At 37.3% G+C, this 57,671-nt stretch carries 46 protein-coding genes, 1 pseudogene and 1 riboswitch (2 of these 48 cut by a window edge); of the genes and pseudogenes, 16 read left to right on the forward strand and 31 right to left on the reverse strand.

What is annotated here, in order from left to right; genetic code table 11:
- The 6 genes in view from NAG76_03975 to rfbA are tightly spaced (at most 36 nt apart) and all read right to left on the reverse strand, a layout consistent with a single transcriptional unit that may run on beyond the window.
- On the reverse strand, nt 1-422 hold the 5' portion of the coding sequence (locus tag NAG76_03975; protein URN95428.1) for an ABC transporter ATP-binding protein. It extends 322 nt beyond the left edge of the window; 422 of the gene's 744 nt are visible here — the first part of the coding sequence; it begins with the start codon at nt 420-422; its stop codon lies beyond the left edge, outside the window.
- A 23-nt stretch (nt 423-445) separates the two neighbouring features.
- Nucleotides 446-1,219: an ABC transporter permease gene (locus NAG76_03980; protein URN95429.1), complete on the reverse strand. Its 774-nt coding sequence runs from the start codon at nt 1,217-1,219 to the stop codon at nt 446-448.
- 33 nt (nt 1,220-1,252) lie between these two features.
- Nucleotides 1,253-2,095: a dTDP-4-dehydrorhamnose reductase gene (rfbD, locus tag NAG76_03985; GenBank protein URN95430.1), complete on the reverse strand. Its 843-nt coding sequence runs from the start codon at nt 2,093-2,095 to the stop codon at nt 1,253-1,255.
- Between the two features lie 32 nt (nt 2,096-2,127).
- Nucleotides 2,128-3,189 carry a dTDP-glucose 4,6-dehydratase gene (rfbB, locus tag NAG76_03990; GenBank protein ID URN95431.1) on the reverse strand — a complete coding sequence of 354 codons (1,062 nt, stop codon included), beginning with the start codon at nt 3,187-3,189 and terminating at the stop codon, nt 2,128-2,130.
- Nucleotides 3,190-3,225: 36 nt separating this feature from the next.
- On the reverse strand, nt 3,226-3,783 hold the full coding sequence (gene rfbC, locus NAG76_03995) for a dTDP-4-dehydrorhamnose 3,5-epimerase (GenBank protein URN95432.1): 558 nt from the start codon (nt 3,781-3,783) through the stop codon (nt 3,226-3,228).
- A 33-nt stretch (nt 3,784-3,816) separates the two neighbouring features.
- Complete coding sequence (rfbA, locus tag NAG76_04000) at nt 3,817-4,689, reverse strand: glucose-1-phosphate thymidylyltransferase RfbA (protein ID URN95433.1); 873 nt, start codon at nt 4,687-4,689, stop codon at nt 3,817-3,819.
- 248 nt (nt 4,690-4,937) lie between these two features.
- Here rfbA and NAG76_04005 point away from each other — a divergent pair, with 248 nt between their 5' ends.
- Nucleotides 4,938-7,397 carry an O-antigen ligase family protein gene (locus tag NAG76_04005; protein ID URN95434.1) on the forward strand — a complete coding sequence of 820 codons (2,460 nt, stop codon included), beginning with the start codon at nt 4,938-4,940 and terminating at the stop codon, nt 7,395-7,397.
- A 145-nt stretch (nt 7,398-7,542) separates the two neighbouring features.
- Here the strand turns inward: NAG76_04005 and NAG76_04010 are convergent, their stop codons facing one another.
- The 10 genes and pseudogenes from NAG76_04010 to NAG76_04055 all read right to left on the reverse strand — a co-directional run bounded on the left by NAG76_04010 (nt 7,543) and on the right by NAG76_04055 (nt 22,137).
- Complete coding sequence (locus NAG76_04010) at nt 7,543-8,277, reverse strand: lactate utilization protein (protein ID URN95435.1); 735 nt, start codon at nt 8,275-8,277, stop codon at nt 7,543-7,545.
- Nucleotides 8,267-9,796 carry a LutB/LldF family L-lactate oxidation iron-sulfur protein gene (locus tag NAG76_04015; GenBank protein ID URN95436.1) on the reverse strand — a complete coding sequence of 510 codons (1,530 nt, stop codon included), beginning with the start codon at nt 9,794-9,796 and terminating at the stop codon, nt 8,267-8,269. The genes NAG76_04010 and NAG76_04015 overlap by 11 nt, the downstream gene beginning before the upstream one ends.
- Nucleotides 9,771-10,520, reverse strand: coding sequence for a (Fe-S)-binding protein (locus NAG76_04020; protein ID URN95437.1), 750 nt, complete (start codon nt 10,518-10,520; stop codon nt 9,771-9,773). The genes NAG76_04015 and NAG76_04020 overlap by 26 nt, the downstream gene beginning before the upstream one ends.
- 286 nt (nt 10,521-10,806) lie before the next feature.
- Nucleotides 10,807-11,058: pseudogene (locus tag NAG76_04025) on the reverse strand (bifunctional rhamnulose-1-phosphate aldolase/short-chain dehydrogenase).
- 270 nt (nt 11,059-11,328) lie between these two features.
- Nucleotides 11,329-14,856, reverse strand: coding sequence for a family 10 glycosylhydrolase (locus NAG76_04030; GenBank protein URN95438.1), 3,528 nt, complete (start codon nt 14,854-14,856; stop codon nt 11,329-11,331).
- Between the two features lie 463 nt (nt 14,857-15,319).
- Nucleotides 15,320-16,768 (reverse strand): DHA2 family efflux MFS transporter permease subunit, encoded by a 1,449-nt coding sequence (locus NAG76_04035; GenBank protein ID URN95439.1) that lies wholly within the window; start codon nt 16,766-16,768, stop codon nt 15,320-15,322.
- A 46-nt stretch (nt 16,769-16,814) separates the two neighbouring features.
- On the reverse strand, nt 16,815-18,185 hold the full coding sequence (locus tag NAG76_04040; protein ID URN95440.1) for an MFS transporter: 1,371 nt from the start codon (nt 18,183-18,185) through the stop codon (nt 16,815-16,817).
- A gap of 461 nt (nt 18,186-18,646) precedes the next feature.
- Nucleotides 18,647-19,357, reverse strand: coding sequence for a queuosine precursor transporter (locus tag NAG76_04045; GenBank protein URN95441.1), 711 nt, complete (start codon nt 19,355-19,357; stop codon nt 18,647-18,649).
- 259 nt (nt 19,358-19,616) lie between these two features.
- Nucleotides 19,617-20,981, reverse strand: coding sequence for a sodium-dependent transporter (locus NAG76_04050; GenBank protein URN95442.1), 1,365 nt, complete (start codon nt 20,979-20,981; stop codon nt 19,617-19,619).
- Nucleotides 20,982-21,165: 184 nt separating this feature from the next.
- Entirely contained in the window at nt 21,166-22,137 is a 972-nt protein-coding gene (locus tag NAG76_04055; GenBank protein ID URN95443.1) for a LacI family transcriptional regulator, read from the reverse strand.
- Nucleotides 22,138-22,418: 281 nt separating this feature from the next.
- Between NAG76_04055 and bglX the strand changes: the two genes are divergently transcribed.
- Nucleotides 22,419-24,551: a beta-glucosidase BglX gene (gene bglX, locus NAG76_04060; GenBank protein URN96758.1), complete on the forward strand. Its 2,133-nt coding sequence runs from the start codon at nt 22,419-22,421 to the stop codon at nt 24,549-24,551.
- A gap of 361 nt (nt 24,552-24,912) precedes the next feature.
- Here bglX and NAG76_04065 read toward each other — a convergent pair whose 3' ends face one another.
- Complete coding sequence (locus tag NAG76_04065) at nt 24,913-25,785, reverse strand: carbohydrate ABC transporter permease (protein URN95444.1); 873 nt, start codon at nt 25,783-25,785, stop codon at nt 24,913-24,915.
- A gap of 42 nt (nt 25,786-25,827) precedes the next feature.
- A complete protein-coding gene (locus tag NAG76_04070; protein ID URN96759.1) occupies nt 25,828-26,748 on the reverse strand; it encodes an ABC transporter permease subunit in 921 nt (306 codons plus the stop codon).
- A gap of 172 nt (nt 26,749-26,920) precedes the next feature.
- Here NAG76_04070 and NAG76_04075 point away from each other — a divergent pair, with 172 nt between their 5' ends.
- The 3 genes from NAG76_04075 (at nt 26,921) to NAG76_04085 (ending at nt 32,141) form a co-directional block, all read left to right on the forward strand.
- On the forward strand, nt 26,921-28,735 hold the full coding sequence (locus NAG76_04075) for a histidine kinase (GenBank protein ID URN95445.1): 1,815 nt from the start codon (nt 26,921-26,923) through the stop codon (nt 28,733-28,735).
- A gap of 1 nt (nt 28,736) precedes the next feature.
- Entirely contained in the window at nt 28,737-30,344 is a 1,608-nt protein-coding gene (locus NAG76_04080) for a response regulator (GenBank protein ID URN95446.1), read from the forward strand.
- 108 nt (nt 30,345-30,452) lie between these two features.
- On the forward strand, nt 30,453-32,141 hold the full coding sequence (locus tag NAG76_04085; GenBank protein ID URN95447.1) for an ABC transporter substrate-binding protein: 1,689 nt from the start codon (nt 30,453-30,455) through the stop codon (nt 32,139-32,141).
- 103 nt (nt 32,142-32,244) lie between these two features.
- Here NAG76_04085 and NAG76_04090 read toward each other — a convergent pair whose 3' ends face one another.
- The 7 genes from NAG76_04090 to NAG76_04120 form a co-directional block, all read right to left on the reverse strand.
- Nucleotides 32,245-33,801, reverse strand: a complete 1,557-nt coding sequence (locus NAG76_04090) for an AAA family ATPase (protein URN95448.1) — start codon at nt 33,799-33,801, stop codon at nt 32,245-32,247.
- Nucleotides 33,801-34,337, reverse strand: coding sequence for a hypothetical protein (locus NAG76_04095; protein URN95449.1), 537 nt, complete (start codon nt 34,335-34,337; stop codon nt 33,801-33,803). The genes NAG76_04090 and NAG76_04095 overlap by 1 nt, the downstream gene beginning before the upstream one ends.
- On the reverse strand, nt 34,334-34,525 hold the full coding sequence (locus tag NAG76_04100) for a hypothetical protein (GenBank protein ID URN95450.1): 192 nt from the start codon (nt 34,523-34,525) through the stop codon (nt 34,334-34,336). Before NAG76_04100 ends, NAG76_04095 begins: the two co-directional genes overlap by 4 nt.
- An 18-nt stretch (nt 34,526-34,543) precedes the next feature.
- Nucleotides 34,544-36,325: a hypothetical protein gene (locus NAG76_04105; protein URN95451.1), complete on the reverse strand. Its 1,782-nt coding sequence runs from the start codon at nt 36,323-36,325 to the stop codon at nt 34,544-34,546.
- 6 nt (nt 36,326-36,331) lie between these two features.
- A complete protein-coding gene (locus NAG76_04110) occupies nt 36,332-36,808 on the reverse strand; it encodes a hypothetical protein (protein ID URN95452.1) in 477 nt (158 codons plus the stop codon).
- A 280-nt stretch (nt 36,809-37,088) separates the two neighbouring features.
- Nucleotides 37,089-38,468 carry a DUF5808 domain-containing protein gene (locus tag NAG76_04115; GenBank protein URN95453.1) on the reverse strand — a complete coding sequence of 460 codons (1,380 nt, stop codon included), beginning with the start codon at nt 38,466-38,468 and terminating at the stop codon, nt 37,089-37,091.
- Between the two features lie 19 nt (nt 38,469-38,487).
- Nucleotides 38,488-38,874: a GntR family transcriptional regulator gene (locus NAG76_04120; GenBank protein ID URN95454.1), complete on the reverse strand. Its 387-nt coding sequence runs from the start codon at nt 38,872-38,874 to the stop codon at nt 38,488-38,490.
- A 243-nt stretch (nt 38,875-39,117) separates the two neighbouring features.
- Nucleotides 39,118-39,196, forward strand: a riboswitch (glycine riboswitch).
- A 121-nt stretch (nt 39,197-39,317) separates the two neighbouring features.
- Here NAG76_04120 and NAG76_04125 point away from each other — a divergent pair.
- Together NAG76_04125 and NAG76_04130 are read left to right on the forward strand one after the other, a co-directional pair.
- Nucleotides 39,318-40,667: an amino acid permease gene (locus NAG76_04125; protein URN95455.1), complete on the forward strand. Its 1,350-nt coding sequence runs from the start codon at nt 39,318-39,320 to the stop codon at nt 40,665-40,667.
- A 151-nt stretch (nt 40,668-40,818) separates the two neighbouring features.
- On the forward strand, nt 40,819-41,196 hold the full coding sequence (locus tag NAG76_04130) for a hypothetical protein (protein URN95456.1): 378 nt from the start codon (nt 40,819-40,821) through the stop codon (nt 41,194-41,196).
- 50 nt (nt 41,197-41,246) lie between these two features.
- Here NAG76_04130 and NAG76_04135 read toward each other — a convergent pair whose 3' ends face one another.
- Nucleotides 41,247-42,302 carry a LacI family transcriptional regulator gene (locus NAG76_04135; GenBank protein ID URN96760.1) on the reverse strand — a complete coding sequence of 352 codons (1,056 nt, stop codon included), beginning with the start codon at nt 42,300-42,302 and terminating at the stop codon, nt 41,247-41,249.
- Nucleotides 42,303-42,589: 287 nt separating this feature from the next.
- On the opposite strand from NAG76_04135, the gene NAG76_04140 reads away from it, so the two are divergent.
- From NAG76_04140 to NAG76_04150, 3 genes are all read left to right on the forward strand, one after another.
- Complete coding sequence (locus NAG76_04140; protein URN95457.1) at nt 42,590-43,969, forward strand: extracellular solute-binding protein; 1,380 nt, start codon at nt 42,590-42,592, stop codon at nt 43,967-43,969.
- 112 nt (nt 43,970-44,081) lie between these two features.
- On the forward strand, nt 44,082-44,972 hold the full coding sequence (locus tag NAG76_04145; protein ID URN95458.1) for a sugar ABC transporter permease: 891 nt from the start codon (nt 44,082-44,084) through the stop codon (nt 44,970-44,972).
- On the forward strand, nt 44,972-45,811 hold the full coding sequence (locus tag NAG76_04150; protein ID URN95459.1) for a carbohydrate ABC transporter permease: 840 nt from the start codon (nt 44,972-44,974) through the stop codon (nt 45,809-45,811). The genes NAG76_04145 and NAG76_04150 overlap by 1 nt, the downstream gene beginning before the upstream one ends.
- Before the next feature lie 263 nt (nt 45,812-46,074).
- Here NAG76_04150 and NAG76_04155 read toward each other — a convergent pair whose 3' ends face one another.
- Nucleotides 46,075-46,383 (reverse strand): hypothetical protein, encoded by a 309-nt coding sequence (locus NAG76_04155; GenBank protein URN95460.1) that lies wholly within the window; start codon nt 46,381-46,383, stop codon nt 46,075-46,077.
- Between the two features lie 264 nt (nt 46,384-46,647).
- Between NAG76_04155 and NAG76_04160 the strand changes: the two genes are divergently transcribed.
- A complete protein-coding gene (locus NAG76_04160) occupies nt 46,648-47,205 on the forward strand; it encodes a hypothetical protein (GenBank protein ID URN95461.1) in 558 nt (185 codons plus the stop codon).
- A 122-nt stretch (nt 47,206-47,327) separates the two neighbouring features.
- Nucleotides 47,328-47,459 carry a DUF4023 family protein gene (locus NAG76_04165; protein URN95462.1) on the forward strand — a complete coding sequence of 44 codons (132 nt, stop codon included), beginning with the start codon at nt 47,328-47,330 and terminating at the stop codon, nt 47,457-47,459.
- Between the two features lie 70 nt (nt 47,460-47,529).
- Here the strand turns inward: NAG76_04165 and NAG76_04170 are convergent, their stop codons facing one another.
- Nucleotides 47,530-48,513, reverse strand: a complete 984-nt coding sequence (locus tag NAG76_04170; GenBank protein ID URN95463.1) for an NAD-dependent epimerase/dehydratase family protein — start codon at nt 48,511-48,513, stop codon at nt 47,530-47,532.
- 362 nt (nt 48,514-48,875) lie between these two features.
- Here NAG76_04170 and NAG76_04175 point away from each other — a divergent pair, with 362 nt between their 5' ends.
- Genes NAG76_04175 through NAG76_04185 form a run of 3 tightly spaced genes read left to right on the forward strand, consistent with a single transcriptional unit; the run spans nt 48,876 to nt 53,183 of the window.
- A complete protein-coding gene (locus NAG76_04175; protein URN96761.1) occupies nt 48,876-51,143 on the forward strand; it encodes an EAL domain-containing protein in 2,268 nt (755 codons plus the stop codon).
- A 19-nt stretch (nt 51,144-51,162) separates the two neighbouring features.
- Nucleotides 51,163-52,791, forward strand: coding sequence for a thiamine pyrophosphate-binding protein (locus tag NAG76_04180; GenBank protein URN95464.1), 1,629 nt, complete (start codon nt 51,163-51,165; stop codon nt 52,789-52,791).
- Nucleotides 52,792-52,793: 2 nt separating this feature from the next.
- On the forward strand, nt 52,794-53,183 hold the full coding sequence (locus NAG76_04185; protein ID URN95465.1) for a carboxymuconolactone decarboxylase family protein: 390 nt from the start codon (nt 52,794-52,796) through the stop codon (nt 53,181-53,183).
- 136 nt (nt 53,184-53,319) lie between these two features.
- Here the strand turns inward: NAG76_04185 and ald are convergent, their stop codons facing one another.
- The 3 genes from ald to NAG76_04200 all read right to left on the reverse strand — a co-directional run bounded on the left by ald (nt 53,320) and on the right by NAG76_04200 (nt 56,709).
- The gene (gene ald / locus NAG76_04190; protein ID URN96762.1) at nt 53,320-54,456 is read right to left on the reverse strand and encodes an alanine dehydrogenase; all 1,137 of its coding nucleotides are present in this window, start codon (nt 54,454-54,456) and stop codon (nt 53,320-53,322) included.
- A gap of 387 nt (nt 54,457-54,843) precedes the next feature.
- Entirely contained in the window at nt 54,844-55,614 is a 771-nt protein-coding gene (locus NAG76_04195) for an SDR family oxidoreductase (protein URN95466.1), read from the reverse strand.
- A 51-nt stretch (nt 55,615-55,665) separates the two neighbouring features.
- Complete coding sequence (locus NAG76_04200) at nt 55,666-56,709, reverse strand: 2,3-butanediol dehydrogenase (protein ID URN95467.1); 1,044 nt, start codon at nt 56,707-56,709, stop codon at nt 55,666-55,668.
- A 108-nt stretch (nt 56,710-56,817) separates the two neighbouring features.
- Here NAG76_04200 and NAG76_04205 point away from each other — a divergent pair, with 108 nt between their 5' ends.
- A protein-coding gene (locus NAG76_04205) for a LysR family transcriptional regulator (protein ID URN95468.1) crosses the window boundary here: on the forward strand, nt 56,818-57,671 show its 5' portion. The gene runs 64 nt beyond the window's last position; only the first 854 of its 918 coding nucleotides appear in the window; its start codon is at nt 56,818-56,820; its stop codon lies off the right edge, out of view.

The raw sequence follows: 57,671 nt of genomic DNA on the forward strand, positions 1-57,671 counted from the left end.
TCTGATAATTCAGAAAATTCTATAATACGGTCATATTGTTCAGTTATAAATTTCTTAGAATAACCAAGAACAGCCGCGTTTAAAAATATATTTTCTCTAGCGGTCAAATCCATATCAAATCCTGCTCCAAGTTCGATCAAAGGAGCGATGGTTCCATTCACTTTCACACTACCAGTGGTAGGTTTATAGATTCCTGAAATAATTTTAAGAGCTGTACTTTTGCCTGATCCGTTCCCCCCCAATATTGCAAAGGAATCCCCTTGTTCCACTTTAAACGAAACATTTCGAAGAGCATAGAATTCGTCATAAGAAATATCTTTTTTCAGCATTCTAATTAAATATTCTTTAAAACTATCAATTTTTTCACGACCAAGATTGAACTTCATAGATACTTCATTGACTTCTACAGCATAATTTTTCATATATATAATCCTTCCAAAGCTAGTTATATATGCAAAACGAATTTATTTTGATTTTTGTAGAAAATAAATAATCCTACTAACAACGATATCGACGAAAACATTAAACACATTAAGTTTAATTGTAACGAAGGCATTTGATTATAAAGAATTAATTCTCTAAACATTTCAACAAAGTAATACATAGGGTTAGAATAAATTATTGTTTTCACAAAATCCGGAACTATATTTATCGGATAAAAGATTGGTGTAAGATACATCCAAGCTGATAATAACACACCATATAGATGTAACATATCACGGAAAAACACAACTAGTACGGACATAATTAATCCTATTCCAATTGAGAATATTAGCAAATAGAAGAGCGGTAGTGGGAATAATAATATTGTGGCCGAAAATTGAATATCCGTTATTAGCATCACAATAAGTAACGCTACTAAAGAAAACAATAATGTAACAAACGATGATAAGATTCTCGACAATGGAAAAATGTATTTAGGTATATATACCTTTTTAATTAGGGAGCCGCTTCCTAAAATAGAATTCATCGCTGTAGTTGTTGATTCCGAAAAGAAACTGAATAATATTTGTCCTGATAATAAATATACTGGGTAATTAGGTATATCAAACTTAAAAAAGCTGGAAAACACTGCGGTTAACACCATCATCATAAGTAATGGATTCAAGAGGCTCCACAAATAACCGAGTACTGAACGTCTGTATTTCAACTTTAAATCCCGCGCAACGAATTGAGTCAATAGTTCTTTATATTTCCAAAAATTAGTAAAATACCTCATATTTCATCGATCCCTATACTTAAATTTATATGATTAAGATTTATGAATGAGATAGCGTTTCAACGCATCCTTCCATTCAGGCAACCTATTAAACCCTACAGCATCAAGACTTCTCTTTGATAACATTGAATTTTTTGGTCTTGTCGCTAAAGTGATGTAATCATCCGACTTAATAAAATTTACTTTCGTAGAATAACCTGCCTGCAAATATATTTCCTCTGCAAATTCAGCCCAACTACAAAATCCTTCATTCGTTGCATGATAAATACCATATTTATCGGTTTGAATCATACTTATAATTAGTTCAGCAAGGTCTCTTGTAAATGTCGGAGAGCCAAATTGATCAGATACCACGTTTACACTGTCTCTAACCGTGCCAATTCGGAGCATAGTTTGAACAAAATTACTACCATTAGTCCCAAATGACCAAGATGTTCTCACAACAAAATATTTATCCAATCTCTTAATAACCTCAAGCTCGCCTTCTAGCTTCGAATGACCATATACAGAAAGTGGCATTGTTTTTGAATCAACTTCGTAAGGTAAGGGTTCATTTCCTGAAAACACATAATCGGTACTAATATACATAAGTTTTGCATCAATAGATTTACATACATCTGCGATGTTTGCTGTAGCAGATGTATTAACGAGTTTACACTCTTCTATATTTTTTTCAGCATTGTCTACATTCGTATATGCAGCACAATGAATTACGATTGTTGGCATATATTTTTCAATAATTTGTTTTGTAGCTTTGAAGTCTGTAATATCCGTATGATTGCGATCCAACCCATAACATTCAATGTTATGGGTTCTCAGTTGCTTTAATATGTCAAAACCAAGTTGTCCACCAGCGCCAGTAACTACTACTCTCATAATTAGCTCTCCTAAGGTCAACTAGAATTTACCTAATTATAATGTTGACTATAGTAATCGCTATACTCACCACTCTTTGTTCTAGCTAACCAATCTTCATTTTCCAAATACCAATCTATAGTAATCTTTATTCCTTCATCGAACATAACCGTTGGTTCCCATCCCAAATCTTTCTTAATCTTCGAGGAATCAATCGCATATCTTCTATCATGACCTAAACGGTCTGTAACATACGTAATTAAAGATTCTGGCTTGTTAAGCTCATTTAGGATTAATTTAATAATCTCTATATTTGCCTTTTCATTAAAACCACCTACATTATAAACTTCCCCTGTCGTTCCTTTATGTAGTACATCATCTATCGCACTGCAATGATCATCAACATATAACCAATCTCTTATATTCATGCCATCTCCATAAACCGGAAGATCTTTATCTTCTAAAGCATTAGATATGATTAGAGGTATTAGTTTTTCTGGGAATTGATACGGGCCATAATTATTGGAGCAACGTGTGATATTAACATTCAATCCATAAGTCTCATGATATGCTCTTACAAACATGTCCGCTGAAGCTTTACTAGCCGAGTATGGGCTATTCGGTGCTAAAGGAGTCTCTTCTGTAAAGTATCCAGTATCACCTAATGAGCCATATACTTCATCTGTAGAAACTTGTAAAAACTTAACCGAAGATTGATCGATATTTTTATCAATCCAGTATCTTTTACATGCTTCTAAAAGAACTTGTGTACCTGAAATATTTGTTTCCAAAAATATTTTCGGATCAGAGATACTACGATCTACATGTGACTCAGCAGCAAAATTCAGCACATAATTGGGGGCATATTGCTCAAATATGTTATTAATAAGATCTGAGTTACAAATATCACCTTTAACAAATACATATTGCTTCGAAGCTTCTATATCCTTCAAATTTTCCAAGTTTCCAGCGTAAGTTAATTTATCTAAGTTAATAATTCTGTATTGTGGATACTTTCTCATCATAAAAAGTACAAAGTTGCTCCCAATAAATCCGGCCCCACCCGTTACAAGTAACGTTTTTTGTGTATCGATTATTTCATTATTTGTATTCATATATATCCTCCCATTAAATAGAACTCACAACATTAACTACAATATATCTTTCAATTCCTTAAAGGATCTTTGAACCTTATCTTTTTCAGATAATAAAACCTCTTCTATATTATCTAGAGGCCACTCAACATTAACATCAGGATCATTCCACATCATTCCTGTTTCGAACTCCGGGAAATAATAATCCGTACATTTGTAAGAAAATTCAGCTTCATCAGACAATACTAAAAACCCATGAGCAAAGCCTTCTGGAACATAAAACTGTTTTTTATTTTCACCCGTTAATAAAATTCCATGCCACTTCATAAAAGTTGGGGAGTCTTTCCGAAGATCTACCGCGACATCAAACACTTCACCTGACAATACACGAACAAGTTTGCCTTGTGCTCGTTGCGTTTGGAAATGAAGTCCTCGTAATACTCCTTTGCGCGATTTTGATTGATTGTCTTGAACAAAAACCATATCGAGACCAGCTTGTTTAAAATCTTCAAAGTTATATGTTTCCATGAAGTAACCACGATCATCGCCAAATACTTTAGGTTCGATAATTACTAAATCTTTAATACCTGTATTAATAAAATTAAATTGTCCCATTTAATCCTCCTACTTAATTCCACTTTATTCTAACTAAACAATACCTTCCGCTACGTTAGTCAAATATGTACCGTAGTCTGATTTTAGGAAGGGATCTGCTAATTTAAGTAATTCATCTTTAGTAATATAATTTTTCTTGAATGCTATTTCCTCAATACAAGCTATGTATAACCCTTGACGTTTTTGAATCGCTTCGACGAAATTACTTGCTTCTAGCATAGTATCATGGGTACCAGTATCCATCCATGCCATGCCTCGACCAAATAATTTTACATTGAGTTCATCCCGTAGAAGATATTGATTATTAACCTCAGTAATTTCTAGTTCTCCTCTAGCAGATGGTTCTATGTTTTTTGCGATATCTACTACTTGATTATCATAAAAATACAAACCCGGAACAGCGTAATGTGATTTCGGAACGCTTGGTTTTTCTTCTATAGAAAGCACTTTCCCTGCTTCATTATATTCTATAACTCCATAGGCTTGAGGGTTTTTTACATAATACCCGAAAATAGTTGCACCTTTTTGTAATTGTGCAGCTTCAGTAAGTACTCTTCCAAAGCTCTGACCATAAAAAATATTATCCCCTAATATCAATGATACAGTGTCATTACCAATAAACTTTTCTCCAATAATGAATGCTTCAGCCAACCCATTGGGAGATTCTTGAATAGCATATGATATTTCCAATCCAAGATGAATACCACTACTAAATAACTCCTTAAAAACAACAATGTCCCTTGGAGTTGAGATAATTAGTATTTCGCGTATCCCAGCCAACATAAGTACGGATAACGGATAATAGATCATTGGTTTATCATAAACAGGAATGATTTGTTTAGAAATTGCTTTTGTAATAGGATATAACCTCGTGCCTGATCCACCTGCTAATATAATCCCTTTCATTTCCTAAATAATTCCCCTTCCATATACTTTTTATTGTGTGAATATATGATCGACTAGTACATATAGATTAAAAGTAAATTTTAGCATATTTGCTCCGAACTTCCCTGACTAATTCTACCAAACTTTGTATTGTGTTAATAGTCTATATATAACAATAGCAATTAGATGCTACTAGTTAATTAACTTCATATAAGTATATATGATATACTACTAAAAGTATTTGACATTGTTTACATAGGAGAGAAATCATGGCAACCAAAAATAAAAATTCTAGTATAGAATCCTTCCAGCATCTACTAACCAAGCGTTCAACTATGTTTTGGATCATTAGTAGTTGCCTTATTTTCTTCTTTTTATTTATGCCGTTTCAAAGTGGCTTACTAAATGGTAGTCAGCCGACTGACGAAATAAATATATTGTATAGCTTTATCATAGGAGCTCTCTTATTAATTTGTATCGGTATTCATATGTATCAATCTCGTAACAACTCAATAGTACATACACCACTCCAATATGTCATCTGGAGCATTCCTCTTATCTATGGTATTTCGATGTTTGGAGCGGTATCTACTCATTATTCATACCTGGAATTTATGATTTGGATTTTTTACGCAATATTGTTCATGACTGCGTACCACCTGCTTCGTCAAAATGACGGTCAGCATATTGCTTTTTACATATATATGGGCTCTTCGTCAGTTATCGTTCTCTTCGGGATGATGAACTGGTTCGGTAATGCATCCTTATGGGGGTTATTGCCTTGGGAAGTTTATCAAGATGCGGCATGGAATAGTGGTATTGATATTAGACTGGCATCCGTCTTTCAATATGCAAATACTTATGCAGCTTATTTAATAGCTTTCTTATTCGCATGTTTGTTTACTATAGTAAGTTCGAAAAATAAATATATTGTACTTTTTGCATCATTTATGTTTGTACCGGCATTAATATCTTTTATCCTTACTCTTTCTCGTGGTGGATGGACGATCTTCCCAGTCATTCTAATCTTGGTCCTTCCATTACTAACATTTTCAAAGCAAATACAAGCTTTATTCCAGCTTGTACTAGCTCTAGTAGCAAGCGTTATTATGCTCCCGAGTATGAATAGTTATGGATTACTATTGCAACAAAATCATACGCAAGGTTCTGCCTTGCTGGCATGGGGCATCCTACTTGGAGGATCTCTCGTTACAGCTGTCATTGCTTTCGCTTTCCAAAAATATGTCGCTACTCGTCTCGAACAAAAACTTCAATCGTTTAACAAGCGCAAATGGATAATGTTCCTCATTCCGATAGTTGGTATTATTGCTGCTATAGCAGGTGCCTACCTATTGTTAGGAAATACTGGCTTTACCAAATTATTACCAGCGAGTATTGGTGATCGTATTGCAAATATTAATTTTAATCAGCACAGTGTGTTAGAACGAGGAACTTTCTACAAGGATGCACTATCTATATGGAAAGACTACCCTATTGATGGAGCTGGTGGTGGGGCATGGCAAGCTCTTTACCAGCAATATCAGAACAACCCGTATACTAGCAGTCTAGCCCATAGCTTCTTTATTCAAATGCTAGTAGAGGTTGGAGCTCTCGGTATGCTTGCTCTGTTCATGACGCTTGCTATTGTGTACTATTATTTCTTTAAGGCTTATATTAAAAAAACTGATGATGAAAAACTTATTCCTTCGATTTGGTATATTGTCGTTACATCGATTTTGATTCATAGCGTACTTGATTTCAATATGAGCTATATCTATCTTGGTGCACTTGTGTTCTTCTGCCTAGGTGCAATGCTGTCATCTAGTGAAGCAAGAACATTCCAATGGCAAACAAAGGTTAGATTTATTAAAATCAGGACGGCGGCTCCTTTTATATTAATAGTAGGTGCTTGCGGATTTTTAATCATAACAATGATTAATATTTCGGGCTATAATGCCTATCGTGATGTTCAGCAAGCCATTCAGACTCAAAGTGTGGAGCAATCATTAGAACAATTAAATACTGCTATCGATCGTGGTGGAAACCCGGCTTATTCAGAATTTAAAGTACAAGTATTAATTCAAACTTATGAATTAACGTATGAGGAGCATTATGCTACAGAAGCGCAACGAATACTTAATGCGATGAACAAAAATGAGCCTTATTACGAAAAATTCATATATCGTCAGTTAGATTTAAACAAACTTTTACATAAGGATGAAGATTCTGCAGTTGTAATTAAAGACGCGATCGAAAAGTACCCATGGGAAATCGATCTCTATGTAGAGCTTGCTCGAACACAATTTCGTAGAAGCGTAGCTGCACTGGAACAAGATGATCCACAGTCAGCCAAACAATATCTTCAATCTATTATCGATCTTCGTGATGAAGTATTAACAAAAGCATTAGAGTTAGAAAATTTACCAGATGCGCAATTGCAGGGTAGGGCATTTGGTATAACACCTAAGCTAGCAATGCCTATTGGTCAAGCCTTCTATGTACTCGGGGATTACGTGCAAGCAGAAAGTTACTTAGCACTTGCTTGGAACCCTGCTTTTAATGACAATAATGATACGATGGCAGCTCTATATTACTCTGCTGTTTTACAAAAGTTGAATCGTCCAAGTGAGGAAATTAATGCTGTTATTTTCTCAGCATTTGCTGATCGACAGGACGAACTGCAAGCGATTCTTGATGGATTAATCGCGGCACTACCTATTAACAACTAATAGAAAATCATATGTAATTGAGAATAAACGAAAAAATCGCCTTTAGCTATGAACTGTAACACCGATTGCTAGAAAAACAATTGGTGTTGCGGTCCTCTAGAGGCGATTTTTTTGTATCTAAATTGAGCTGCCCTTCTACACTCCCCTAATCAACAATCAACGCATACACAACGCCGGGTCCATGTACACCAATCGTTAGATCGTTCTCAATATCTGATGAACGACTTGGTCCAGATATAAAGTGTATTCCCGCAGGTAAATTCTCTCGACCCGCTTCGTCCAATGTAATAAGCACTTCACCAAGGCGTGTAACCATTCGTGATGCAGGAATGACGATGAAGAGTACCGTTGGCAACAAGCTAACCGAACGCCCCTTCTCCTTCGCAGACTTCACGACAACACTACCTGTATAGGCTACAGCATGATCTGCATAGACGATACCGAAGTCAGCTTGAGCTGCTTCACGTTTCCATAGAGTCTCAGAATCATTATTCCAAACCTTCACGGAAGCATTAGGAATTAATTGCTCTAATGATAACTCTGCCAGATCCTGCTCATCTTGGCGCACAATATGTGTAGGATTCATCTCCTTAGCTTTACCTGCAATGAAATCTGCTACTTGCTCCATATTGCTACACCGCTGAACATGACCACCTACCGACAGAAAATTAACGGTAAATTGTTCGATACATTTTTTCGTACTCCAATTATTATCACTCCAAAAATCTGGAGCTCCTCGGAACGGGTGTTGTGGTGCTTCCGTCATACGTGGATGACCAAGACGTGAGGATATATTATTCATAAATTTCTGTTGCTTAGCTTTCGATTGCTCGGTTAACTGATCTAACCACTGTTGATGCTTCTCCGTATTAGTGCCCATTGTGCTGACCACCTTTCTTCGCTGATTGCTGCTGTTCCACAGCAATACGCTCTAAGCGCTGCTTCATGTCATCCGACATTACGGGTGGTTGTGCCGTAAATTCACGCTCTAACTGTTCCCATCGATCACGGAAAGATTCCTTCGGTAGACTAGACGTCACCCGATATTTATTCCATGATTTCAATGGACCTAACTTCGTCTTAATAACGCCATTACGCACAACCAACTTTTGCCCTAACTTCCCAAGTCTCAGCACACCACCAAATCGACCTGAATTACCCATTACAGTTGCAAAACCTTGCATACCGATACTTTCTAGCTTATTGCCATGACCTGCTTCAACTTTTCGACGGCGCAAGTAGACGAGCATATCATGCAACGGAATTTTAACTGGACATGCCTCATAACAAGCTCCGCACAGACTCGAAGCATTAGCAATATCATCCCACTCCGCAACATTACTCTTCAGCGATGGGGTAAGTACTGCACCAATTGGTCCACTATACGTTCCACCGTAAGCATGACCACCAATATGGCGATAGACTGGACAGGCATTCAAGCAAGCTCCACAACGAATACAATTTAACAATTCTTGAAACTCGGGATCACCAAGCTGCAAGGAACGCCCATTATCTACTATAATAATATGCATTTCTTCTGGTCCGTCTCCATCTGCTTGACGCTTTGGCCCTGTAATGCCAGACATATACATCGTTAACTTCTGTCCAGTAGCAGAACGTGGCAATAATGTTGCCATCACTTCAAGATCAGCCCAAGAAGGAATAATACGCTCCATCCCCATCAATGTAATTTGCGTTTTCGGAAGTGTCGTTACCATTCTGGCGTTACCTTCATTCTCGAACAGCACCATCGAACCTGTCTCAGCGATCGCAAAGTTACAACCTGTCATCCCAATATCTGCTTCAAGAAACTTCTCGCGTAGTTTCTTACGGACAAATCCAGCTAGTACCGTCGTATCTGGCTCCAGCGTATAACCCGCTTCTTTACTTAATAGATCAGCGATTTGATAACGATTTTTGTGAATAGCAGGAATAACGATGTGGGAAGGCGTTTCATGAGCTAACTGAATAATATATTCACCTAAATCCGTCTCAATGGTCTCAACATCCATCGATTCCAGAGCCGTATTCAAATGTAACTCTTCGGATACCATCGACTTCGACTTGACGACTGACTTTGCTTCGACCTGCTTCGCGATGTTTAGTGTAATTTGCGCGGCTTCTGCCGCTGTATCTGCAAAGTGAATATGTACACCATTAGCACGTGCATTTTCAACAAAGGTATTTAAATAATAGTCTAGATGAGCAATCGTATGTAACCGAATTTGACGTCCTCTTTCCCGCCAGTCATCCCAGTTACCGTGTTCTTCAGTTGCTGCTTTCTTGCCATTACGTAGACGTTCGGTTGTGAACTTTACCGCTTTACGCAAAAACTCATCATGAAGCGCAAGTTCCGCTCTCTCTTTAACGGTATTAAGCTTTGATGTGAGTTGACTCACGGGCTATCACTCCTTCATATAAAAGTTCTGCCAAATGCATCACGCGAACATTCTCGCCGCGATACATCAGATTTCCCGCAATATTCATTAGGCATGCAAGGTCGAGTCCAACAAGCACCTCTGCCTCACTTTCAATGACATGATCCGCCTTCTCAGTCACCATAGCTCCAGATATATCACCCATCTTAATCGCAAATGTTCCACCAAACCCACAGCAATCTTCTGCAAATGGTAGTGGTACAAGTTCTAATCCATCAACATGTTGCATGAGCAATAATGGCTCTTGCTTTACGCCAAGAATACGGGTTCCATGACAAGACGGATGATACGTTACTTTATGTGGAAACATAGCTCCTACATCTGTAACCCCTATTACATTTACAAGAAATTGAGTAAATTCGTAAGATTTCGCTCGTAGTCTTTCTGCTCGCTGCAGATAAACGGGATTATGCTCAAACAACTTCGGGTAATGGTGAATCATGCCTGTACAAGAGCCAGACGGTGCAATAACAAAATCACTATCTTCAAAAGCATCAAGAATCGTAATAGCAGACTCGCGTGCTTGCTTCCAATAACCACTATTAAAAGCTGGCTGACCACAACAGGTTTGCGCGCTTGGAAATTGAAGCTCTACACCGTAACGAGCGAGTAGACGAGCCATCGCTTCTCCTACTCTTGGAAACAGCGCATCACTTAAGCATGTAATAAATAGAGATACTTTCATCGTTCCACTCCTATCTTTACTTATCTGTTTACTGACCTCTTACTTCTAATGATTTATTTACTATTTTCAAAAATAGCGCTGAGCTTCCATTGAAGCTAGCGCTATCTATTTTTTTGAGTTTCTTCTACTGCATGTAATTTCTGACTGAACTGGCTCATATGTCTCGATCCCAAAGGAATGTTGAACAAGTTGACGCGCTTGCCTTATATCTTGTAATTGTCCACTTAATATCCATTGTACTAGCATATTGCCAATCGCACTACCCTCAATTGGTCCAGCCCATACTAAATGCTACTTTACGTGAAAATTCAGCTTCTGCTGGAGCAAGAGATAATTTGTATAATTCAAGTGGCCAATATTCCACATTATAAGATTCATTTTCACTTAGTGAAACAAAACTTCCTAGAGCTGTTGCACCACGCATTACTGCAATTGCACAATGATAAAGCACACCACTTACTTGAGATATGAACCAGCTCTTGCCAGTGTTATTCATTCCGATACCAGGAATTAGAATAACTCGTGGAGCAGCCTCATAAGCCTCTTCGGAAGTTTCTCTCCAAAACTAAATAATATAGAACATTTGTTTTTGTATGAAAATACATAAAACAAAAATAAACAAAAAAATATACAATGATACTTTCGGATACTAATTCAGACTTCTTCAACTATCGAGTTTTAATCGTTCATTTCAATTCAAAAAGACTTCATCCCCAATTGCTAGAGTAATCTAACAAAAGGAGATAAAGTCTTTAATGGTTAAATTCTGCTTTTTGAACACGTACTTATAATGAATTGGAGCTTTACACTATTTTTTGTCTAAAAAGAAAGATACGATTTTAGCAATCTCAGCACGAGTAATCGGTTGTTTTGGATTAAGCTTACCGCTACCATCACCTTCAACAATACCTGCCGCAGCTAAATGCTGTACCGCTTCCTGAGCCCACCCTGCAATAGCTGCATCATCCGCGAAAGCAACATCGTTAGCTTGAGCAGCAGGCAATTTGTCCTTAAACATACGATATAGCATTACAAAAGCTTCTTCTCTAGTAATGGAATGATTCGGCTTAAAGCTACCATCGGTATACCCTGCTACAAAGCCGTGGTGAGTGAGTTGATTAATTGCTTCACTATACCAAGCATTTTGCTTCACATCAGTAAATGTACTGTTTTCTACTAATACAACTTTATTATTATACAAACGATATAATACTGTCATATATTCAGCACGAGTCATTAATGCGTTCGGTTTAATTGTGCCGTCTGCATAGCCAGTAAATATTTTATTGGCAACCAGCTGTTCAATATATTTTGCTGCCCAGTGATCTTTACTTAAATCATTGAAGGTTGGGGTATCAACTTCTTCTTCAGTTGTGCCGCCTTCTTCTTTAGGTTCCTCAGTAGTCCCTTCCTCTGTCGAACCACCACCCCCTGGACTAGGTGTTGGAGTTGGAGTATTTACTGTTTCCACTAATATTGTACTACTTTCGCTAGCTTCGCTTTCAACATGAATACGAGACACTGCTGCAACGGCATACGTATAGGTTTCACCTACTACCGCTGTCTCATCTACAAAGGATTGCAGTGAACCATTCACAGCACGAACAGTTGCAATCAAGTGCTCTGATGTAGAAATATTAGGGGTAGCATTACCATCTGCACGATATATCGTATAGTAAGCAGCATCCTCTCCACTAGTCGCCATATTCCAGCTTAGCTGTACTCCAGTTTTCACACTCTTTATTGTGTTGATGAGAGGTACTTGTGGTGCTGTTCCATCCAACCAAGACATCTCTGGAATAAGTGCTGGACGTGCATAGGTCTCTTTAATTGCATCTAAAATACCTAAAGGATTTGCTAAGAAGTGATTGGAGCTGAACAAAATACTTCCATCTACTGCACCTTGTTTACCTTGATTGTATCGAAGCTGTGCAGGCAATTGATCTTCATTCTCCCAACCACTAGTGCCTACCTTATACGTTGCATGACCAATGTATAAATGTACGTCATGTGTATTGGCATGTTCATTTACCTCATTAACCCACCAATCAACAAGTACATCATAAGCTGCTGCATTGTAACCAAAATGCCAATAAATTTGTGGGGCGATGTAATCTACCCAGCCTTCTTGAATCCATGTTCTAGTATCTGCATAAATCGCTGAATAGCTCTCTAAACCATTCGTTGCTGATCCAGTTGCATCACTAGATTTATTTTTCCAAATACCAAATGGACTAATTCCAAATTTGACATAATCCTTACTTTCCTTAATGGTGTCATGTAAGCCTGATACCACTTCATTCACATTATTACGACGCCAATCACTTAATGAAAGATTGCCTCCTGCAGCTGTGTAATCCCCATACTGCTCTGCATCATTAAAACTTTGCGATGATGGATAAGGATAGAAATAGTCATCCATATGAATGCCATCAATATTATAGTTCACTACAATCTCATTGACCGCTTCAATAATGTAATTGCGAGCTTCCTCTATACCCGGGTTAAAGTATAACTTACCTTCATAATTAACAATCCAGTCTGGATGTTGACGCGCTGGATGAGTTTCTACTAGAGCTTCGATATCAGTATTCATAGAAACGCGGAATGGATTCACCCAAGCATGGAACTCCATATTGCGTTTATGAGCTTCCTCAATCATAAATGCTAGTGGATCATAGTTATCCGCTGGTGCAACCCCTTGTTTACCTGTTAACCAATGTGACCATGGGAAATACTCTGACGGGAAGAATGAATCAGCTGTTGGTCGTACTTGAGTGAAGATAGCATTAATTCCTGCTGCCTGTAATTCATCAAGCAACTTAATAAAATCTTCGCGCTGAGATGCCGGATCTACATCTCCTTTAGTTGGCCAGTCGATATTTTCAACTGTAGAAATCCAAGCTCCACGAAGCTCATGCTTTGGATTACTGATATCATTCGTTACTACTAGTGTTTGTTGTGCTGTTTGTCCATTAACATTAGCACGAACCGTTGTTACTCCTGGAGTTAAAGCTGTAATTACTCCTGTGTCGGCATCAATTGTAGCAATCGAAGCATTATCAATAGAGTATGTTACTCCTTCAGTAATTGGTTTCTCGCCTTCAATGCGATACGTACCTATAACCTTTGCACTTAGAGCCTCTCCACCAATAATGGCAGAGAATACATCCTTAATGGCAATAGATCTCAATTCTCCTGGCTTCACCTCTAAGCTGTAGCTTGCAGTTAGTTCTCCATATTGTTCAGTCATCAATGTAGCCGTAATCGTTGCTGTACCATAGCTAATACCACGAAGTATGTTGCCATCTACAGCTAATATCGCCTCATCATTAGAGGTAATAAAAGCTGATTGCGTTACATCAAAAAGTTGATTATTATCAAAAACAGAGTATACATGAACTGCACCATCCTCAGATGGAACTAGTGTGCTTGGTCCAGTAATAACTAGATTGTTCGACTCCACCTGTTCATCCGTAACTGTTAATTCATAGGTTGAAATTGCACCATTATAGGAAGCTGTTAATGTAGTTGTACCAGCAGCTAGCGCTGTAATCATTCCATCGGCAGCAACCTCAGCAACTGATTGATCTGAGCTGCTAAATGTAACTAGATTGGCTGCTACTGCGGCTGGCATTTTATAGCCTGCTTTAGTTTCAAGCATTTGAGCATTAAGTATTTCTCCAATATGCATTGGTTTCACATTACTCCATTGAAATTCTAACGATGTCGTATTTCCATAAATCATTGAAATTTGATCAAAATAAAGGGTACCACTTGTTTTAGCACCAATTTCTACATAATAGATGAAGTTTAATTTATAAGGACCCGTTAAATTTGTAGGAAGATTAGCGCTGACATATTGCCACCCATCTATTACAGTTGACGTCGTCGTAAAATCTATTGTTGCTTGGGTTTTATTTGCATCTTGAACCTGAGCACGTATCCAGTGCTTAAAGCCAGCTCCGTAAACCCAAAAACCAATTTTACTAGGAGAGCCAACAATTGTACGTCCAGCAGAGCCATCGTTATCATAAAAACGTAGATAGGCTGCGGATGTAGCGGTCGATCCAGTAAAATCATACGTTAACTTCGCTGCAGATAAACCATGTACTGCTGGATCAGGCCTAGTTGATTGCTCAAGCATTGCATAGTCAGTAGCAACACTTTTCGTGAGGTATACATCACTCATATCCTCAAAATCCTCGAACACTAAACTCGACGAGCTGTTAGCTTGCATCTCCGCTGCATAGGACACTCCCGATAAAGCGGAAAAACTTGAAGAGACAATCAAAAAGCTTAATAGTACCATAAACATACGATTAAAACGCTTCATTAATCACAATCTCCCTTCTTCTTATGTAGATATCGAGGCTGAAAAAAAGCGCTTACAATATTAATTTTGACAATAAATTTCAAAATAAAATATCAATATTAATATTATTTATAGAATTTTATTCCAACCTCAAGTTCATCATAGTGTATTGCGGTAAGTTTTGTAAATCCCTTTTAACAAAATTGATTAGAAAAATTCGATGTATATACCAGATCAAGTAAAAGTCGAGTGAAAATTAGGATGACAACCCCTAATTTTCGCTCGGCTTAATAAGCTTTTCGATCTGTATATTAGACTCTTTTAACAAATTAGTTTTCTAGCTAATGATCCTATAGTTAACAATGTTAAGTTCCGCCCAATTAACTGAGGTCCTCCTTTCGCTGTCTCATTCTTAGAGAAAATAAAAAAAAGTATGCCTCATGGCATACCTTTTTGTGTAAATAACAATACTTATTAATCTAACTTACTCCACCGAAGTCTTAGCACGCTTCGTAAAGAAAGCAACAATAATTGCAATGATTGCAAAACCAAATCCGATTACAAATGCATTGTGTATACCAGAAACTAGTGCTCCTATCTGTTCAACAACAGAAGTTGGATCTGTTGATTCCGCCAAGTAACTTTTCTGCCCAGCTGACATAATACTAATGAAGAATGCAAAGCCTATCGCACCCGCTACTTGAGACAATGTATTTAGAATAGCGGTACCATGTGGATAATAGCGTGGCGGAAGTTGATTCAAACCATTCGTTTGTGCTGGCATCATAATCATCGAGATCGCTACCATTAAGCAAATATGCAAAATAATAAATGTCGTTTTCGAAGTATCAGCCGAAACTTGTGTAAAGAACCACATCACGATTGCCAATACTACAGTACCAGGAACCATTAGCGCTCTTGGACCAAATTTATCAAACAATTTACCTGTAATTGGTGAAATGAGTCCATTTAAGAGACTGCCCGGCAACATAATTAGTCCTGAGGCATAAACCGTCAATCCTAGCGCACCTTGGAATAGGAATGGTAGTAACGCCATTGTCGAGAACATTGTCATCATCATGATGATGAGTAGAATCGTAGTTAGTGTAAACATCGGAAATTTAAATGCTCTAAGATCCAATAATGGCTCCTTCAATTTCAATTGACGAATGACGAATAGAAGCAATGCAATTAGCCCTACACCAATCATTCCGTACACTTCTAGCTGATCCCATCCTTTGTAGGAACTACTAAATCCATATACAATCCCACCAAATCCGATGGTTGATAAAAGAATAGAAATGACATCTACTCTAGGTTTCGTAGGTTGAGATAAATTTTTCAAATAAATGAAAGCGAATATAATGGAGAAGAGAGCAAATGGAAGAACAATGAAAAATAGCCATCTCCATTCCAATGAGTCTAATATAATACCCGAAAGCGTTGGTCCAATCGCTGGCGCGAACATAATAACAAGCCCGATAGTTCCCATTGCTCCTCCGCGCTTTTCTGGAGGATACAGCAATAGTATTGTGTTCATAAGTACTGGCATCATTAATCCTGTACCTAATGCTTGTAATAAACGTCCAATCAGAAGTACAGAGAACCCAGGTGCAATTCCACAAACGATAGTACCTATTGTAAATAAGGTCATTGCTCCTAAAAATACTTGCCTTGTTGTAAACCATTGGACTAACAACGCTGAAGCTGGAATAAGTACAGCTACAACTAACATATACCCCGTTGAGAGCCATTGAAGTGTCGAAGCAGTCACATTTAATTCAATGACTAATTGCGGAATGGCATTACTGAGTAACGTTTCATTAAGTATTGAGAAAAACGCACCAATAATTAAAGAAATCATAATTGGTAACCTCTTCACATTCGCTATACCTTGAGATTGCAAAGAGGCAGATGAAGCTGAATTATTCATTATTAATCCTCCACTGTAAATAAAATTGCTTTCTTATTTCTGTTTCTTATTCGTGTTTAACCAATGATGTATTTTTACCGAACTGATAACGGTAAACGACAACGACAACGATAATCAATATGGCCATTACGACAAAAATATTACTATAAACACTGGCAGCATCATTCGTTATAAGTGGGTTGAACTTTATAGAAGATGAGCCTTTGTCTAGCAATTTTCCGACTACACTCATTGCCATCGCACCCGAGATAAAATTAATCATCGAGAGTAATCCCATGCCGACTCCTGTCTCTTCTTTGGCCAAAGTGCGTGAAATCGTGTTCGACATCGCAATTTGCATGAAAGTCTGACCTACATTACCTAGTATTAGAATTACTGCAATAATGTATGCTGATGCTCCAATGAATGAAGATAGCAGTGAGAATGAGGCAAATATTAATACCGAGGCTATAAAAACAAGTGTGTAGTTACCACGAGCATCAGCTAACTTTCCTCCCTTGCGTCCAAAAATTGCCGAAGCAATCGCAGCTGGAACGAGAACGAAACCAATATTGGCAGGTGTTAAGTTATTAACTGTTGCTAGAAATTGTGGCGTAATAAAAGTTAAACTAAAGCTCATGGCAGTCGTCATAAAAGCAATCATAAGACCCATCGAATAGGTCTTATTGCGAAACAAACTTGGTTTAATAAATGGTTCAGCAGCTTTCCGAATTCGAATAATGAATAGTACTAGCATTACTATTCCTCCGAACAAAAACATCAGTTGCGATTGTGTAATCGCAAGCAAGAACATAGCTACCGTAGCTGCTAATAAACCGCCCCCAAGAACATCAATACTTCCTGCGTTCCCCTTCACATTGTCTAAATACTTTCTAAAGAAAGGTAGCGTTATTAACGGAAGTAGAGAAAGAACGAACATAAGTCTCCAGTTTCCAAAGCTAGTGAGCAAGCCTGCTACAACTGGACCTAGCGCACTTCCTAGTGCAAGACCTATAGCAGAAGTTCCAAGTGCTCTCCCTCTTTGTTCAGGTGCAAAGTATCTTGTCGGGATAATCATCGCCGTTGCAGGTAGAACCGAAGCTCCTGCAGCTTGAATAACTCGCCCTAAAATAATAACCCAAAATTGTGAAGCAAGCAATCCAATTAATGAACCTATTCCAAAAATAATAAGACCATATGTTAGCAAATCTTTCAACCTATATTTGTCAGCTAATTTACCCATTACTATTGAACCTATCGCGTATAATACCATGTAACTCGTCATTATCCAACTGACCTGAGACGGAACTAGTTGAAATTCTTTTCCTATTTCAGGGAGTGCTACATTAAACATCGTCCCGTTCATAACTGAGAATATTAACGCAACAACGAGTACTTTTAGTAGCTTATCTGCATTTTGCGAAGATGATTCTGTCATAATTGTACCCTCTCTTCTCTTCAATTTTAACTATTTCTTTTATAATAATTGTGTAAATGCAGCCCCATGCAATGCTGCAAGAGCTAAAGCCAAGAGCATTAGAATAGTAGCAGGGATTATTTTATCGAGCTAATATTAATAAAACTTGAAGTACTACCGCTACAATAGTCATTTGAAATCCTCCGTTAGTATGATGTGACCGTAAGTTGAATACACGATAATCATATTATAGTGAGTATCCTCACTAAGAGCAACAACATATTTTACTATGCACATTTCTTCCATTGATATAGCTATATGTTTGCATAATATTTCAATAATCCATGCACCGGTTTAATTGAAATATTATGCAGTTAAATAGTAACAACCCCATTCAACATTGAATGGGGTTGTTACTATTTATAAACTTATTTAATGAAGAGCTTAACAATGATGATATAATGCAGTCATTTTGCGAACTATTATTTACTTGAACCTTCCGCATGGTCGTTCACTTTAAAGCTACGTGCCCAGTACAGAACGGGAGTTGCAACAACCGATATAATAAACTTAAAGATATATGTCGTAAAAACAATTTGTAGCCATTCTTGCAATGAATATAGTCCTACAAAAGCAACAGTACAAAACACGATAGAATCTACAAGTTGACTTATTCCGGTACTAACATTTGTACGAATCCAAAATTGATTTTTAGCACCAAATCTTTTTCTCAAATAACCGTACACTTTTACATCCAAAAACTGACTAGTTAAGTAGGCTAACAAGCTACCTGCAGCAAGACGCGGCATAAGACCGAATATCGTCTGTAACGATTCCTGGGCAAAATCAGTTTCCTGTGGCGTAAATTTAAGCACCATTTGCATCATAATCGTAGCAGTAATAAGCGTGAAAAATCCAAACCATACGGCACGCTTTGCCTCTTGTGGCCCATACTTCTCATTAAGTAAATCCGTACTCATCGAGATCGTTGTATAGATCGTATTGCCTAACGTCATAATGATACCGACAGTGAAAATAGACAGTTCAATCGTCTTAGTCACTTGAATATTAGCAATAACCGTTGCAAAGGCAATCCATGCATAAAGACCTGTTTTACCAAAGAAACGATAACATGCTAGAAATAACATAAAATTAACCGCGATAAATAAAATACCCCAACCTAAATTAAACACAAAAATCCTCCTTAGTTTTGTTGACGCGGGAAGTTTACGAACCGCGGGCCAATTTTTTGACCAGAGATAAGGATATCAAATTTTGTCACAGAAAGAAACTGTATATATTTTCAAGTGTTAATCGTACATTTTATTAAACGAAGGGAATTTCCAACTACTGTGCAAATCTATCGCCCTTGTTGCACAACAAATAGGGCAGTCCTAGAAATTAATCGTCGTTTACGACCTTCTAAGACTGCCCTAGTATAGCATTCATTGACTAGCCAAATTTAATAATTCCAATGGAATACAGGAACACGAAAATAATAGAAATAGGAACGACTACTCTTAACATTAGCAGCCATAACTTGAACCACCATCCCTTGAGTCCTGCCTCTGCTCCTGCTTGCTTCCATACGTAACCTGTAAATATCGTTACGATTAAACCTCCAATAGGTGTTAACACATAGGAAGATAAAAAGTCGACCGTATCAAATATCGACATACCAAAAGGTGTAAAACCACCTAGTACACCACCAACGGATAAAGCAGATGGAACTCCTACTAGAAAGCAGAGCGTAGATATAATAATAGCGGCTTTTTTACGTGACCATTTCCATTTATCAATCGCAAAAGCGACAGGAACCTCTAGTATAGAAACCGCAGAGGTTAATGCAGCTACCGCTAGCAATAGGAAGAACAAGCCACCAAAGAAGAAGCCGAACGACATTTGTGAGAACGCTGCTGGTAATGCCATAAAGGCAAGACCTACTCCTTCACCAGGTTCTAGACCATAAGAGAACACTGTTGGGAATATAACAAGACCCGCTATAAAAGCGTAAAGTACGTTACTTGAGCCGATCGCAAGTGTCGCTTTACCTAATGATTGTTCCTTCTGAACATAAGCACCATAAGTGATCATTGCACCCATCCCTAGTGATAAGGAATAGAAGGCATGTCCCAACGCTACAAGTACAGATTCGGCATTAAGCTTTGAAAAATCTGGTTTTAAGAAAAAGTTAATCCCTTCACTTGCACCAGGTAAAGTAACCGATCTTATCATAAGGATAATTAATATGATTAAAAATCCTGGAATCATAATTTTATTGAATTTCTCAATTCCACTCGATACACCTTTAACAATGACAAAACCTGTAATAGCCATAACAATAAACTGCCATACTACCGGCCAATAACCAGCAGCAAAGTCTACAAATTTCAACTTATAGTCTATTGAATCTCCATATAATAGTCCGGTAAATGATTCAACGGTATAATTTAACGTCCAACCTGCTACTACACTGTAGTAGGACATAATGATAAAAGCAGTTATGATGGATAGAAACCCGAATAATCCCCAATACTTTTTACCAGTTAACTTAAATAATGAAGAAGATGCATTCCCTCTTCCGCCACGTCCAATCGTCATTTCTGCAAGTAAAATCGGTAAACCTACAATAATTAAGCAGACGAGGAAAAGCAAGAAAAAGGCTGCTCCGCCATACTTCCCTGTTATGTATGGGAACTTCCACATCGTACCGAGACCAATCGAACTACCAATAGCAGATAAGATGAATCCAGAAGAGGTAAACCTCTCTTTTTTCTGCTTCCCAGATGTTATGTTTTCACTTGAATTGCTACTCATGATGCGACCAACTTTCCTCCTGATGATAAACTTTCTTCATGATGATAAAATTTCCCTACCTATTATAACACTATTGTTTAGCTCATATGCTATGGAATTAATTAGTTGAGTTTTTAGATAAGAAACATTCAATACAAAAAGCCCATTCTTATAAGAATAGGCTCATCTATGTAGCGTTATTCGATTACTTCATAGCATTAACCGTCTCTCCTTTAATAAGAGAAACATAGATTCGTTCAGGTTCAACAGGCTCTCCAGACAACATTTTGAGTAACTGCTCAGAAGCGAGTGCTCCCCATTTATGCATAGAATAATCAATAGTTGCTAATCTTGGTTGAACAAACTGGGATAGTTCAATATTATCAAATCCAATGAGATGAATATGTTCGCCAATAATAAGATCAGTATACTTGCGAATATAACCATATAGACCAATAGCCATCTCATCATTAAGACAGAACACAGCAACCGGTCTTGTATACTCCTGGGCAATGCGCTTTGCCGCAGCTTCCCCCGCTATTTTACTAAAATCACCTAAAATCTCGATATGTTCAACTTCCGGAACACGAGCTATCACTTGATGAACCGCACGTAATCTTTGATTAGCATCATAAGAGCCTTCTGGGCCTGTTACCGTATATATTTTGACATGGCCTTGTTCGATTAAATATTCCAAAGCAAGTGTTGCTCCAGCTTTATTGTCGAGCAGTACTTGATTAATATGAGCATGATTCATTTCACGATCCAATACGACGGCTTTATATCCATCATTCGAATATTGCAGTAGCTCTTCTGTAGAAAAAGTTGCATCGAGAATAATGGCTCCATCGATCATTCGCTCGGGAATTAATCTGCGTGATTGTGACCCACTACATACGAGTAGATCGTAACCTTTTGTCTGTAAATAATCTTTAATCCCTTGTAACAAATCTCCATAGAAGCTGCCACTGAAATCGGTCAAAAATATACCAATTAAGTTCGATTTTCTAGTTTTCAATAAACGAGCAGCTGCATGGGGCACGTAATTCAAATCTTTAGCTATTGCCAATATTTTTGCTGCGGTTTTCTTCGTTACTTTGTTACTGCCATTTAGTGCATATGAAACTGTGGAGATCGAGACTCCTGCCTGTTTTGCAATATCTTTAATACTAGCCAAAATTCTCGCACCTCTTTCATTACTGGTGAAACGTTTATATTTTTATATTATCAGAAATAAAATAACGATACAACTCACCAATTTAGTCATATAAACCTCTATATATTGCAATTGACAGCGTTATCTCCTGCCAATTATAATGCATATTATCAGCAATCGAAACGTTTCGATTTCTAATTTATAATGATATTCAGGGAGGTTTTTTACACATGTCGAACGAGAATCAACAGTTTCCTGACCAAACTAACAATAAAGTTAATGTAAAAGAACTTATTGAACAAATGACACTAGATGAAAAGATTGCCCAGCTTATTCAGTTGGCTGTCCCCTTCTATGAAGGTGCGGTAGGTGAAGGTCTAATTACCGGGCCAATAGATTCACTTGGCATTACAGAAGAAACCGTTCACAATTCCGGTTCTGTACTTGGAATGGCAGGTGCGCAGGATGTTATTAACGTGCAACGCACTCATCTAAGCCATAACCGACTTGGAATTCCGCTTCTTATGATGGCGGATATCGTACATGGCTTTAAGACGATTTTCCCTGTACCACTAGCAATTGGTTGCTCATGGGATATGGAACTTGCAGAGAAAAGTGCTGAGATAGCAGCGAAGGAAGCAGCGGTATCTGGCGTTCATGTGACTTATGCTCCAATGGTCGATCTAGTCCGCGATCCAAGATGGGGACGTGTAGTAGAAGCAACTGGTGAAGATCCTTACTTAAACGCTCAGTTTTCACGAGCATTCGTAAGAGGCTTCCAAAGCGATGATCTTGCGAACAACTTTGATAGAGTTGCTGCCTGCGTGAAGCACTTTGCTGCTTATGGTGCTGCCGAAGCTGGACGTGACTATAATACCGTTGATTTATCTGATCGACAAATGCGCGAGTTCTACTTGCCCGCATACAAAGCAGCGCTAGATGAAGGCTGCGAAATGGTTATGACATCTTTCAATACAGTGGATGGAATTCCTGCGACTGGAAATTCGAAGCTGATGCGTAAGCTACTTCGCGAGGAATGGGGATTTGACGGCATCTTAATCTCCGATTGGGGAGCGGTCAAAGAATTAATTGCCCACGGCATCGCTGCTGATGAATCAGAAGCGGCTCTTAAATCGATTAAAGCAGGTGTCGATATTGAGATGATGACTTCTTGTTACGTTAATCATTTGTCAGCGTTAGTAGAAAGCAACCAAGTAGATGTTGCATTAATAGACGAAGCTGTTCTACGTATTTTGAATTTGAAACAAAAACTTGGATTATTTGAAAATCCATATCGTGCCGCTGATCCAGTACGCGAGCAAGAGGTTGTATATTGCGAGGATCATTTGAAAGTCGCTCGTAACTTGGCGGTGAAGTCCTGTGTTCTATTGAAAAACGAAGGAATATTACCACTTACATCTGATCGAAAAATCGCACTAATCGGACCTTTTGCTAATAGCGGTGATGTGCTTGGACCTTGGTCTTGGACAGGTTCTAAGGACGATGCTATTACACTTGCAGAAGGAATCAAGACGAAGCTAAGCGGCAATGTAACGCTATCTATTGCTGAAGGTTGTGGAATCGAAACAGCAACTGAGCAACAGTGGCAAGATGCGCTCACAGCAGCTCATGATGCCGATACGATTGTGTTAGCGCTCGGTGAGCATTCAGATATGAATGGTGAGGCAGCAAGCAGATCCAACATTCAGTTGCCTAAGGTGCAACTTGAACTTATTCAGAAGTTGAAGTCTCTTGGCAAACCGATGGTCGTTGTTCTATTCAATGGTCGTCCGCTAGATCTACATGGTGTATACGAAGAAGTTGATGCTATTTTGGAGGCATGGTATCCAGGCTCACAAGCAGGTCATGCTGTTGCTGACTTGTTGTTCGGAGACGAAAATCCGAGTGGCAGATTAACAATGTCCTTCCCTTATAGCGTTGGTCAAGTACCTGTCTATTACAATGCATACAATACAGGACGTCCTCAAGGTGCTCCAGATGCCCAAGTTCGTTATGTATCACAGTTTTTAGATATTCCAAACGAGCCATTACTTCCTTTCGGCTTCGGTCTAAGTTATTCCGAGTTTGAATATAGCGAAGCACAACTATCTGCTACTACAATGACTGAGTCAGAGCCTATTAAACTTTCGATTACAGTAAGTAATACAGGAAGCGTTACTGGTATTGAAACTGTTCAGCTATATGTGAGAGATATGTCAGGAGAAGTCGTACGTCCGGTTAAAGAATTGAAAGATTTCCGTAAAGTTGAGCTTCAGCCAGGTAAGAGAGAAGAAGTTGAATTTATCATTACGGAGCAACAGCTTAGATATTATCATTCTGATCTTACTCATGAAAGCGATGCAGGTGCTTTCGTAGCATTCATCGGTCCAAGCAGTAGTGTTAATACAGAACTTAAGTTCAACTTAGTAAAATAGGTAATGTGTAGTTCAAAAAGCGGACTTTGATAACGATGTGTTTGCTAACGTAGATTAGTCGACATCGAATATGAAGCGAACTTGGGAAGTACGGTTCGCGTGTACGTAATCATGTACACTTGCGCTTCCGCCTTCCTCAAGTAGCGTTCCATCTTCTCGGTTCTGAAAGCCCTCTTTTTGAACCTCTATCGAAAGTTTCGTGCATTTGACCGCTGGTGTACGCTCACCGTACACGTTACTAGGTTTCGTTCCATTGCTTGTGGTCACTGTGTTTGCTAACGTTGACTATACTAACCAAGATAATTATGAAAAGAAAATAAGGAAGTCCGGTACTATTGTACCGGACTTCCTTAAGTTTGCTCTACTCTTTCACTGCACCTATGACAATACCTTTAACAAAGAACCGCTGTAGAAACGGATAAATGATTAGAATTGGTAATGCTGATATAAAGATTTGAGATGCGCGCAGTGTACGTTGCGACATGTTAGCAATGACTGCTTGATCAAATCCTGTAGTACTACCTTGGACAATTAGTGTTTGCATAAAGCTAGCAAGCGGAAGGTTTTCTACTCCCTTCATATAGATCAAACCATCGAAATAGGCATTCCAATGTCCTACCATCGTGAATAAACCGATTGTTGCAAGTGCAGGCAGAGAAAGAGGTAGATAGATCGCAATAAAGGTTCTGAAATGTCCTGCACCATCTATAAAGGTAGCTTCCTCTAATTCTTTCGGTACAGCACGGAAGAAATTGAGAAGTAATATAACATTATAGACTGCAACAAGCCCAGGTAGAATTAATGCTAGCAGATTATTAAGTAAACCAAGCTTTTGAATAAGAATATAGCCTGGAACCAGTCCAGCATTAAACAACATTGTAATTACAAAATACCAAAGGTATACATTTCTACCGCGAAATACACGATTGTCTTTCGATAAAGCATAGGCAGCAACAGCGTTCACTGCTAAAGCTAACGCTGTTCCAAGCACCGTACGCTTAATGGATACCCCAAGCGATGTAAGGAAATTTTCATTAGCAAATGTTTTTTCGTACGCTTCAATCGTAAAGTCTATGGGCCAAAATGTTACGAGCCCTGCATTAGCGGCTGAAGTATCACTGAAAGATACCATTAGCAAATGATATAACGGCAACATACAGCCTATTGAAATAGTAATTAGAAATATATAGTTGAACACTGTAAATATGCGATAAGGCAACGTTTTATGATACACGAGCATTCATCCTTTCATGTTAGCTTATTACATCCATTCGAGTTAGAAGATTCGATATCCAGCATATCGATAAGCAAGACGATATGAGACGATAATTAACACTAAGCTAATTAACGATTTGAATAAGCTGACAGCCGTTGCAAAGCTAAATTGACCGCTTAGTAAACCTTCTCGATAGACGAATGTATCAATAATGTCACCTTGTTGGTAGATCATCGGACTGTATAAGTTAAATACTTGGTCAAAGTTTGCATTCAGTACGTTACCAAGTGCCAACGTCGCAACAACGATAAGTATTGGAATTAGTGACGGAATCGTAATATACATCGTTTGTTTCAGGCGACTTGCGCCGTCAACTTCAGCTGCTTCATATTGAGCTGGATTAATTCCAGAAAGTGCAGCAAGGAAAATAATCGTATTGAAACCAAATTCTTTCCAAACATCACTGAAAATAATGGTAAGCCTAAACCATGTGCCATCACCTAAGAAAAATATCGGTTTTATACCAAATATGTTCGTTATAAACGAATTGATAATGCCCGTTTGCGCTAACAAATCGATCAATATACCTCCAAGAGTAACCCACGATAGAAAGTGTGGTAGGTAGACAAGTGTCTGTACCGATCTCTTGATTCCCATATTTCGAACTTCGTTGAGAAGTAAAGCAAAGCCAAATGGAATGATTAGATTCAGAACAATTTTGGAACATGCGAACAATACTGTATTCCATGTAATTTTTATAAAGTAATCATTTTCAAACATATATCGGAAATGCTTCAGTCCGACGAACGGAGAACCTGTGATTCCTAATGCCGCCTTATAGTCCTGAAAAGCCATAGCAATACCTGACATTGGTAAATAAGAAAAAACAAAAGCAACCAGTACCGCTGGTAGCACCATAAAATGCAGTACCCATGGCACTCGATATCCTCTACGCTTAACAGCTATTCTGTTTACTTTCATGTTGGGATCGGTTGTAGTCATTCGGTTCATAGTTTTCTCCCTTTCTATAAAATTTAATTTGTATATAAGGCTTAGCCCTGTTATATATAATATCAACAAGCAAGTTTAACAAACTATAAGACATTATTAGGATTGATAGTGTTTTGTTATGTACTTATCGGGGGGATGACCATTGAGATCAGGCAGAGACATAAACATATTTAAGAAAATCTTTGGTTCTAATATGAGTTTGTTTGCGAAGACGAATGCACTTATTATCATTTTATTTATTCCTGTCATTATCTTGTTTACCTATTCTAATGGGATATCATCAAATGCCATTGTAAAGGAACTTAAAGCTTCAAACATTAAACAGCTTTCCTTTCTCTCTAGTCAGATCGAATCACGAATAAGTCAAACAATGGATTTTATGACAACGTTTTCACGTGATCCTAACGTTCGTAAATTTAATGGTATTAACTTATGGGATGATCGTTATGATCGAATGCAGACGAGATATGCGATTCAAGAAAAGATGGTGTTGCAATCAGGAGTTATGAATATATGGCCGGTAGAATTCACTGTCTATTCAGAATTGAACAAAGAAGGAATTTCTAATACAAGTACGATGGTAAACTACGATGAAGAGTACTTAAAAAGAAATATTACAGGTAGGTGGATCTACGGAGACGGTCAAGAGCTAGATAAAAATGTTAAAAAAGCTTTTCATTTGTTTTATAGCGATTCTTTTGGTGAAAATGATGCGCTTGACAAGAGTAATCTCGTTATCAAATCTAGCTTTTACCCTGAGAATATTCAAAATATTTTAGACACCTATAAAGAAGGTGGACAAGGAGATCCAATCTTCTATGTTAAAGGAGAAGCACCGATTCTTAACCGTAGTGCTGATCCCGAACTAATTAATAAGCTTGTCCAGTTTCTAGATAAACAAACTTTGGAAAGTTCTATGCAAGAAGTTGTTGTATTGGATAAGCAGTCATACTTGATCAGTGCTGTGGAGTCTTCATCACTCGGCTGGCTTCTAGTAGATATTGTACCGCTTGATCAAATATTAGGACCGATATCATTTAGCCGAAATTTGTTCTACTTTGCGATGGGGTTGATCTTGATTGTTGGTATATCTTTGTCTGTTCTACTCTATCGAAATATTCAGAGTCCAATTCGCAAACTTATTCATGGGCTGCAACGTGTACAACGCGGAGATTTTTCTGTGCGGATCAGTTCTAACGTCAATAACGAATTTGCTTTCCTATTTTATCGTTTCAATGATATGTCACAACAAATTCAAGAGCTAATCGACAATGTATTGGACGAGAAGTTAAGAGCTAGAGAAGCGACCTTAAAACAACTGCAAGCACAAATTAATCCTCACTTCTTATACAACTGTATTGGGTATATGATTAATATGGCTCAATTAAAGGATGAAGAAGCCGTCGTTTCCATGGGACATAATTTAAGTGCTTATTATCGGTATATGACACGTTTGGAACGTCCAACAGCATCTTTGCATGAGGAAGTTCAACTTATTATTAATTATTTAGATATTCAGAAGCTGCGTAATGGCAGAATTCATTATCATATTGATATTCCAGAGGAAATGCTCAGGGGGCAGATCCCTCGTCTGATGCTTCAGCCGATCGTAGAGAATGCAGTTATTCACGGGGTTGGTAAAACATATTCTTCAGGTGAAATTCGCATAAAAGGTGTAATGTCAGAAGGCTATTGCAAGCTTTATGTAGATGACGATGGGCCCGGTATGACAGAAGAGCAATATATGCAACTCAATCGATCCATGAAACAACCGTTACAGGATAAGACCGGATATGGCTTCTGGAATACCAATCAAAGGCTTATCCATCAATTTGGCGAAAGCTCACAACTACTATTCTCAAAATCAGATATTGGGGGATTTAGGACGGAAATGACTTGGGAACTTCCTCCTATCGTTGATCAACCTCAACAATCCTACCAAAAAGGAGAACAATAACATGCAAATGATCATCGTCGATGACGAAGCTCACTGGGTAGACAACTTATCTATGAATAAACCATGGCATACACTAGGCATTGAAGTCGTTCATAAAGCTTACTCTGCACAAGAGGCATTACAAATTATCGATACTTATCCAATAGATATCGTTATTTCAGACGTCCTGATGCCTGAGATGACAGGACTAGAGCTTATCGAGAAAATAAGAGCGCGCGACAATAAGATTAAATGCATTATTTTATCGGGATATTCCGATTTTGAATATACGAAAGTAGCATTGCAAAATCAAGCAGTAGATTATTTACTGAAACCACCAACCGACAATGACTTGCTTGGAGCAGTGAAATCTGCGATAGATCAGCTTCATATAGAATGGGGAAACGTAAACTCCTATGAACGGATGGAAAAAATACTGAGAGAAAACCTTCCACGTTTACAAGGTCAATGTTTGCAAAGTGCATTGCGTGGAGAGCGAATTTCTAACGAAGAATGGGAACGAAAGCTAGAAAGCTATAACTTGCCCTTCCGCTTCGATAACAGCATACTAATGCTTGTCCGCATGGAAGAAGAGTTCGGACAGTATCGTAATAACGGGCAACATCTATTAGAGTACGCTATTTTTAATATTGCAGAAGAAATATTGTCCGAATTTGCAAATGTATGGGGAGTAAAAGAAGAACATGGATATCTAGCGATATTGATTCAATTTAAGATTGAATATCAACACGATGGGAAAGAAATAAATATAGAAAAATTAGCAATGCAACTTCAATCAAAGGTAAAACAGTTTTTAAAAGGTTCTCTGTCTATCGTCATGACAGATCCCTTCCTATTCCCTGAACAATTATCAGATAAATATACTCATGCACTAGCTTACTTTAGACAAATTGTCGGTGATGAAAAAGATTTTGTAATGCGGGCAAGTGACTTACATCAACATACATCTAGTGGTGTTCTAGACGTCATCCATGCTCCTCCCTTGTTGAAAAACTTATTAGAAGCGGGACGCTGGGAGTCAGCAGAGGATAAATTAAAACAAGTATTTTCTGAGTTAGATGCAAAATGGGCAGATTCCTGGGAGCATTGTCTAGAAGCTGGCTATATTATCGCTTCGTCCTTTACCCATTATTGTCATCGTAATGGTCATACGCTAGAAGGATTATTGGGTAAAGATTTTGAACTTTTGCAATCTGGAGAAATATTCAACTCGATCAGTAAGCTTCGCAACTGGTCTTTCGACTCACTAAGTAAATTACAAGAGAAAGCATCCGACGATGTTAAAGATATTCGCTCTATCTACGTCAAAAAAACGCAAAAGTTTGTTGAGATGAACTTACATCATGATGTTTCGCTACGAGCACTAGCTGATCATGTAAATCTCCATCCAACTCATCTTTCTAAGTTGTATAAATACGAAACTGGAGAAGGCGTAAGTGAGTTCGTATCTAGACTGCGAATGGAGACTGCATGCCACAAGTTGAAGACAACAGATAAAAAAGTATATGAGATTAGTGCAGAGATAGGATATTTGGATCCAGCCTATTTTATCAAAGTATTTAAGCGACAATTTGGCAAAACACCGCAAGAATTTAGAGAAGAACATTAACAACATAACAAAATCCTATGAAAACTGAAAAAATCATATAGATGACCTCCTAGCACAATTGTTACAGTTACACTAGAAATCATCTTATTCAACAGGGGGATATTCGAAATGAAAAAACTACAGAAACTATGGTTGCCACTTATTGCGCTAATGCTAATTGTATCAGCTTGTGGTAAAACTACTGAGCCAGGTAATACGGCTACACCGAGTAACAACAATTCAGGAGTAACAGATTCAGCTACAAAATCAGAAGCTGATCTTGCTTTCGAAAAAGGTAAATACGATCCACCGATTGAAATTAGTACGATCATTATGCCAATTGAATACACTAAAGGTGAAACAAAAGATAATAATGTTCATGACCGTTGGATGTTAGAGACTTTAGGTATGAAACATAAAGATACATGGTACCCAGCTGGTTCCGATCAGTATAAGCAACAACTTCAACTTGCACTTACTTCAGGTGAAAAACTACCTGATTTCGTACAGGTACCTACTGATTCCGTACTAACAGATCAGCTTATTGATTCTGGACAGTTCATGCCAATCGATGAATTATTCGAGAAATATGCCAATGATACTTGGAAGGGTCATGCCGAGCAGAATCCTGAGTTATGGTATCCGTTTACAAAGGACGGTAAAAAGTGGAACCTTCCGATTTTGGAATATACAGACAACGATGATACACTTCTATGGCTTCGTGAAGATTGGATGACTAAACTAAACCTTCAAGAACCAAAAACAATCGCAGATTTAGAAATCATTATGGATAAATTCAAAAATGAAAATCCTGATGGATTAGCTGCAAAAGATGTATACCCACTTGCTATCTCATTGAAAAACAATACAAATACTTGGATGGGCGGACTTGACTGGTTATTCGGTGCATACGGCTCTGTACAAGAACAATGGAATAAAACTGCAGATGGAAACCTGGAGTACGGTTCTGTAAATCCGGGCGTTAAGCAAGCTCTAGCTAAATTACAAGAGTGGATGGAAAAAGGTTATATTCACCCCGATGCTGCACTATGGGATGAAGGTAAATCTGCTGAGATTTGGACAAAAGGAAATGCTGGTATCTTGCCAGGTGCAAACTGGGTACCTGACTGGCCGGCTGGTGATTTAATTAATAACGTACCAGGTTCAGTATACAAAGCTTACCCTGTACCTGCAGGTCCAGATGGTTTAATCGGGACGAAATGGCAAAATTCAGGCGTTAATAGTAGCTTTATGATTAACAAAGATGCAAAACATCCAGAAGCTATCATTCTATATTACAACTATCTACTTGATAACCTAGCTGATCCAGCTGTTGGTAGTCCTTATGAGCATGGTTTTGCTCAAGGTTATGATTGGGATATCGTAGATGGCGAACCTACTAAAGATAAAGAAAAAATTCCAGATTTCTTTGACAAGTTCCCATTCATTACAGGTCCTGCACGTATTCCAAACCTGTATATGTCTTCATTAGTTAAACTAGCAAACGGTGAACCGGCTGAAACGCCTTATGAGAAGCAACAAGCTCAATTCCGTAAACCTGAAAACTGGTATGCTGCTAAAGTTGTAATGTCACAAATAGACATTCGTAAACAAAACTACTTTACAGGTGCTGCAACTCCAACAATGATTGAGAAATGGAATCTGTTACGTCAATCTGAGTTAGAGACTTTCAACAAAATTATTTATGGTAAATTGCCTGTCGATGCCTTTGATGAGTTCGTTGCAAAATGGATGGAAAATGGCGGAGAGCAAGTTACGAAAGAAGTTAATGAATGGTTCCAATCTGTATCACAATAATAAAAAAAGACTTCGCATTGAATGTACAACTAAATAACTAATAGCATTAAAAAACAACCGCAATCATTACCTTCTAGGTACTGATTGCGGTTGTTTTAATATTTTATACTATAACTTTTCTTCCACCAATTCGATTTACATTGTGTTGTATGGATACATCCGAATTTGCCTTACCCGCAGGAACTGCACGCTCTTTACCCCAATTTCTAATCGATTCAATCTGCTCTGGACTAGTTTGAGATAACGGAACCACATTAGCAAAGAGATTAATAAATGTATCTTCCGTGATAGACTCATCACCCTTTACATAAGCTTGCTTGACTACATCTCTTACAGCAGCCTCAATATCCGCCCCTGCAAATCCTTCAGACAACTTGACTAACTGTTGTAATAATTCAGCTGATAATTCTTGCTTCAATCCACGCTTCACATAGATTTTAATAATTTCTTCGCGTTCTTCCGCAGTAGGCAAATCTAAGAAAAATAATTCATCAAATCGTCCACGTCTTAACAATTCAGGAGGTAATTTCGAAACGTCATTAGCAGTTGCAACAACAAAAACACGAGCCATACTCTCTTGAAGCCAATATAAAAATTGTCCAACTAAGCGGGTTGAAGTTCCACCATCACCACCGCCAATTGCGCCAGCCAAACCTTTCTCAATCTCATCAATCCATAATACACATGGTGAAACGTGATCCGCCGTTGACAATGCTTCTTTAAGTCTACTTTCACTTTGTCCCAAATACTGACCATGTATCGTCGATAAATCTAAACGGTAAAGCGGCAATTGCCATAATGACGCTATCGCTTTAGCCGAGAGTGATTTCCCGCAACCAGGTACCCCCACAAGTAAAAGTCCACGTGGTGGACGAATTCCACGCTCGCGAAGATCGGCAGTAAGAAGTTTTTGATTAGCTTCTAACCATAATTTTAAGCCATCTAGCCCACCAATCTGATAATCCTCTTTCACAATCACACGTTCAATACCAGATATATCTGAAAAAATCCGATCCTTAGCATACATAAGATCTTTCAAATTATCTTTGCGAATAGTTCCATTTGCAAGAAGGGTAGCAATTACATTTTCTGCTTCAATCTGACTTATTCCCGCTAATATTGCAGCAGCTTGACGTTCTTCTGCATCGCCCCATTCAATATACATTTCACTCCGATATGGTGAAATCTGCTCTTTAATTATTGCTAGCATCTCATCTTCATTTGGCTGAGACAATGTTAGTGACATACCTAATCGTTGCAGGGAACTCCATATAGGGTTATTGGTAATGACGACTATTGATCCCCCTGTTTCGGTGCATAGCATTACGATATCCTGCAATTGTCTAGACATTCGTGTATCGTCTTCAATTTCTTGTACTTCAGTAAATACATACGTTTGATTTTGTAATTGACCTATTTTTTGTGTTGCAAAGTCTAATCCCCCGATTACTGAACGATCTTCATTAAGTAATCTATTAGTGCTTATATCTCTCATACCTTGAGACAGCGTATGATAACCAATTCCTAAATTTAATTTATGTGATAATTGAGCAATTAAAGCTAATGCTCTAGAACGCTCTGATGTACGAATCGAAATAAAAGGAATTCTAGCCTTTAAATATTGCTCCATCGTTTGCAAACAAGATTGAAAGTCTCCCATTAGAACAACACCCTTCTGCCTGGTTTAAAGTTAGGAGTTTGAGAGGACGAATCATTTTGATTCGCTAGTTCTTTATCTCCTACTAATGATGAATCTGTTAATTTATTATGCTTTACAATGGATGAAAAATATCCCGTTCGATCCTCTTTCGCACTAGCAATTAAAGATTGTTGAGAATCATCTACGTATTTATTTACAACTTCTAGTAGCGTCTTCGATACATCCTGTGGAAATACAGACAATGCACCTATTCTCTTTACACCATTAAATTTATTTTTCGCATTCATAATTGCAGCGACTGTATAATGTTCTTCACCATTAGCGTTATTTAACTCTGTATGGAAAGCCTGGGTAATCTGCTTTAGCTTGTACTCTATCACCTTAAAAGTCTCATTAATTATTTTTTCAGCAACACCAGGTGTCCATTCCAGTGTGCCCTTTTCTAATACTTCGACAATACGATAAAATTCTTCACGTTCATCCTTTAACAAATCATAATATTCCATCCAATCTGAATAATGTTTAGGAGGAATCATATAAATTTCTTTCCTTTTCGTCTAACTAAAATAGCTGGAGGATTAAGATCCCATGCAGGAAAATTTTGTGCTAATGATTCGTTTATCAATTGTTGTTGTATGGTTTCTATCTTTTGCTCTAGTTCCTTCTCTCTTTGAGCTATCTGCTCACTGCTAACCGTACCAATAATCGGTCTTACTCTGTTCATTACTTTTCCTCCTAAAAACTATAGTACCTTTCGATTTAAATCGTATGTAGAATATATATAATGTTCCGGAGAAACGTTCTCTAGTAAATGCTCAACATATTCAGAGTTAGCATCTTCTTTGCTATATTCACGGCGATAGTCAACAACATCACTTAAAACAGCAAGTAAAATTGTTTTGTGATTATCGAACATACTAGAATATAATGCATGGATAGCATTCTTTTGTTTATTTAAGTCATGTATATTTGCAAAGAACACTAAAATAAACAATGCGGCAAAGATAAATAAAAAGGGCATAGAAATTGCAAATATCGCTAATCCAATACCCGCGCTAAGTAAGAACCATGGACCAAATCCAAGCTTAATATTACGAAGTGCATGATCTTTCTCTGAGTCAATATGACTTTTCAATTGCTGTTCTAGTTCTTCTTCATTACTACCATCTCTTGTCGTACCTGTCCATTTATCGATTTGAATAGCAACATCTAATGGAACTTGGCTTCTATTTTCAGCTGTAAGATCTTGATGTGCATGATTAATCCACTCTTTTGATAAGGCAATAGCTAACTTTTGAGTTGCAATAGATGCATTTGACTTTTCAGGATACATCGCAAAATTTGTTAATAATTGAGTGAAGTTAACACGTTCATTAAACAATTTTTCTTGATCAAATAAATGTTGTGCCTTATTCTTATCACCGTCTTGATTAACAATTAACTCAGATAGGCGCTCTTCTTTCTTTAATGGTTGCTCTTCTTCATCGTATTCACTAACTAATCCTTCTAATAATGCATCAACTGCAGATACTAAACTAACAGATGGATTCACTTCTTTACTAAAAATAGCATTGAAATAATCAAAAATAATATTATGTAATTTTGCACCTTCCATACTAGCTTTCAATGCCGACCATGTAGGGCTATATTGAGCTAAATGCTGATACTCGTTACTATGTAATCCTTGCTGCTTAGCACGTAAAGCGGTTATCCACTGATCTCGCTGTTCCTCAACAAATCCAGCTTTCTGTGATAGTTCTTCTATCCATTTCTGAATAATAGTTCCGCATTTCGCACGAGCATCTACACCAAATACTCCATTAGAGAATGCATCAATCAACACAACAATTTCTCTCTTTAATTCATTGGGATCTTGTTGACTCAAATATCTTTCTAGCCATAATTTCCCAGATAAATACCTGCCACCTCTACGAGCAACCAATGCGAAAAATAGAGAAGCTTTTTCATCATCTCTTCTTAAGGCTTCTAACACTGATTTCTCAGCCAATGCTTTATTGTCATTAATCCATGCAGACAATGCTATTAAACATGGCGCTAGCCAATAAGATGGTGCAGCTATTAATTGCTCCTCAGAGGCGCTCTCAATTGTTTCTTTTCTAACTAAACTAATATCTACTGCTTGCAGTATACCAAGTGCTCTACGACGTACCTCATCATAATGACCATATTTTTTTTCTATTTCTTGTCTTACTTTTACTAGTCTTGTTTCTGCTAACTGTACATTTTTCTGTAATTGATCTTGTCTTACATATTCCCTAAATTCTTGGGCTAATTGTCGAATACTATCCTGTGTAGCATCAATCCTAGTATTCGCTTGTTCAACTTCGTTATATACAACTTCAATGTTGTGATTGATATTGCTTATTGAGTTCTCTATATTTAATAGATTAGCATTAGCTATAGATTGAGTTGTTGACAACGCAACATCTATCTTTTGATCGATACTACTTAGTGATTTTTCTATCCTTGACAGATTAGCAGTAGATATCGCTTGATTTGCCATCGCAGTTTACCCCTTTACCATTGAAGTTTGTCCATCCTTTGTGACAGCGCAAATATAAGAAGTAAACACTTCAACAAACACATAATTAGGATTCATAGCTAATACTCTAGCTTTTTCCATTCCATTAGGTAGAACACTTCCTAACTTGTAATGCTCTACAATTTGTAGTTGTGTATCTAGCGTATGTACTTCATATGGCTTTCCTAGATAACATTTACTCACGATTCCTATAGGTAGCTGATGCTCTAGTAGTTCGGGAAATTGATTTTTTAGCTCCTCAATCATTTTCTCTATATCTTCCTTACGACAATGAACACCTGTTGCATCCAACTTTGTGACCGTATCTACATATGATGTAGATCGTTTTTGCCGAAGTAACTTTTCTACCATAAGTGGCTGAAGCTCAACTGTTGTTTTTGTATTACGGTTGATTTGAAAATCTACATGCACATTATGATTTGTACCAATAATTGGTCTTCTCATCGCAATTCCCCTCCTCAACTATATGGTTACTAAACCTTTTCAACACTATATTTACTATTTTCGACATATATACATATTACCCTCTATAATATCAAATTTTTATCATTTTTATCATATATTAATTATTGTTATATGATAAATTAAAGTCACTATTAGTCTGAATACATCCTTGCGGCCGCATAAATTTAAACTAGCGTTTTTTAATAAACATATACAAAAAAAGACAAGCCAGATGGCTCGTCTTAGACTGTAACTATGCAAGTAGATGAAAAGTTATAATTTATTCACTATAACTTTTCAATTGGTCGAACAATTCTTTAGTTAACAATGGATCCTTTTCATTATAGAAGATATACACATCGTCTAACTTAATTCTGATATATGGAGGATTGTTTTTGAAGATGTATAGTCTTGTCTTCCCTATTTCTTTCAACTTGAAATGTCCACGCGCATAGTCAGATGTTGCCTCTCCATTCGACTTCATGCCTGAGGGAACTTCATTAACTAATGTAATTTCTTCAATGTCAGTGAGGTTAAAATCAAAGGAATACATCGGATAATCTATCTCAATCTTGTGATCTGCTGTAACCGTTAAGACTGGCGATGTCAACTCAGATCGAATTAACATAAATGATACTCCTACAATGAGTACTGCTGTTAAACCGACAGTTCCCCACATCGAAAACTTTCCAACTACAGTCCCTGTATTGATCGTCTCTCCTATGCCAATACGCTTCGGCACAAGTATACTTCTATCATTAGGATTGTGGTAGGTGAAACCATTTGCCCAATATTCATCATCGTCCGTGTAAATGACTTTCCCGTCTTGTGCTAACACTTCTTGCTCTAGAGCACCAATATTGCGATATGTATAATAAATAAGTCCGATTGGAACGACAGTAAACAACAATAGAATTATAAGCCATACGCCAGTCATGTCTTCGTTATCATTCAGTAACCATAAATATATGAAAATAACATGAATGTTCTCTACGATAGCCATAGACAACCATAAGTAAGATATCGATCTACGTCTTGCTTGATTAAGCGCTACATTCACTTCACTATTCTCACTATATACTTTCCCTTTACTTCCACGCATTAAGAGCGAGATGATCAAGAAAAGACTTGTAATTATTAAGCCTACAAAGGCAACGCCGATAAATTCAATATCTTCTGCGATAGCCCATAACATCGTTCCAATCGCCATTGCGAATGGAATAGTGAATAACCACAACGAAGCTGATTGCTGATTTTTCAAATGTGCTACACGCAAATCGCTTTGAATGACTCGCTTCATACCAACAAACCAATCATGTTCACGTTTCAGTGCTAATGTATCACGGAAAGCTCGACGAAACGGAATAACCATCACGAAGAAAAACACGGTTATCCATACGAAAAAATAAATAAATTGATAGGACATTAAGTAATGGAGTAATACAAATGGAATATAACATACAGCCATCCATAAGCTAGCTTTCTTAAACTGTTTGTTAAATCGAGCTCGGATGCTTTGTATTTCCTCATGCTCCATCGCATGAGATGGTAAAGTGATTGCAAATAGCATCCCATTTTTATAAGTAGCCTGAGGCTTATAGGTTACTACTAACGCAATGTAACAAATGATCGCTGTGACTGAAAAAATCACAGTTAACATAGAAATCACCTCTTTCGAATTATGAAGGCTGGTAAGTCATCGTGGCGAATATCTTAGAACATAATGCATTAAAGCGAGATTGATCCATCCCTTGTATTGTCGCTTGTGCAATAATTAATTGCATTTGTTCCTCTAACTGTACAGAGAGATTGTCAATATCATTTACTTTTGGACTCACTTTAGCACCATGTCGTCGATCAATGACAATATAGCCTTCTTGTTTCAATAGTGAGTAGGCTTTATTAACTGTCATCGTATTAATACCTAGGTCTCCCGCCAGCTGACGTACAGTTGGTAATTTTTCCTGACCTTCTAGATCACCGGTAGCAATTCCAATCACAATTTGATTACGCAGTTGCTCGTATAGTGGTGTTTCGCTATCTAATTGCAATGAAATAACAATCATATTACCTCTCTCATAAATATTTTCATTAGTTAAGTATTATTCATAATAATACAAATAATACTTAAAATTAGCAAGTGCTAATACTCCATTTCTAATTCCATGACCTTCGGTTACATTTGACCATATTTTCATATCGTGATAAAATTCGTTTAATCTATCAAACTATGTTTTTCAGTAATTATGATAGATTAAAACATAACTTCATATTGGAAAGCGTTGAATGCTGTGGATAAAACTATAGCAGAAGCTGCTTCTGGAGAGACTGCATACGATGCAGCGCCGAAGGATTCACTATCTCAGGCAAAAGGACAGAAGAGTAACATATATATGTTATTTTTGAACTTTTGGAGATTGAATTTATTCAATCTCTTTTTTGTTGCTCTTTGAAGTAACATTTTAATGATATTTCGACAACGGAGAAATCAACATCGGAGGAATCAAGTATGACCAATCAACAACTAAAACGCGATCTCAAAAGTCGCCATGTCCAGCTTATTGCGATTGGTGGCACGATAGGCACTGGTTTATTTCTCGGGGCAGGTAAATCGATACAATTAGCAGGACCATCAATTATCTTTTCCTTTTTACTAATCGGAATTACCTTATTTTTTGTAATGCGTGCTTTAGGAGAATTATTGTTATCCGATTCTGGATACACATCTTTTAATGAGTTTGCCTCTGAATATATCGGACCTTGGGCTGGCTTTGTTACTGGCTGGACCTATTGGTTTTGTTGGATTATGACCGCTATGGCTGATATTATTGCTGTCGGTGTATATATGCAATATTGGTTTGATATACCACAATGGATACCTGCACTATTATGCCTTGTTATATTGTTATTTTTAAATCTATTAACTGTTAAATTATTTGGTGAGCTTGAGTTTTGGTTCTCTATCATTAAAGTTATTACGATTATTGGTTTAATTGTAGTCGGAATAATACTAATCATCGTAGGCTTTAATACAAATTATGGACCAGTCTCCCTTATGAATCTGACGCAGTACGGCGGAATGTTTCCAAATGGTATGACGGGTTTCCTATTATCATTACAGCTAGTTGTTTTCTCATTTGTAGGGATCGAATTAGTTGGCGTAACTGCAGCAGAAACCGAAAATCCACAAAAAAATATTCCTTCTGCTATTAATAAAATTCCAATTCGTATTCTACTCTTTTATGTAGGTGCCATCATAGTAATTATGTCTATTACTCCTTGGATGCAGTTCAGTGCTGCAAGTAGCCCATTCGTTGAAGTATTTGCACTTGTCGGTATTCCAGCAGCTGCCGGAATTATTAACTTTGTTGTACTCACTTCAGCCGCTTCAGCAGGTAACAGTGGATTATTTTCAACTAGTCGTAGTCTATATACGTTAAGTAAAAACAAAGATGCCCCCGCAAAACTTGCTAAGCTTAATAAAAAGTCTGTACCTAGTCGTGCACTAATCGTCTCTACCATCGTAGTTTCTATAGGTGCGTTATTAAGTAAGCTAGTACCTGAGCAGGCGTTTACAATTGTAACAACAATAAGTGCTATTTGCTTTATATGGGTATGGAGCATCATCATAATTTCGCATATTCGTTATGTAAAAAAACGTCCGGATTTACGAGAAAAATCTACGTTCAGAGCTCCTTTAACGCCGTTTATTAACTATTTAATTCTAGCAATTTTTGTGGGAATTCTACTGGTAATGCTTTGGGCAGAAGCTACTCGTGTAGCGCTACTCTTGACCCCTATCTGGTTTATCCTATTATTAATTTTCTATCGATATATGAAGAAGACAAACACAAAGTAATTTCAGTGATCTGTAGAAAATCAAATTCATCCTTACAAAAAAGGTGTAGTCCACGTGACTACATCTTTTTCATTTGACACTTCGTATACATAAGTATACAATTCTTATATAAACCACGTATACAAACGTATACACGAAAAGAGGTCTTACTATGAGAGACGGAAAATTTAAGGAACATCGTAAAGAGGGACATCATCGGGGTGGTCATCACAGAGGGCATGAACGTTCTGAGCATCGCGGGGCGAAAACTTTTCGTAGAGGAAAAGCACTTACTTTTTTGGAGATGATGAATGTTAAGCGCGCAACTATCTTGCAACAGCTAGCCAAACCAGAATTTGAATCAATTAATCCAATTTTAGTCGGTGAATTAAAAGCTATTGATCTATTAATCAACGAATTTACTCAATTATTTGAGATTCATGAAGATGAAACAACAGACATAACTGCTGTGAACAATGAAGAAACAAAAACTTCGATTTTGAATAATGAGTATGCCGAAAAAGAAACTGGCGACGAAGAAACAAAGTAATGGCTACATTGAAGTACTATTTCTTTTAACCCAAATAAGCCAGGCGAACCTTAACGGATTCCCCGGCCTCTTTGGGTTCCTTTTGCTATAATCTGTGATTCTAGCAAACTGCCGCATGACTCACGAACAGTTAATTCAGATTCCAACAGAACAGAGCTAGCCATTGCTTGCTTATTGATAATATCGAATAGCATATGAGCGGCAAGCTTGCCTAATCTTTCTTTATTTTGGCGTACCGTTGTAATCGTAGGGGTTGTATATTGACAGACAGAGATATCATCACAGCCAACAATAGCGACATCTTCCGGAATACGAAGCCCGTTCTTTTGCAAAGCTCTAATAGCGCCAATTGCAAGTAAATCAGAAGCTGCAAATATGGCTCGTGGCAAGCTTCCTGATTGAATCATCGTTTCCATTGCTCGGAATCCACTATCTTCGAAGAAATCTTCCCCATTGTCAAACCACTCTTCTTTCAGAGGCAGACCAAAGCCTTTTATCGCATCAATATAGCCCATTTTTCTTGAATTTGATATTTCAGAATAGTCAGAACCGATAAAGCCTAACTCTCGATAACCCATTAAGTAAAAATGCTCAACGACTTTCGATGAAGCTTTATAATTATCACTCATAATGTAGCCAGAATGTTGACCTTCCAGCACTAAATCTACCCCAATGCAAGGAATATTGCTTTGATCAAGCTCATAAATAGCTGCCTCCACCTCTTGACCTGCAATAACGATACAACCATCAACTTGGAAATGTTTACAACGTGCTACATAATCACCTTCTGCATGAAACTTAACATTAGAGAAGAATAAAAGGTCATACCCTAATATACCCATCTGTTTCTTGAAGGAGTTAAGAACTTCAACAAAAAAGGGATGGGTAAAATCAATATTCAACTCGCCCGCGAACACTACTCCAATTAAATTCGATTTTTTAGTTGCTAAAGTTTTAGCAGAATTAGATGGGGCGTAACCTGTTTGTTTCATAATTTCGAGAACTTTTTCTTTAGTCTTTTGAGAAACATCATCGTAATTATTAATAATTTTGGAGACAGTCGATATAGAGACACCGGCCATCTCAGCGATTGTCTTAATATTAATTAGTTATCCCTCCTCAAATCTAAGCTAAACTGACCTAAAGTTTCGGAAAACGCTATTTTGTTAAAGTTTATAGTTGTTCGAATTGCAAGTCAACAGTTAAATTCGAGTGATCTAAATCATCATTTCACACTGATTTAACACAAAATAAAGGTATAAATGACTAAAAAACGGCTATTTCCAAACGATAAGGTATGGTTAATAATGGAATTACGAAACCACTTTCGACACATCATGTGAATGAAATACAGTACGAAAGTTTTCGATAATATTATTCAGGGGGAATAAAAATGACTAGAAAATTGGCAGGCTTATTAGCTTTATGTATGCTTATGGCCTTATTGGCAGCTTGTGGCGGCAACGGAGCCAACAAACCAACGAATGGAGGAAATACTCCTTCAACGACTGCTCCGGCAAAAGATAAGGAGCAACCAAGTGGTGAGAAGAAAGTAATTAAGATGCTTGGATGGAAACAATCGACGAACAATACAGTTATCGAATCAATTAATAAGAAATTCGAAGAGAAATATCCTGAATACAAAGTCGAGTATGTAACGACAGCACCGGATGATGAATATAAGCAAGCATATAAAACACGTGTTCCTGCCGGTGAAGTGGACATTTTCGCTGACCTGAGCGCAATGAGACTTTCACCAAGTGATTGGACGCCAGGTGCAAAAGTTCCAGATTGGCAACAATTTATCGATAACGGTCTAATTCAAGACTTGTCCGATCAAGCATTCATCAAAAATTACAACGAGGCAGACATTAAGGACGGCGGTACGTATCAAGATAAAGTATATGCGATCCCTGCCGGTAAAGTAGCAATGGGCGGATTGTTCTATAACAAAGATATTTTCGCTAAATATGATCTAAAAGTACCTACGACTTGGTCAGAATTTATTAATGTTAACGAAGTATTGTTACAGAACAACGTTACACCAATTGCAATGGCTGGTAAAGATAAATGGCCTGTAAAATTAGCAGCGATGAATCTTCAAGCACAGCTACTAGCTGACGGTAACCAATCCGAGTTTATTGAAGGTCTTTGGAAAGGAACTTCCAAATTCAATGACCCTGATGCTATTGAAGTGTTAGAAAAAATGAAAACTATTCAAGATAAGTATACAATTAACGGCTTCATGGGTATCGACTACGGTACATTGACATCGTACTTCACAGGAGAAAAAGTAGCGATGATGGTAAACGGTGTATGGGAGGCGGGTGCTGTTCAAGCAGCTAAGCCAGACATGAACTTTGGTTACTTCCCACTTCCTGCTACTGATGATCCTGCAAGAATCAAACTGATCGGTAAATACGACATGACTTGGTATGTAACGAACAATGGTGGAAATACAGAAGGTGCAATTAAATGGTTAGAGTTCTTCTCTCAACCTGAGATTTACCAAGAGTTTGTTCAAGCTACAGGCTTCCTACCAGTTCAACCGAACATCGCTACAACAGAATTCCTTGATGCTGAAGTACAGCCTTATATGAACAATTTTGAAGTTGCATATGAAATCAAAATGATTAACCGTGATAACATTGGTCAGCATCTAGAAGCAGAAGGCATTCATACTGAATACCTTGCTCCAGGTGGAGAATTTAAAACAGCGAAAGAATTAGCTGACGTGCAACAGAAAGAGTGGGAAGCTGCAGCTCCTAAGTAATGAATAATTAGAATATAAGATGTAATGAATATTCAGTTTTTATGTTGCGGGACCTGAAGCTAATATTCAGGTCCCGTACATGTAACAGCATGATGAAGTGTGAGGTGTCTTTATGTATCCATTTGGTAGAGGAGTAACAAGGCTTTGGCCATATTTACTGTTTGCACTCCCCATGGCTTTTTATTTAATGTTCTTACTAGGTCCATCTATTTTCACGGTCATTTATTCCTTTACGGATGTTATAAATATTCCAGGAAAAGCTTATCAGTTTGTCGGATTAGATAATTATAAAGATATATTTTTTGCAGGAAATTCAGCTGAACGTATAGATTCAATTAAGAGAACACTTCAATTCACATTTATTGTAACTATTGTGCAAAATGGTCTTGCCTTACTAGTGGCGGTAGTTATTAATCAAAAACTACTAGGAGATAAGCTTTATCGCTCCGTATTTTTCTTGCCTGTAGTGTTAGGGGTTGCAGTTGTAGCCCTCATATGGACATTAATGTTTGATCCTATCAATGGTCCTGTCAATAAATTTTACAGTCTCTTTAATTACTCTGACACGTTCTTTGGAAGCTTCACTAATTCCTTTGGTTATATCATCTTTGTTCAGATCTGGATGTATATGGGGCATTCTATGTTGATTTATTTAGCAGGATTACAGTCTGTTCCTAAGGATTTATATGAAGCAGGTTATATTGATGGAACAACGCGCTGGCAATCATTCAAAAAAATTACATTTCCGCTTATTGCACCTGCATTCACAGTTAATATTTTACTATCTATCATTGGTGCTATGCAGACTTTTGATATTATATTGGCGACTACCGACGGTCAATTCAATTCCCGTACGATGGCTTATGATGTGTATAAGGAAACATTCCGCGGATCGCTTGAGATGGGACTCCCCTCAGCGCTATCTGTCGTGCAATTTTTGTTCATCCTTTTATTTGTTATTGTAGCTATCCAATTACTTCGTAAAAGAGAGGTTGAATACTAATGCAGCCTTCTATATCAGCAAAAACCATTTCTTATGTATTCGTTTTTGTACTTCTCTGTATTTATTTAGTTCCGATACTTCTTGTGTTCAATGTATCGTTGAAATCGTTTGAAGATTATCTGAATAATCCTTTCTCTATTGCTTCTCAGTTTAATTTCTCCAATTATACAGAAGCATGGAAACAAGGGAACTTCTCTGACTACTTGTTAAATAGTTTGTTATATACAGGAGTTACAACTGTCGTTTCCATTATTCTAGCGATTTTTGCTGCATTTCCTATCGCAAGAGGATATATTGCTTGGGGCGGGTTCTTCTATTTATTATTCGTTATGTCTCAATTTTTACCGAACCCTGTCGTTGCACAATATCGTCTAATGTTATTTCTACGAGATAATGTTCATTCTGATATCGGATACAATTCCAAAATCGGTTATATGCTACTTCGCACCTCTGGAGCAGGCCTAGTATTTATGATGTTTGTTGGTTACATCAAATCTATTAGTCGTGAATTGGATGAAGCAGCTGGTATTGATGGTGCAGGCTACCTTCGCTTTTTGTTCCAAATCATTATGCCGCTTATAAAGCCGATTATTGCTACTGGCGTCATTCTAACAGTTATTGGCACGTGGAATGATCTCGTAGGACCAATACAATTCCTGTCTTCTCCTGAACATTTTCCAATTACGGCAGGATTGAAAGAATTCCGAGGTCAATACGGGAACAACTGGCCATTACTAGCTTGTGCGGTCATGATCGTTGCAGCACCTTTAGTTATTCTCTTCCTATTTATTCAGAAGTATATTGTTAATGGTGCATTGGCTGGAGCGATTAAATCATAGTCGTAAACTTATGTAGTAGACACAACTAATTAGCACGAAATTATAGGGCCGTTTCCCGCTTTTGTACCGGGAGCGGTTCTTTAGTTTAGAACGTTAATTACAATTGATATCTACTAATATTTAATAGGGTTAAAAATATCCATGAAAATACCCAATAGAGTAGACTTTTTTCAAAGTTTCTACTCTATTGGGTATTTTCTACTGAGAGTCCTAATAATAACGAATGTAACCAAACACAAGCGCTAGCAGTAGCAATGAATGGACTATCCTTCAATACAATGTGCATTCAATCCTTCAGCAACTTCTAACACTTTATGATAAATGATCTCATGGGATACAGATACATATACATCCCCATCAAAATATCGAAACGGAATTTGCACCTCTCCTACCTGCCACATAAAAAACTCACCTTTAATCTTCATCACAGTGTCACCTGAGCGAGAAGAATATTCCTCACTATGCTGAAAATCAGCTTGTTGTGCAAAGAACATTTTACATTCTTCAAGAGAAATCATATTTTCAACCTGATCATCTTGTATACTTCGTGTAATTCTATATCTAGTGTTCATTTTGTCTCCTCACTTCTACTACTTATATGCATTTTTCATAAAACATATTAATTATAGCATATACTCCCCTGCTCCTTCATGTTCACTTTACAACAGAACTTATGAACTTTACTGCAGAGTAATTACTATTCGCATTTTACTAGGTTAATATTCATAGATTCTAGCGGATTTTCTAAATAAAGGCGAAATGATTAGATCAATATCATTAAGGTACACGTATATATGTAATAGATTCACCATTACTAATGAAGAGGTGTATATGAGATGGCGGAGTATAATTTATCTAGCCTTATAGGACAGAAAATCCAGCTTGATAGAGGCGGCCCTGAGTCAAGAGTAGGTCTTGTATTAGCAGTCGGAGATGATTTCCTTGTATTATCAACTGTGAATGAAGGAATCGTTTATTACTATGTTGACCATATCAAGAGTATTACGCTTGTTAAGAGTGATTCCTCACAGGATGTAATTAAGCCGATTACTCGAGTTAACTATGTAAGTACTGGCACCATGAAAAATGTCTTTGAATCGATGAAATACAATCGAATTCAAATTAACCGCGGTGGGCCAGAAAGCGTAAAAGGAGTACTAACTGAAATCTACGACGATTACATTACAATCGTATTAAAGGATGAAGTTCTACTAATTCTGTTCTCTCACATTAAAAGTTGCAGCTTCTCTGTCCAAGATAGATCAGATGCCAACAATGAAGAAAGCACTCAAGAAAACAAACAAGATAGTAAAAATGAGAACGAGAATAAGAAAAAAGATAATAATAGTAATAAGAGAAAAAGTAGAAATCGTAGATACAGATCTAAAAAATAACTGCATACAAACCAGACAGGTGTTGTTTTGAACTTGTCTGGTTTTTTCTTCAAAGAATCACATAATTCTCGAAATAAAGGAAATCCTAAGCTAAACCTAGGCGAAGGAGGAACTATTCAATAATGGACAGCACTAAAGATTTTGTAGAAAAAATACATGAACAACAGGAAAGTAACAACAAAGGCAGCAAGAAAAAAGATGCAGAGAATGGTGGTCATAAACTACCAGGTAAACAGCACGGCACAAATAAATAGTTCACAAAATAACCCCAACCACATAAGGTCGGGGTTATAGTACCTAAATGGATACTGCACTTGTTACCATCTAAAGCTTTGCGTTAACACAAGCATTAAGCGTTTCTTTAATACTTGCAATCACATCGCCTTTTTTAAATCTTAGTATGGGCATTGTTTCCTCAGCATTTACATATGCATCTCTCCCTTGTATTTCTGCAGTAACTGCTAAGTGAATTCCATGCTCTTTACCAGTTTGTTTGGCATGTTCATCATGTTCAGCAAATGCTGGCTTAAAAGCTTCAATTGGAGCAACGATAAGCTTCGTTGTCTCAGTCTGACCTAACGCTTCAACCATATATTGATAGAATTCTAAAAATTTCATATTCGTATCACAGATTGCATATCTACCCTCATGTTGGCCATATTCAATAGCACCTACTGCTGCTTCAGCAACTTGATTTGCTGTTACCATCGCTGTACCACCTTGCGGAACATAAACGGTATCTTTACCTCTTACTTGCTCAGTGAACATCGTCCAAAGTGGCGTACGTCCAGGCATTGTGCCAAAAATATAAGGTAACCGTAGGCTCATAACATCCATATCCTTACCACCTTCAAACATTGCCACTTCTTCCTGTAATAGTCGTGTACGAGGATAAGCTTGCTCTCTATTCAAACGTAAATCGGTCCACTGCTCTGCAAAATGACTAAAGTAAGAGTTAAATAGAACAAATTTCTTCACTCCTGCCTGACGAGCTAACCGAGCAATTCGTTGTGTAGCAATCACATTTGCTTGATAGAAAAATGTGGTAGCAGGAGCATCTGGGCATGTACGTTCATCGGCACCAGCTGCATATATAAAAGCATATACTCCTTCAAGTAATTGTAATATTTGTTCATCAGTATAGCTTTGAATATCACCTAAATGACTTTCAACTTCAGTAGGAAATAAATGCTCAGCTGGAGTTGGTGGGAGTGAGAGTTCTGCTACTCTGTATCCTCTGGCTAGCAATTCTTTTACCGTATAATAACCAAGAAATCCTGTTCCGCCTAATATAAATACTTTCTTCATAGTTCTTCATCTCCTTGTATAATAATCTTTTATAATTAAATTATACCAAATATTCGCATCTACTTTGTGATATAAATCACAAAGTAGATGCGAAAGCTTAATTCAGAATAATTAAATAAATTTGGAACATGAACTGCAGTATAAAGTATCAATAAATCCCTGAAATTCCACATTACTTTTGCAGGGTAATATTATTTTTTGTCGAATATATTTGGAAGATATACTTGCTAGTAATAGATTCTGAATTCACTCATAAATTGGTTATACCTTGGATATATAAAAACAAAAAAAGTCAGCTTGCAATACTCAAAAATAGTTTATATTAAATATATTCAAGCTAGAATCAATGGGCGGTGATTAAAATAACACAACTGAATCAGGAAGAAGACTACATTGTTGAGTCTAAGCGAAAATGTATCGCTGCAGGAATGGATCCAAATGAAATTAGAAAACCAAAACGATCTATGTCAGAACGAGAATTGTTAAAAAAGAGAAACACGTACAGTGAAATTTTATCTGTAGTTAATTTCTTCTCAAAAAAGATCTTGGATTCGTTAAGCGGTACACCTCTACTTATTGTAATATCCGATGAAAATGGATATTTGCTACATATGGTTGGCGATGAAACTATAAAAAAAACAGTTCAACAATTAGGCATTCAAGTTGGGGCACAATTTAGTCAAGAAGATATGGGTACAAATGTCGTGAGCTTATCTCTTCAACAAAGCCATCCGGTTCAAATTATAGGTTCAGATCATTACCATACTGTACTTCATGGTACGGCATGCTATGGAGTAGCCTTTCATTATACAGATAGTAACAATGTACTCGGAAGTATATGTATTATGACTGCAACTGAATTACATAATCCATTTTTCTTAACCATGTTATCTACAGTAGTTGACTCCATTGAGAGAGAACTTTTACTTAGGAAACAGAATAGAAAGTTAAATATGCTAAATCAGATTATGGTAAATAAAAATAGAAATGGCATTATCATCACAAATGCTAATGGCATCATTACTTCAGTGAACGATTTTGTGGCCGAAACATTTGGTATTCATAAAGATACTAATATTGTTGATAGAGCTGAACAAAACCCAGAATGTCTAATAAGTAGTCATATGAAAAAAGTAATAAAAAACAAACAAAGTTTTGATAATGTACAAATGATTTTAAGAAGCTTCGATAATCAAAAAATCGTTTGTTTATTCGACGCTCAACCCATCTATGATGAAACGAATAATTTTATTGGTTCATACTCTCAGCTTAGAGATATTACAGAACGATATCTAAATGAAGAACGGCATAATTATTTGGCTTATCACGATGAATTAACATCGTTACCAAATAGACGTTCGCTACATGAAACTTTAAATTATCATATTTCCTCATCTCTAACTGCCGGAAAGAATATTAATTTAACACTTATGTTCTTGGATTTGGATCACTTCAAAACAATTAATGATGCTTTTGGACATTCCAACGGCGATATATTACTAAAACAAGTTTCCGGTAGATTGATACAATTTCTAGGTGATAATGGAAAAGTATTCAGAATGGGCGGAGACGAATTTATTTTCCTATTTAATGATCTAATTGGTCAAAAAGAAGTAATTCACACCGGTAAGCAAATTATTGATTTATTTGACACTCCCTTCACTATCAGTGGTTCCAAGTTCCATGTGACTGCCAGTATCGGGATCGCAATATATCCCAATGATGGGACTGACTCAGAAACGTTCATGGTATACGCAGATAATGCTATGTATAAGTCGAAATCAAAGGGAAGAAATAATTATACCCTATTCGATTCCAATATGAAGTCCCGTTCTAAGGAAAAAGATAAACTATCATTGGAGGTTTCATTAAGAAAGGCGTTAGAAAATAATGAATTTATCGTATATTATCAACCTCAAGTTGACTTAATTAACAAGAAAATCATTGGAGCTGAAGCTCTTTTAAGATGGAATAGTCCGGAATATGGTCTTGTATACCCAGATGTTTTTATCCCCATCTTAGAGGAAAATGGTATGATTTCTCATGTTGGCGAATGGATTTTAGGTGAAGTATGTAATCAAAGTAAAAGGTGGGTTGAAAAGGGGTTCCCTAAATTTAGATTAGCAGTTAATCTTTCTTCACAGCAATTTTTAAAAGACAACTTGGTTGAAGTTATTTCCAATATTTTAATTGAAACCGAAATGAATCCTAATTACTTAGAGTTAGAGATAACAGAAACGATGACCATGGATGTTGAGCGCGCAATAAACGTTTTGAGTCAATTAAACGCTTTAGGAGTAAGGATTAGTATTGATGATTTTGGTACAGGCTACAGCTCTTTGAATTATTTAAAGAAGTTCCCTATTCATACATTAAAAATAGACAAATCATTTGTCAGAGATATTATGCTGGATAAAAATGATTCCAGTATTGTTAGCACTATTATTTCGATGGCACACAATTTAAACTTAGATGTTGTCGCAGAAGGTGTAGAAACAAAAGATCAACTCGATTTTCTAAAAATGAAAAATTGCGATGCCGTTCAAGGATATTATTTTAGTAAACCCCTTTCTGTAGATGATTTTGAGAAGTCGTTTTATCAATTGAATGACGATATAAAAAATAATTAATGCGAAATGGAAGGTTCAGATGAAAAAAATTTCCGAGATATTAGCAATCCATTTCAAAAAATGGGGAATCAACCACATATTTGGCATTCCTGGAAAACCAGTTACTTCGCTCATTCTTGATTTTAATAGTAACGGAATTGAGTTCGTATTGTCCAAACATGAGTCGGGGGCTGGATTCGAGGCTGCTGGTTATGCATTAATGAATAATATATTGGCCGTTGCGATTGGAACATCTGGTCCAGGTGGTACTAATCTTTTAACATCTGCTGGTCAAGCAAAAGCTTCTCATCTTCCTGTATTATTTATAACTGGACATCCTTCCACCAAAGATTCCGGTAAAGCGTTAGGTCAAGACTCAACTATGTTTGGAACGGATCTCGTTAAAATGTTTGAACCCGTGACAAAGTTTAGCGCCAGAGTGGAAAGAGCAGATACTTTTAAGTCTTATTTTCAGCATGCCATAGAAAAAGCCTACTCAGGTGTTAAAGGTCCAGTTCATCTATCCATAGCCGCAGACGTTCTAGCTGAAAGTATTGATGAATTTGATATTGAATTACCGGAGGTTATTTATCCTGTTGCTCCAAACTTAGATAAGTGTAAGGATTTATTAAACCTCCCTGGTAAAAAAGTTATCTTTTTAGGAAAAGGTGTTCATTCGAGCAGAGCATATCGAGAAGTGAAAATGTTAGCCGAAATTTTCAATATTCCAGTCATGACCACACCAGGAGGTAAAGGCGTATTTGAAAGTAATCACCATTTATCATTGGGGGCTTACGGTCTTGGGGGAACGGAGGAAGCAAGTAGCTACGTTGAATGCGGGTTAGACTTAATGATCGTCATTGGAACTAAACTTTCTGATATGTCCGTTGCAGGTCTAAAACCTTCCAACTACCCAAAAAACGTCATTCATTTTGATTTTGACCAAACTTTCATAGGAAAAACTATTCAAGTAGAAACTTTACCTATTATAGGTGATATTAAAACAAATCTAAATGCTTTATTTAATAAACTTAATGATATAGAAATAACTAAAATGCCTTTTAATATTAATGATTATAAAATAAAAGAACCTATTACAGAAAGTAAAACGCCAATGTCCGCAGTTGAAGCTGTTAAAGTGATGAGCTCAACTTTAGATGATGATACTATCATTTTTGGAGATGATGGGAGTCATACTTTTTATGGTATAAAATATTACGATATTAAGAGACCCGGTACTTTTTATTTTGATGATGTGTTCGGTACAATGGGTCATGCTATAGGGTATTCTATTGGAGCCAAGCTTTCAAATCCCGAAGCTAAGATTGTTTGCTTAACTGGGGATGGATGCACGTTTATGCATGGAACCGAGATTTCCACTGCTGTAAACTACGGAGCTGATGTCATTTTTGTCGTTTTCAATAATGGAAAAATTGATATGGTTGATACAGGAATGAGTTTGCACTTAGGAAAAGCCGTGGGAACGATTTATAAAACGATGTTAGATGTTCAAAAGTTTGCAGAATCTATGGGGGCTCTTTCTTTCAAATGCTTCGATGCTAAGCAGCTAGAAGATGCGATAGAAAAAGCTAAACTAGCAAACACAACGGTTGTTATTGAAGCTATGATAGATCCATTAGAAATTCCACCAACAACGAGAAGGGGATAATTATGAGTAGAGATTCAAATAATTATAACAAGGGAATCGAAGTTCTAAATGAAATGGTTGGAGCACAAAATTTACAAGCGATAGAATCATTCCAAAAATTTTATCCCGATTTTGCGGATTTTTTAGTTTCATTCGGTTTTGGCGAAATATACTCTAGAGAAACATTAGATTATAAACAAAGAGAAACAATTACTCTGACAGCGTTAATTTCACAAGGCGCTTTTGAGCAAATGGGTTTTCATATTAATGCCGCGCTTAATGTGGGAATGAGTCCAAAGGAAATTGTTGAACTCGTTATTCATTGTGCTGCTTATGTTGGTTTTCCAAAAGCATGCAGTGCTATGGTACAAGTAATGAATGTATTTGAGCAAAGAGGCATAAAAGAAATTTAATAAATTGTTGAAGCAGAATTGCAGGAAAGTATCTGTGGTCTTATCCGTTCCATAATCCCTCTACGCTATGATAAAGCATAAAGCAAAAGACACCTTAAAGGTGTCTTTTGCTTTACTCCACATAACCAGAGGAAAATCAAATTTGTCTTGCGGATGTGCGTGAAACCAATTCATCAATTGCTGTATAAGATAAGTTTAATGATTGGGCTACCGCTTTGAATGTAACCTCTCCTCTGTATGCGTTAACACCTTTAGCGATAGCAGAATTATTCAATACAGCTTGAGTAAAGCCTTGATTAGCAATATAGACACCATATGGGTTTGTTACATTTGATAAAGCATAAGTTGATGTTCTTGCAACCGCACCTGGCATATTAGCAACGGCATAATGAATAACGCCATGTTTTTCATAAGTAGGATGATCATGCGTCGTTATGTGATCTATCGTTTCAATTGAGCCACCTTGGTCAATGGCAACATCAACGACAACAGATCCAGCTTCCATGTCCTTGATCATACTTTCTGTTACAAGCTGAGGCGCTCTAGCCCCAGGAATTAAAACCGCTCCGATTAGCAGATCCGCTTTTTTCACTTCTTCTGTAATGTGGAAGCGATTAGAGATTAATGTTTGTACACGACCCTCAAACATGTCATCTAGTTGTCTAAGTCGCTCAGGATTAACATCAAGAATCGTTACTTTCGCACCAAGTCCAACTGCCATTTTCGCAGCATTCGTCCCTACAACTCCACCACCAATAATTACAACATTGGCTGCCTTCACGCCCGGCACACCACTAAGTAAAATTCCTTTTCCCCCTTGGAATTTCTCTAAACAATGTACTCCCACTTGAACAGACATTCTTCCTGCAACTTCACTCATTGGTGTTAGTAGTGGCAAAGCACCATTGTCTAATTGAATCGTTTCATAAGCAATTGCTGTCACTTTTTTCTCGATAAGCATATGTGTTAATTCTGGTTCTGCTGCAAAATGCAAATACGTAAACAATATTAAATTTTCACGGAAATATGAAAACTCTTCACGTTGAGGTTCTTTTACTTTCATGACCATATCAGCAGTCCAAGCTTCATTTGCGGAAGCAACGATCTTCGCTCCAGCTTGACTGTATGCTTCATTAGAAATCCCACTACCTAATCCTGCGCCGTTCTCAATGAGCACTTCATGTCCAGCATTAACGAATGAAACAACACCAGCCGGAGTAATTGCTACTCGGTTTTCATTATTTTTAACTTCTTTCGGTACACCAATAATCATCATCAGCACACTCCAATTTTTCTTTATTTAATATAGTAATAAGATTCCTATAACGAAAAAAATAGAATAGATTACGATATAAAATGATTGCTCTGAAATTTTGTCAAGACAAGAAGCTAAAGCACCGATATGGTACCAGATTTTTTTTGAATACCTTTTCCACTAGGTATATTGTTTGCAACATCAGACTTCTTCATACGGATTAGCACAAGTAACCTTCCCATTACGATAGCGGATAAGTATGCGCTCTTGATCCCGTAACGTTACTAAACCACAGAATAGGTGCGAGCATTTATTAAGAAGCATTGAGCAGCTCTATAACAACACAAAAACACCATCCTCATGCGGATGATGTTTTTGTGTAAGAGGTAAGATTAGTTAATTATTTTATATAAATTTGCTCAAATCAGGATAGCCAGTTACCGCCCATGCGCCATCTACAAGTAGGCTTGCTCCGTTGACATAAGTAGCATCATCGCTTACTAGAAATAGAGCTGGACCAGCAATTTCATCCGGATCGGCAGCACGTCTCATTGGGATGCGGTCCATGTAAGCTTGATTAATAGCATCAACACTCGTTAACCCATTTGTAAGAGGAGTCGCAACCAAACCTGGTAAAATAGCGTTTACGCGAATGTTATACTGCGACAGCTCCAGAGCGGCATTTTTCGTTAACATTTCCACTCCTGCTTTAGCAGAAGAGTATGCGGCACCATAAAACATAGGTACATGAGCATTTAGAGAAGCAACGTTGACAATAGCCCCTCCACCGTGCTCCTTCATATATTTCGCTTGATGCTTCACGGATAGAAATACACCTTTCAAACATAGATCAACGGTGAAATCCCAGTCTTCTACGCTTTGATCAACAATAGCACCCGCTTTAGAGGCACCTGCAACATTGAAAGCATAATCAAGTCTACCGAATTTATCAACCGTTTGTTGAACAAGAGCCTCTATATCGGATTCTTTGGTCACATTGGTAACGCAACCGATTAAGTTTCCTTTATGAGCTTCCTCCAATTCAGCAAGTTTATCTTTATTTAAATCAGCGACTGCGACTTTGACTCCTGCCTCCAATAAGCGCTGAACAATCGCATAACCAATACCTGACGCCCCTCCAGTAACGATAGCCGCTTTTCCAGTTAGATTTCTCATCATAGATCTCCCTTTCAAATTAGATTATTGATACTTTTTACTGCGAATAGTCTATTGATTGGATGTTCTTACTAAAATTTTCGCTTGTTTAATATCGTTAATTAGCTCATTAAAACCTTCTTGTACAATATCATCCAGATCGATTTTTTTGGTAATGACTTGTTTCACATCAAGTCTTCCTGTAGCGATCATCTCTATAACTTCTGGGAAAATATGACGATAAGCCAATCTAGATGTTATATCAGAACCATTAAACATCAATAACCCCATATTGATACTTACCGGCTTGGCGAAGTTCGCTATCGCCATAACTTGCCCGCCTTGCTTCACAGATGCGATTGCATTAGTCATAGTTGGCTGTACGCCAGCACATTCGTATGCTACGCTAACTCCGCCATTAGTCAATTGATGTATAGTTGCGACAATATCGTCAAGGTTACCTTCAATAACAGTAGTAGCACCTAGTTCTTTTGCCTTGTTCAATCGTTCAATGGACAAATCTATAACGATGATTTGGGTAGCACCAGCTGCTTTTGCACACAATAATGTTAACAAACCAATCGGTCCGGCACCAAATATAGCTACCGAATCTCCTGCCTTAAGTCTACTCTCTCTTACTGCATACAAAGAGACAGCAGTTGGCTCAACTAAAGCTCCTTCTTCAAAAGAAACTTCATCTGGAATTGTATGAACCATATTGGCATCGACGTTTACATATTCGGCAAAACCACCATCACGGTTGATTCCGACAAAACCGACTTTATTGCATTGATTGTAATAACCTCTTTTGCATGCGTAACATTCTCCGCAATAGATTAGAGGTTCAATGGCTACTCTTTCCCCAATGTGATGACCGATTACATTTTCGCCAACCTCTACGATTTTCCCCGAAAATTCGTGACCTAATGTAAGAGGCGGCTTTTGACCAGTTAATGGATGCGCTTCCATAGATAAACCGTGTAAATAGATATGAAGATCGCTTCCGCAAATACCCGCCCATTCTACTTTAATCTTTATTTGTCCTGATGAAACTTGCGGATCTTCCACCTGTTCTATCCGAATGTCTTTACTATTGTGAAAAACTGCTGCCCGCATGTAATCAACTCCTAATTTATATTTACAATATTAGTATAAAAGTTTGTAGTTATAAATAAAAGTTAATATAATTAAAGATGTATTAACTTTTACTTAAGGTGTGATGAGATGAACATCGAACAACTAACGTATATTGTGGAAGTTGCCAATAGAAAATCATTAGCTGAAGCTTCAAAAACGTTAAATATTAGCCAGTCTGCATTGAGCCAAGCGATAACACGATTAGAATCTGAACTAAATATGAAAATATTCGACCGTACAAGAACAGGGGCTAAGACGACAAAAGAGGGTGATATGATTGTCGAAAAAGCACTTTATGCTTTAAACGCCATCTATCAGATAAAAGAGGAAGCTTACAAACAAAATAATAACAAAGACGATTTGCTACGTATAGCAGCAATTCCAGGTTTGACCGTCCCATTAATTGATACGTACTCTTCCTTCAAAAAAAATAAATCAAGCTTAAATTTAGAGATAAACGAAAAATCAAGCACAAAAATAATAAGGGATATAAAAAACGATGCCGCAGATATTGGTTTTATAGCAATCAATAAAGCCAACATTGATTCATTAAGTGAACTTAGCTTCACACCGATTATTAATGGGGAATTATTAATCTTTACCTCAAAACAATTAGAAATGCCTAGCTGCGATAATGAAATTACTGCTGACTTTTTGAAGCAGCAAACTTTCGCATTATATAAAGATGAATATGTAGAAGATTTCATTGCTAATTTCCAAAGACAATATGGACCGGTAGACGTTTTCTTCAAAACAACGAATGTAGATATAATAAATAAAGCTGTATTTGAGTTTGGTGCTATTACACTTGGACACGATATTTCTACCTTATTTAACTCTGAATTTTCAAGAAGTAAAATGAAAACCTACAGTTTAGGCAATTTCTATGATTCTTCTTTCAGATTCGGTTGGGTGAGCAAGAACGATTATAAACTATCGAA

This window comes from Candidatus Pristimantibacillus lignocellulolyticus (assembly GCA_023639215.1).
GTDB lineage: Bacteria > Bacillota > Bacilli > Paenibacillales > Paenibacillaceae > Pristimantibacillus > Pristimantibacillus lignocellulolyticus.

Excerpts from the sequence above, each read along its gene's own strand:
- NAG76_03980 (URN95429.1), bottom strand. The coding sequence starts at position 1,219 with ATGAGGTATTTTACTAATTTTTGGAAATATAAAGAACTATTGACTCAA.
- rfbD (URN95430.1), bottom strand. The coding sequence starts at position 2,095 with ATGAGAGTAGTAGTTACTGGCGCTGGTGGACAACTTGGTTTTGACATA.
- rfbB (URN95431.1), bottom strand. The coding sequence starts at position 3,189 with ATGAATACAAATAATGAAATAATCGATACACAAAAAACGTTACTTGTA.
- rfbC (URN95432.1), bottom strand. The coding sequence starts at position 3,783 with ATGGGACAATTTAATTTTATTAATACAGGTATTAAAGATTTAGTAATT.
- rfbA (URN95433.1), bottom strand. The coding sequence starts at position 4,689 with ATGAAAGGGATTATATTAGCAGGTGGATCAGGCACGAGGTTATATCCT.
- NAG76_04005 (URN95434.1), top strand. The coding sequence starts at position 4,938 with ATGGCAACCAAAAATAAAAATTCTAGTATAGAATCCTTCCAGCATCTA.
- NAG76_04010 (URN95435.1), bottom strand. The coding sequence starts at position 8,277 with ATGGGCACTAATACGGAGAAGCATCAACAGTGGTTAGATCAGTTAACC.
- NAG76_04020 (URN95437.1), bottom strand. The coding sequence starts at position 10,520 with ATGAAAGTATCTCTATTTATTACATGCTTAAGTGATGCGCTGTTTCCA.
- NAG76_04030 (URN95438.1), bottom strand. The coding sequence starts at position 14,856 with ATGAAGCGTTTTAATCGTATGTTTATGGTACTATTAAGCTTTTTGATT.
- NAG76_04035 (URN95439.1), bottom strand. The coding sequence starts at position 16,768 with ATGAATAATTCAGCTTCATCTGCCTCTTTGCAATCTCAAGGTATAGCG.
- NAG76_04040 (URN95440.1), bottom strand. The coding sequence starts at position 18,185 with ATGACAGAATCATCTTCGCAAAATGCAGATAAGCTACTAAAAGTACTC.
- NAG76_04050 (URN95442.1), bottom strand. The coding sequence starts at position 20,981 with ATGAGTAGCAATTCAAGTGAAAACATAACATCTGGGAAGCAGAAAAAA.
- bglX (URN96758.1), top strand. The coding sequence starts at position 22,419 with ATGACACTAGATGAAAAGATTGCCCAGCTTATTCAGTTGGCTGTCCCC.
- NAG76_04070 (URN96759.1), bottom strand. The coding sequence starts at position 26,748 with ATGAAAGTAAACAGAATAGCTGTTAAGCGTAGAGGATATCGAGTGCCA.
- NAG76_04080 (URN95446.1), top strand. The coding sequence starts at position 28,737 with ATGCAAATGATCATCGTCGATGACGAAGCTCACTGGGTAGACAACTTA.
- NAG76_04085 (URN95447.1), top strand. The coding sequence starts at position 30,453 with ATGAAAAAACTACAGAAACTATGGTTGCCACTTATTGCGCTAATGCTA.
- NAG76_04090 (URN95448.1), bottom strand. The coding sequence starts at position 33,801 with ATGGGAGACTTTCAATCTTGTTTGCAAACGATGGAGCAATATTTAAAG.
- NAG76_04095 (URN95449.1), bottom strand. The coding sequence starts at position 34,337 with ATGATTCCTCCTAAACATTATTCAGATTGGATGGAATATTATGATTTG.
- NAG76_04100 (URN95450.1), bottom strand. The coding sequence starts at position 34,525 with ATGAACAGAGTAAGACCGATTATTGGTACGGTTAGCAGTGAGCAGATA.
- NAG76_04105 (URN95451.1), bottom strand. The coding sequence starts at position 36,325 with ATGGCAAATCAAGCGATATCTACTGCTAATCTGTCAAGGATAGAAAAA.
- NAG76_04110 (URN95452.1), bottom strand. The coding sequence starts at position 36,808 with ATGAGAAGACCAATTATTGGTACAAATCATAATGTGCATGTAGATTTT.
- NAG76_04115 (URN95453.1), bottom strand. The coding sequence starts at position 38,468 with ATGTTAACTGTGATTTTTTCAGTCACAGCGATCATTTGTTACATTGCG.
- NAG76_04120 (URN95454.1), bottom strand. The coding sequence starts at position 38,874 with ATGATTGTTATTTCATTGCAATTAGATAGCGAAACACCACTATACGAG.
- NAG76_04125 (URN95455.1), top strand. The coding sequence starts at position 39,318 with ATGACCAATCAACAACTAAAACGCGATCTCAAAAGTCGCCATGTCCAG.
- NAG76_04130 (URN95456.1), top strand. The coding sequence starts at position 40,819 with ATGAGAGACGGAAAATTTAAGGAACATCGTAAAGAGGGACATCATCGG.
- NAG76_04140 (URN95457.1), top strand. The coding sequence starts at position 42,590 with ATGACTAGAAAATTGGCAGGCTTATTAGCTTTATGTATGCTTATGGCC.
- NAG76_04145 (URN95458.1), top strand. The coding sequence starts at position 44,082 with ATGTATCCATTTGGTAGAGGAGTAACAAGGCTTTGGCCATATTTACTG.
- NAG76_04150 (URN95459.1), top strand. The coding sequence starts at position 44,972 with ATGCAGCCTTCTATATCAGCAAAAACCATTTCTTATGTATTCGTTTTT.
- NAG76_04155 (URN95460.1), bottom strand. The coding sequence starts at position 46,383 with ATGAACACTAGATATAGAATTACACGAAGTATACAAGATGATCAGGTT.
- NAG76_04160 (URN95461.1), top strand. The coding sequence starts at position 46,648 with ATGGCGGAGTATAATTTATCTAGCCTTATAGGACAGAAAATCCAGCTT.
- NAG76_04165 (URN95462.1), top strand. The coding sequence starts at position 47,328 with ATGGACAGCACTAAAGATTTTGTAGAAAAAATACATGAACAACAGGAA.
- NAG76_04170 (URN95463.1), bottom strand. The coding sequence starts at position 48,513 with ATGAAGAAAGTATTTATATTAGGCGGAACAGGATTTCTTGGTTATTAT.
- NAG76_04180 (URN95464.1), top strand. The coding sequence starts at position 51,163 with ATGAAAAAAATTTCCGAGATATTAGCAATCCATTTCAAAAAATGGGGA.
- NAG76_04185 (URN95465.1), top strand. The coding sequence starts at position 52,794 with ATGAGTAGAGATTCAAATAATTATAACAAGGGAATCGAAGTTCTAAAT.
- ald (URN96762.1), bottom strand. The coding sequence starts at position 54,456 with ATGATTATTGGTGTACCGAAAGAAGTTAAAAATAATGAAAACCGAGTA.
- NAG76_04195 (URN95466.1), bottom strand. The coding sequence starts at position 55,614 with ATGAGAAATCTAACTGGAAAAGCGGCTATCGTTACTGGAGGGGCGTCA.
- NAG76_04200 (URN95467.1), bottom strand. The coding sequence starts at position 56,709 with ATGCGGGCAGCAGTTTTTCACAATAGTAAAGACATTCGGATAGAACAG.